A 57,671-nucleotide genomic window follows, 5' to 3' on the forward strand; every position below is an offset into this window, starting at 1 on the left:
AAGCTTCTTCATGGCAAAAAGAAAACCAAGCAGAAGGCTTGAAGTAAGGCTTGAGCCGGATGATGGGTAACTGTCAAGTCCGGTTCTTAGGGGAGGGGAGTAGAGTAATCTACAAACCTTACCCGACTTCACGCACGGTTCTGAAGCGGAGGTGCCCCGGATAATACCGGGCATCGACCGTAATAACCCTACGTCTGTTTGGTGTCTTAGATCAGCAATTAGCAAAACAGGAATTCATTGTTGGAGATTACTCCATTGCCGACATAGCTACCTATCCTTGGGTAGCTGCCTATGAGTATTTGGGAGTCACCCTAGATAACCATCCCCACCTCAAACTTTGGGTCGAGACAATGCAGCAGCGACCCGCTGTGGAAAGGGGCATGGCAGTTTAAAGGTTTGTTGAAAGTTGAAAGTTGAAAGTTGAAAGTTGAAAGTTGAAAGTTAAAAGTTGAAAGTTAAAAGTTGAAAGTTCAACCTTGGCCTTTCGGCCACGCGTTCGCGTTCAACCTTCAACGTTATTAATCCTAGGTGGGCAGTGCCTATCAAGCCTATTAACAGCTGATCTGATCTGTCTGGTGCACTGCCCACCCTACATGAACTTACTGAAACTCAAGGATCTACTTTGATTGAACAATTTAAAAGTAATAATTCTGAGTTAAAACTCTTTGAAATAGGGGATGATAAGAGCTACTTTATAAAGTAACTATAAAGAGCTCAAATCCCTTGACAGATATGGATTTCAGGGAACAGGGCTAAACCGAGGCCGAATTCTTGAAAGCCTTGCAGCGCCATGGTTATAGCTTCGTTTACCAATCAGCTCTGAGAACTGTGATAATTAAGCGAATTTCGTTTAAAATTAAGAGCTGATAAACTTTGCTTACAAATATTACAAAACTTAGGTGTTTTTTATTACGCTGTAGATGTAGTAAAGCTCAAAAAAATCAAGTTTTTAGGCTAATTTATATTTCTTTTCACAGAGAAAAAAAGTCAGGAGTGAATCATGGTTACTTTCGCGGATTTAGGCACTTTCACCAGGAATTTCATCAGCAGCAATGGGGAGTTTAGGCTCTTAGACCGCACTGATGTGTTTAAGTTTAGGGTCTCAAACAACGGTCAAATTAAACTCAATCTATACAATATTAGTGCTGGTGATAATGCTAACTTCAGACTCTACCGGAACACTAAGAATAATGGCATCTTGGACTTTGGCAAGCAAAAGGTGGCTAGCTTTTTACAGGGTAGCAATGCTAACGATGTGATCAACTACAGTGCTAGCAGTGGGACTTACTTTGCCCAGGTCAGACCCTACGCTTCTGGTAGCAATGGCATTGTTTCCGATGATTTAGAGTTACCTGAAAGTACTACCACTACTGGAATTACTGCAACTACTAAACCAAATACCTATCAGCCCTTGAGCCCGAACCAAGTCTTTTCCCTCAACAGCAATCCAGACGCAGACCACGTTATTTACCTTGACTTTGATGGTCATACTACCACAAATACCCCATGGAACCAGAACTTCGGGAATTCCATTGTGACCCCTGCCTATGACACGGATGGGGATACTTCAAATTTTTCCACTGCTGAAACAGAGACCATTTGGCGCATTTGGCAACGGGTGGCCGAAGACTTTAGTCCCTTTAATGTCAATGTGACTACTGCCCAACCGTCCGATGACCAACTCAAAAAAACTAGTAATAGTGATTCCCAATGGGGCATTCGCGTTGTGATTGGGGGAGATGGTTCCTGGTTTCAAGAAGGTACCGGTGGTGTGGGTTATATTAATTCATTCAACTGGAACAGTGATACCCCCACCTTTGTTTTTTCAGAGAATCGCGCTGGAGGCAGTGAGAAAGCGGTGGCTGAAACTATTAGCCATGAGGTAGCTCATACCTTGGGTCTTACACATGACGGTAATTTAACCAACGAGTACTACAATGGTCATGGCAATGGCAGTGTCGAAACAGGGTGGGCTCCTATTATGGGAGAGGGCAACGATAGAAATCTAACTCAATGGAGCAAGGGTGAGTATATCGGTGCCAGCAACCAAGAAGATGACCTAGACATCATCACTGGGCAAAATGGTTTTGGCTATCGCCTGGACGATTATAGTAACAGTCTCATCGGTGCAGCAGCGCTATCTTTCAATGATGGTCAGGTGGAAACTTATGGCATTATTGAACAAAATAACGACATTGACTGGTTCACGTTCAATTCAACAACGGGCAACATAGCCCTAGATATTCAGCCTTTTGAGCGAGGACCTAATTTAGACATTCTGGCTAGGCTATATAATGCTTCCGGTCAACTGATTAGCTCTTCTAATCCCATCGGTTCTCTGTCCGCTAGCTTTAATCTTAACCTCTATCCAGGACAGTATTATCTAAGCATTGATGGTACTGGCCAAGGAAACTTAGTTACCGGATATAGTGATTACGGCAGCTTAGGACAATACTCTATTACTGGGACGGTTGCTTAGACTCTGCAATCTAATGCTTTAGAAACTTTCTTCAACATCTTCTGATATCAAAGGGGATGTTGAGAATTTAGACGAGTTTAACGCTTCCTCACCCAACTCCGAAATTATGCTACCAACTGCAAATAATCTTTGGTGTCCACCTCTGCTAAAAATACCTCAATTTACCCTATAGGTAAACCAGGAAAAGCCAAACTTTATTGACAAAGACTATATTCTCGATATCGTAACTGATAAATCTCAAAAGATTCACCATCATAACGCCAAACTTCTGAAACCCCTAACTCTGCATACACAGCAAAACGGTTCATAGAACTACTGGTAATATCAATTTATACTACTAAATCTGGAGCTGGAGCGGGGGAGCATGTCAACTTTGTAATTAGGTACATAGATCCCCCCTAACCCCCCTTAAAAAAGGGGGGAATTAGATTGAAAAGTCCCCCTTATTAAGGGAAACGGGGGATCTGAATCAGGGATTAACAAAACTGACATGCACCCCTGGAGCGGTTTCTAAGTTAATCCTTTTTTTGCCCTTAATTATGCTAATCTTTTGGATATAAAAGTTTTTAGAGAACTTCGGAATAGGGAATAGGGAATAGGGAATAGGGAATAGGGAATAGAGCAGTTGGCATTCAACATAAGTATTGATTATTGCAAATATATAAGTGGACTGTATCTTTTTTGTCCAATTTTATTAATTAACTTATAGGCAAATGGCTAGATCACCTACATTCAATGTTCTTAACCCTACTCCCTACTCCCTACTCCCTACTCCCTAAAACCCAGAACAAAATTACCTCAACCAATTGAGAACTGCTATCTTACTTCAGCGTCTCCTTAAACCTATCCTCAAACTGATCTTTAGTGATATTGCCAGCTTCTAGGTCTTCATAGAGGGTTTGAATTTTTTCTGCCAGCTGCTGATCTGCATCTGGGTCTTCAAGCAGGGCTTTTTGCTTTTTCTTAAGGGGACGAAACAACCAAGGCTCGATAAATCCTGACTTCGGTTCTTGCCATAACCCTTTTCCTTGGCGTTCCGCATCTGCCTCTGCCAACAGAAGAGAGATAGCCATCTCACGAGGGCACTTACTAAAATAATCGTAATAAATCAGTGCTAATCCTTCTTTGACTAAACTATGCTGAAGAAATGTGCCATCCAATAAGTAAACTTCGCCAATCCTACGATTGTAGCGAGTGTCGATGTCGGTAATTCTCAATTTAACTTTATTACCGTTTTCTTCTACCAACTGTTTGACCCAGTCTTTACCTTCGTTGCCCCACTTAAATTGACTTTGATAGAGGGCATTGTCCTGATTTTTATCCTCAAGTTTTTTGTAACCCCACCCCTTAGGAGTTTCTGGTGCATCAATGTAAACGAAGCGCACTGTAATCTCTTCTCCGGAGGCATCAATCACATCAATGGTGTCAGCATCGGAAACTTTCTTAACAGCGTAGGTCTCTAGGGACTCAAAGTATGGCGGTACTTGAGGAGCAACTGACCCTACTTTACTTAAAATTTCACTAATCAAGTCTGTCATGGCGTAAATCGTATCAGGACTCAGATAAAAGTAATCGGTGAACAGGCCATCAGTGCCTCAAATCAACAGCCGATGCTATTCTAGATTTAAGACTAACCATAGCAAAACACTTACTGGCTGTCCATTCCCTTCAATAATCCCACAACGGGAGCAACGCCAGATGAGGGAGGTCACTTATTTCCCTGTCCGTTCCACCAGTAACCTTCAAGACAGGTGTTACCAGATTGATATATCATAGGAATTCGTGATAATTGTTAAAAACAACACCAAATCGAGAAGCGTTGCTGGTGATCAGGGATTTCTTGATCTCAAACCCAGTTGAAACCCCTTGTGTACAAGCGGCGGGGATAAAAACAAGTTAGGGGCGTGATTCCCCTTGTCTACTAAATTTGTGACGAGGAATCATACACCTCAAAAGCTAGTTGACTAGATAAGGATTTTCTAGCAGTGTTTGGTGCTGAAAAAAAAACCTAGCTGGCTCCCCATCAGGCACTACATCAAGGCTTAAGTCTAATCAAAGTCAGCCTTGGAGTTTTGCTCCGGAGCGAACGGTACGATGTTTTCAATTATATGAAGACTTGATATCGTAGCTTGTTTCCTTCTTGCTTTAGCTGAGGGAGAGTTCAAGTTGGCAGTCGCCAGTTTTTCATCAAGGCTCTTAACTAACTGCTGCTTCCGGTTTTTTCCCATTTGCTCAATGGGTGATTCTGCTGTTTCTAGAACGTTTATCTATAGTTCTGTAAAGTACTCAACTGTAATACCCACTATTGGAGGAAAAACGATGATTCGAGAGTTCATGAACAGAAATTTTCGACACTTTAATGCAGCCGTGTGTGTTCAGGCGGCTGAAGGATGGGTGAAACACCTGGAATCTGGTAATAAAATGTTTCTGACTATGGCTGGTGCCATGAGTACAGCAGAGCTCGGTATCTCTCTGGCTGAAATGATTCGCCAAGACAAGGTACATGCCATTTGCTGTACCGGAGCCAATCTTGAAGAGGATATATTCAATCTGGTTGCCCACGCTAAATATAAGAGATTACCGGATTATCGTTCACTGAAACCAGAAGAGGAAAAGGCTCTTTTTGAGTCCGGTATGAATCGAGTTACTGATACCTGTATTCCTGAAGAAGAAGCGATGAGGAAAATTGAACGGCATCTGCTGAAACTGTGGAAAGCAGCTGATCAATCTGGCCAAAGCTTTTTCCCATACGAGTTCATTTATCAACTTATTGAAAGTCAAGAGCTTAAAGACTCTTATGAAATTGATCCTCGTGACTCATGGGTGATGGCAGCATGGCAGAAACAAATTCCTATTTTTGTTCCTGGATGGGAGGATTCAACTCTGGGAAATTTCTTGGTTTCTGAAGTTATTAAAGGAAATATCAGTCGCTTGAATGTTGTGCGGAGCGGTCTTGAGCTGATGGTATTTATTGTTAATTGGTATAAGGAAAATACCAGAGATTTTTCCATGGGATTCTTTCAAATTGGGGGTGGCATTGCTGGAGATTTTCCCATCTGCGTTGTGCCACTGATCCACCAGGATCTCAAGGAAGACTGTAAGTTGTGGAGTTACTTCGCCCAAATTAGCGATTGTACCACCTCATACGGTTCCTACAGTGGCGCACTACCTAGTGAAAAGATTAGTTGGGGCAAACTTGATACGGACACCCCTAGTTACGTGATTGAATCGGATGCATCAATTGTAGCTCCGCTGATTTTTAATTACGTCCTGGGTCAGTAAAATCATGTCCGGTTGAATACTTACACGCTTGTGCCCAATCGAAGCCATTTGGCAGAAGTAAAGGAATAAGGTTTAATCGGAGATGGTTTTTTATCACTAATTATCCGGACATGATATAAACCTAGAAGTGATTATTTAGGGTAGTTGCGTCAAAGCCTTTACCCCGCCTTCTTTCGTGAAGCGATCGCGTATGGGTTGGGTAGCGCTAATCCCGTTATATAGCACTAAGGTGGTTTGCAGTATAGAAATTTCCGTAGATAGGGCTATTGACCTAACACCTGCTGGAAATTTTCCCCATGGCAATTTCCTTATCCCCACTGCCCTAATAAATTGTATGATAATAGTTTTGGGAAATCTTTAGTAAAGATAGTACACAATATAGTACAGAGGAACTTATATGGCTCGATATAGAGGCCCGCGTCTGCGGGTGGTTCGCCGCCTGGGTGATTTGCCCGGCTTAAGTCGTAAAACACCCCGCCGTGCCTATCCCCCAGGTCAACATGGTCAAAACCGTAGGAAACGCTCAGAATATGCGATCCGTCTCGAAGAAAAGCAGAAACTCCGCTATAACTACGGAGTGACTGAAAAGCAGTTAATTCGCTATGTCCGTAAAGCTCGTCGAGCCACCGGTTCCACTGGACAAGCTTTGCTGCAACTGCTAGAAATGCGACTGGATAACACAGTCTTCCGCATGGGTATGGGAGGTACCATCCCAGCTGCTCGTCAGCTCGTGAATCACGGTCATGTTACTGTAAATGGTCAAGTAGTTAATATTGCTAGCTATCAGTGTCGCCCTGGGGATGTGATTGCGGTTAGAAACCGTGATCAATCCCGCCGTCTAGTAGAACGCAACTTGGAATTTCCTGGCTTAGCAAACCTTCCTAGCCATTTAGAGTTTGATAAGAACACCTTCACTGGGAAGGTGAATGGGATTATTGATCGGGAATGGGTAGCATTACAAATTAACGAGCTACTGGTGGTTGAGTACTACTCCAGGAAAGTCTAACCCGGGTTGAAAGTTAACAGGTTGAACGCGATCGCGTTCAACCTGACTAACCTGTAACCTAAAAAACTATCCGCCAATTTGTGACATCGTCCTTGTATATAAACCATCGGTACCAGAGTCTCTCTCCTTGAAATTGATTTCTGGTTTAATCATCAGCAACTGTCTGACCTGCTCTCTTAAGTCAGCGGTATCAACGCCGCTGCGTAGAGCAGTTTTTAAGTCAACTTGACCTTGTTCATTAAGTAGGCAGGGACGCAGCCAACCATCAGCAGATAGACGCATCCGATTGCAGCGATCGCAAAAACATTCTGACATCTGACTAATAAATCCCAGGGTGCCCTTGGCACCAGAAATCTGGAACACATCAGCTGGGCCATTACCCCGGACACTTGATTCTATCAAACCCCAGCGTAAGCGAATCCGTTGCCGTAATTCTTCCGAAGGTACCCACGCCCGCTCACCAAATAGCTGGGAGTTCCCGATGGGCATAAACTCGATAAATCGAACGTGCCAGGAGCGGTCAATGGTTAGAGCAGCTAAATCCAGCACTTCCTGGTCATTAACTCCTGGAATTACCACCACATTCAGCTTTAACGGGTCAAATCCAACCTGATGGGCAGCTTTTATCCCTTCCCAAGTCTGTTCCCAGCGCGAACGTCCCCGATTGCCAATAATTTTGTGAAATGTCTCTCGATTGAGGGAGTCCAGACTAATATTAATCCGCCGTAAACCCGCCTGGTAGAGTTCCTTTGCCATACCAGCCAGTAAAAAGGCATTGGTAGTCATGGCTAAATCTTGTGTTTCGGGTAAAGATGCGATCGCTCTAACTAACTCCACTACACCTGGACGCAATAGGGGTTCACCTCCGGTGAGGCGAAACTTTCTAAATCCTACCGGGATAAACACCTCCTTGAGCAGAGTCAGCAGTTCTTGATCAGTGAGTAATTCTTGCCGTAGGATATAGTCAAGTTCTGCTCCTTGAGGCATACAGTACTGACAACGGAAATTGCAGCGGTCAATCAAGCTAATCCGGAGATAGTCTACAGTATTCATAATTGCACCAGACCATGGGGTTTCAAAGGGTTTTGGTAATAGGTTATACCTATTCCGGAATCTGTCTCTTAGCCCTTGTAGCTAATGCTATGCAGCATCTCTTTCCAAGAATCCAGTGATACTGCAACGGTTAGGGTGCATTCCTTTTCTTGCAAAGCCTATTATGTGACCCTCAAGGGATTGTCACAATTGCTTACTCATGGTGTCCTCCCGTACCTAAAATCGAGAAGAAACTACCAGTATCCTAGATTTAGGGGAAATGACCGACAAACCAGATTTTCTTCTATACGCACAACACGGATGGGCGGATAACTCTAAAGCGATGGCAAGCCTTGCCCAATCCTTAGCCACATCCCGCACTGCCATCATTACTCCCGATCTCGGTTGGTTCAAAACTTGGCTCTGGATAGAACCCCTAATCAACCAACTCGAACACATCGTCTTAGATACCATTGTCACTTATCCCCAAACACCAATCCGAATTATTGGTCATTCCATGGGTGGCTTAATTTGGCTAGAACTCCTCAGCCGTCACCGAGACTGGTGGTCACAAGTAGAATCCTTAGTGTTGATTGGTTCTCCTATTGGTGGTGCAGATCTAGCTAGAATTATAGACCCCTTTGGCATTGGTATTGGTATCGCAAAGGATTTAGGTATCAACCGCCGACAACTAGCAGAGTCCATTGGCGCAGTGATTCCCACATTAGTAATAGCTGGTGATAGTGATCATGGTAGCGACGGCACGATAACAATAGAGACAACCAAGTTTTCTCCTAGTCAATTCGTTTGTTTACCTAATCTGCGTCATGCTGCTCTCAAAAATCATCCGTTAGTCGCAGCAGAAATCCAGAAATTTTGGGCGAATCCAGTTATCACACAATCTCCTCCACCAGGAGACTTTATTACTAGCTTAATTCGACAATTACACTCAGTCCCAGGTATGACTGATGGTCATGGTCGAAATTTTAAGCGAGCCAAAACTTATATAACATTTAAAAATGGCATTTCCATTCGGACTTGGCAGAATCCTTTACTAATACACCATGTATTTGTGGCTAGCCCTGAAGGAGACTGTCTCTACAGTGGTTTTGTAGGTTGGATACATACTCAAGCCTTATATCAAACCCTTGGAAATATTATAGCAAAGGGAACAGGGAGCAGGGAGTAGGGAGTAGGGAGTAGGGAGTAGGGAGTAGGGAGTAGGGAGTAGGGAATAGGGCATCAAAAATTATCACAATTCCTACACGGATTAGTATTGTTAGTTTAAAATTGTTACTAAAAAAAATAATTAAAAAATTTATAATAAATCAATATTTACCTGGAATAATACCTTGCCGATAGTGAATGTAAGCAGAAACAAATTAATATCACACTGGATATTATAGGGATAAACAAATCTCAACAGACAGCAAATTAAATAGATTTTTGCCTCTTATTTATAAAAAAAAACTACCGCTAATGTAGATTTTATTAACATTACATAATAAGTAGGTTAAACACTATATAATACAAATAAAGTTAATCACTTATCAACTAGTTTGGGGATTTTTGGTAATTGGTAATCGGTAACTACAAATTACCAATTACCAATTACCAATTAGACAATGAAGAACTAAGCGATCGCAAATTTTACCTGGTTACATGACCACCTCCCTACCTAAATCTGGATATACCTTACCCGTATTCGCCTGTGCCTCAGCAATAGCCGCCCTCCATAAGTTACGCAACGACCAACCTGTGGAAACGGTGTCAGTGGACTTAATTAACCCTCCTGAAACCGTAGACATTCCCATTGAGCAAGTGGCTAGGATTCGAGAAGGGGTAGCGCTAGCTATCACTCACTCTAACCCTGGTGATAACCTTGACCTTACCCGTAATACCCCGATTTGGGCAGTCGTAGAATGGGGTTCCTCCGAGCAAACTAAATCGATACAGTTATTAGGGGGTGAAGGAATTGGACGACAAATCAATGCCGGAGGGAAACCAGCCATCTATGCTTACGCTAAGAAACTATTGCACCATAACTTGAGTTGTCTGCTAGTAGCGCCAGAGAAAATTCAGGTGACGATTATCTTGCCGGAAGGGCGGAAGTTGGCACAGCGTACTTCTAATTCTGCCTTTGGTGTAGTAGAAGGACTTTCCCTACTAGGAACTACTGGCATTTCCCAGCCTCTGAGTGCTCCTGGTCAATTAGCTGCTTACCAGGAGGAATTAAAAGCAAAAGCCAGCAAATTGCTAAAAGAGCAATCCTCCTCACATTCATCAACACTAGTGTTCTGTGTGGGAGAAAATGGCTTAGATTTGGCGCGAGGCTTGGGGATTAATCCCGAGCGGCTGGTAAAAACAGCTAATTGGCTTGGACCGTTGTTGGTAGCAGCTGGGTACTGCCAGGTGCCAGAAATTTTGTTATTTGGCTATCATGGTAAGTTAATTAAACTGGCAGGAGGAATTTTTCATACTCACCACCACCTAGCTGATGGACGACTGGAAATTATCACCGCTCACTGTGCGCAGTTAGGAGTACCAACCCCACTGATCAGGCAAGTATTTGGCAGTCAAACCACTGAAGCTGCTCTCAATTGTCTGCGTCAATGGGATCAGACTCAGGGCACTGATTGGGTCAATCAGGTTTATCATGCGATCGCATTAACCATTGACCAACGCTGCTTTGACTACATCCGCAAACACAGTGAGCACCATATCCAGGTAGGCTCTGTATTGTTCGATCGCGATCGCAAAATTATTGTTACCAGTCCCACAGGTTGCACATTAATTTCAAATTTGTGATAAATTTTTATAAATCTTAATACATTGGCGGGCGGATCTTGTAGCCGAACCCAATGTATGATAAATTAACTTGATTATCAGCTGAAACTTCGCATTTCAGGACATATAGACTGAAACCCTGAAAAATCTCATGACTAGAAGTCACGAGATTGTCAACAGACATACCACTGCCAGGCAGGTCTATGAAGTGCGTGTGGGAGTGGAAACTGACATAACCGTAAACAGATTGAGTTCTGTATCGTCGATGAGAGTCTACGACTCAGACTAACTGGTTAATGCCAGCGCTACCATCCACATCAAAGTGTTGGGGCGTTGAAGGATTAATTTACGGAAACCATCAGCTTTCAACCTATCTGTTCATAGCAATCAATTTATGCTGCCAAGAAGAACACCTAGGCAGCGACCTGTTCGTACATTCACACAACTAAACATGACGAACACAGCAGTAACCCTAAGGACCAACAAACTATCTTACCAGAAAGAGGCATTGGCTGTAGCCTCTCTAGCAGAGCAGTTGAATCGCCAGATGATTGTGATTCTGGACTTCGGCTCTCAATACTCGGAACTGATTGCTCGTCGCATTCGCGAGACTAACGTTTACTCCGAGGTGCTATCCTATCAGACCACAGCTGAACAGCTACAGCAGCTTCATCCCAAGGGCATCATTCTATCTGGAGGCCCCAATTCCGTCTATGACGATGGTGCTCCCCTATGTGACCCAGAAATTTGGAATCTAGGTATACCCGTGCTAGGGGTTTGCTATGGGATGCAGTTGATGGTGCAACAACTAGGTGGAACAGTTACCAGGGCAAAAAAAGCTGAGTATGGTAAAGCCGCCTTACTAATTGATCACCCCACTGACTTACTGAGCAATGTGCGAGACCACTCAACCATGTGGATGAGCCACGGGGATTCCTGTGTGACTTTGCCAGATGGGTTTGAAGTCCTTGCCCATACTCAGAATACCCCTTGTGCGACCATCGCTAACTATCAGAAAAAACTTTATGGCGTGCAATTCCATCCAGAAGTTGTGCATTCAACCGATGGTATTGCCCTAATCCGTAACTTTGTTTACAGCATCTGCGAGTGTGAACCCACTTGGACCACTGCTGCTTTTATCGAGGAAGCAATTCGAGAAGTGCGTGCCAAAGTTGGGGAAAAACGGGTTCTGCTGGCTCTGTCTGGTGGAGTAGATTCGTCTACCCTTGCTTTCTTACTCCATCGCGCCATTGGGGATAAACTAACTTGTATGTTTATTGACCAAGGCTTCATGCGCAAAGGGGAGCCAGAGCACTTGGTGAAGCTATTTGAGGAAGAATTTTGTATTCGAGTAGAGTATGTGAACGCTCGCGATCGCTTTTTGGCTCGCCTTGCTGGTGTCACTGACCCAGAAGAAAAGCGTCGCCGCATCGGTCACGAATTCATTCGCGTCTTTGAAGAAGAATCCCAGCGTCTTGGTCCATTTGATTATTTAGCTCAGGGTACCCTCTATCCCGATGTGATTGAATCAGCCCATACTAACGTTGATCCCAAAACCGGTGAGCGGGTAGCTGTGAAAATCAAGAGCCATCACAATGTTGGAGGCTTACCTAAAAACCTGCGCTTCAAGTTGGTAGAACCATTACGCAAGCTATTTAAAGACGAAGTGCGCCAACTCGGTCGTGACCTCCACTTGCCAGAAGCGATTGTGCGCCGACATCCCTTCCCCGGACCAGGGTTGGCGATTCGCATCATTGGTGAAGTGACCCCAGAACGGTTGAATATTCTGCGAGATGCTGATTTCATCGTTCGAGATGAAATTCGCCGACAGGGAATGTATAACGACTTTTGGCAAGCCTTTGCCGTATTGCTCCCAATACGCAGTGTGGGAGTAATGGGGGACAAGCGCACTTACGCTCATCCGATTGTATTGCGCTTTGTTTCCAGTGAAGATGGTATGACCGCTGACTGGTCACGAGTACCTTATGACTTACTTGAAACTATTTCCAACCGGATTGTTAATGAAGTCAAGGGAGTTAATCGGGTAGTCTATGATATTACCTCCAAACCCCCTGGAACCATAGAGTGGGAATAGTTTCTTCAAAGCGTGATTAGTGATTAGTGATTAGTGATTAGTGATTAGCCATTCTTCATTGGTCAGATGACGTAAGCATTCAGCCGTCAGCCCTGAGCCATTCGCGTAGCGTGGCCATAGTCCAAGGCTCACGCTACTTGAGGTGCTTATTTTATTCAAAACCACCTCAAGTAGCGTGGCCACAGGCAAATGGCTGATACGCGACACGCGCTATAGCTGATAGCTGATACCAAATCCGGTTATTATAGGTTACTTACCTAAATCCTCAAATCAAGTCTAGGCAAAGACTTTGATGGTTTTGAATATAGTCTTATTAAACCGGATTTGGTATGATAGCTGAATGCTTACCAGATGACTAATCACTAAACAATATAAAACCGAAGTTTCCAGTTTAGTGGAACTTCGGTTGATACACTATGGCAAAAGCAATAAGTAGTCGGACAAAATAAATCGCACTGTATTAAGTTTTGTAAAGGATTGATAAGTCTAACATTACGTGACCCGATGTCAATTTTCACAAAGCAAGACCTAGAGCAGTTGAAAATCGTAAAAATCTTCAAAAAAACCGGCCATGAAACAAATTAAATCACTTCAATATAACCAGAATCAGACCGAAGCAAAATGACAGAATACTGAGCACATGAGAGTGATTAACTATCCAGTCATTTTCTTAAATCAAACCTCAAAAATTAATTAAATCTAAATCTTTTGACCGCCAATCCATTCCGATTTTGTCTCGTCTGAATACCTGCCATTACAGCGACTGCGCGCTTCGTATTCATCCTCAAACATTTGACCAGCTAATTCATCTTCTTTCAGTCGTTGCTACTCCTTCTCAATTCGATTGAGTTCAGGAGAATAACTAGGTAACAAGAATATATAGCGCTACGCGCAAGTCAGAAGTTATAAGTCAGAAGTCAAAAGCAAGCTAGGACTAGGTTTCGGAGTTTAGGAATGTCCTAACAGTAGCGCGTAGTGCTATATAAAGTCCAAGACTCTCCCATTTATCATAATTAGATTTCGTTAATTTACTTGTATGAATAGAACCTTGGTCTTGAACAACAACAGTTATTTTTCCAGTTTTATTTAATCTTTATTCTGCTTGTACTGCTTGCCAATTCATTAATTTGATCTAACTTTCGCTCTCTTGGTGCGCGTTCACGCTTAGCTTTGAAAAAGCCCTGGGTCGCACCGCTTTTAAAACTTTTGAAAGCCAATCCATACTCAAAACTTTTTCCTCTTTATAATAGTCCACATATATTTAATCTTTTACCTTTTTTTTTACCCGGCTCGTAACTACTCAGAGCAAAAAGTAGAGCTTGTTGAGAAAGATGTAAATCACAAGCTCCATCAAGTTAATGGTATATGTATATTGCCAGCTGTTGCAGACAGCGACCAGCCAAAATTAGGGCTTGAAAAGATTGAGATAAATTACAAGCCCTTGAAGTATTAAGTAGATGGCAATCCAGGCGGATCGCGACCAGCATTAGACAACAGTTCACACAAACTGTTAATCGCCGACGAACCTTTTAACCGCTTAGTTTCTAAGAAGCTAAACATTTGAGCAACTAACGAGCGCGCCCCAATCACTTCTAGCTCCACCACTAACTTTGCGATGTACTACTACAGGACGCAACCCTCGCTCGGCATCATTGTTGTCCGGTTTAACTTCGTATGGGAGTTAAAAATGTCAGGGTAAACGCATCTAACTTAAGTAAGTTTTCAAAAATCTATATTTCTCAATTTTAACTAGTAACAATCAAGCGATTGGAGCTGACTAAAAATTTTTGACCGCGTCCTCCCTTAGTTCCCGAAATGTTAACTCATAAATTTGGGTGCATATTCGGCTTATTCTCTTGGATAAAACTTGACTAACAAGTCCCTAGTTATTTACTGGCAGATGCTAAAATTTTGACTAAATAGTTATTGTCCATAGCAGCACGAAGCGCGTTTCATCTTTAAACTTCCTTTAAAGCTGGCTTCTTGTTTCATTATATAGCAATCCTAAATGAATTGTGATAATTTTGTTCCCTGTTCCCTACTCCCTACTCACTACTCCCTGTTCCCTGTTCCCTGTTCCCTGTTCCCTTTGGTATATTTAAAGCTAAACGACTTAGTAAAGCCAAGTTTTCATGAGAATTATCCTTGCGAATACGACTACTCTCTTCAGAGAAGGTGACATCTAATATCCAATGTAAGCTGTTTTAAATCCCCCAATGACTGCGGATAGCTTTAGCAATTTTATCAGCATTATTTTCCAAACTACTTATGTAAAAACGAACTTCAGTGGTTGTTTTATTCCACAAAAGTCGCTCACTGTCTTGATGCAGTCGCGTTCAAACCATGAGCGGCTGCATCAAGACAGAGCCTTTCCTATATATTTTGAATTACTTCCCAAATTAGGGTAAGCGCAATATTAATGAACAGAAAACTGCCCTATCTTCAGTGATGCCACTTTTAAAAAATTATAAAGGTCTATTAGGGGATAGATAATTTTGCTCACTCAAGCTGGCGCAGCATCTCCAGTCGTTGGGTGTATATTTCTGCTTACGTCTTAAGAATAACGAATTTATCGAAGTGAAAAATTATCTTTGGATTCAATTAAATAATTTAGGCGTAACACCAGGATTATCTTTGTTTCTCCAAGGAGTTAAAGTGACAAAAACCCGTGGGTTTATAAGTTTTAATGTCCCTTGTAAGTGGCAACGTAAAATTAAGGGAATAGCCCCAAAAGAAGCCTGGTTTATTCTGACAAATCTTGAGAGCTTAGAGTTGGCGATTTCAGCTTATAAAAAAAGATTTGATTCGTTGGCGAAGCCTGGTGAGCGAAGCGAGGCATGGAAATGTTTAGAGATTTTAAGACAGGTGGTTATAATATAGAGGAGACTAAGGTTGAAGGTAAACGACTTATTTCTCTAGTTTTATTAATTGCGATAGCTTACACTTCCTCAACTATTCAAGGTCAGCATATTAAAGCGATGCAGCAAGGGAACAGGGGAGGCAGCGCGGTCTTGGGGGTCTCCCCCGGAGACGAAACCTGATTACGTTGAGCCTTTATGGTTGGTAGGCTATGCAGATGCATGGTTAAAACTTATTGATTAAGGCGAGCCTGTCTTACGGTAACTATCGTCAAAGGCGACGCTTGGCCGTAGGCCACGCCAAAGGCGAACGCGAACAAACCATGAGCGACTGCCGTGGTTTCCCCCGGAGACAAAACCTTAGATAGTGGAGCCTTTATAGTTAGCAGGTTATGCAGAAAAGGGTTAAATATTTTTTAATAAGGCGACCCTATCTTACGGTAAATTCAAACCATGAGCGACTGCATCAATACACCATTTTTCATTTGTCAGACACGCCAACGAGTTCTTAAAAATTAGTCATGAAGTCATTATCTCATATTTGGTGCTCAACTTAACCTGGGTTGTGTTTAGCACATTTTTGCTTATTTGTCAATCTAATTTAGATGCGTTTGCCCTGCAACTTATCCCAAGTTTACTTAAAATTAATACTTAAAATTAATAGGGCTCTCCTAGAGTGGCTATGATAAATTCTGATCAAATAAGCGCTATAGTGCTTGCCCAGTAATGCTTTGAGTGATTGAAAAATGCAATTTCAATAAAAATGTATTTTTATAGCGGTTTTTCCCCTAATGAGGTACACATATTTTTTTACCTTTTCCCTCTTCTGACTTCACTGCTCCGAAGTCCCTGCTCCCTGCTCCCTAAAACCCGAAAACTTGTACCTTACTAGCTTAAAAAACGCTATAGTTGATTGAATCCCTTGCTATTTAAGGGGTTAAGCTCATTTCAACTACTAATTTACTATAATCAGTCTAGGAGAGCCATTAATACTTAAAATTAATCAGTAGTAACTGCTTACCCTATTAATCATTAACTCCATCACCCGTCATCTCTTCAAAGGGTAATATCTTTTCTGGACGCGCAACTTAGTATGAGGATTAGGTATAGCAGGTGTTAGAAGTCTTAGCCGGATCATTTCTTAGTAACTTATTCAGCTGAAGTTGAGGCGTTGAAATAGGTGTTGCTGGCAGACCTAACAGACAATCTAGACTTTCTGGTGAGACTGTTACAAACTGTAAACCAGCTCTATAGTTTGCTAGGGAATTTACTTTAGATTCTCTGCACCACATGACTTTAACTGTAGCAGTAACTGTGTGATTTTGTGGCAAGAAAAACTGTATTTTGATAACTTGACCGACTGGAATAGCTTTTTCACTGTAAATGCTGCAACCTCCTCGACTAATATTAACGACTGGATGACGAGCTGAGAAGAGACCAGCCAATCGATAAGAAATGGAGGTCTGTTGGCGAGGTGATCTTCTTTTTTCTCGCATGCTACTGGCATTAATCATACCCTTGACATTGGTTAAGTAAAACGTTTCCCTGTCAGCCATGCAAAGCGCGAGTGGGGGTTTACCCCAAGACCGCTTAGGTGCGCTTGACCCGTAATTAAATTCGCCACGGGTCGCACCTCTGCATCGCTTTTTATTTGTCCATTGTCTCAACCCCAGGTTTACGCTATGGTTCATCTATCTGTTTGAATCTGTATGGTTTTTGTATGAGTTAAAGAAGACATGAGATAATCGTAAGCATTTAGCGATCAGCTCTGGTCTACTAAGCTTTTGAAGCAAGGAAAACTTAGGCATTTGGCTGAGGACCGTGAGTATATGATTATTCGTGGGACTTCCCTCAAGAACCTGATAGCTGATACGCGACACGCGCTATAGCTGAAGTCAGGAGGCTAGACACTGCTCAGCTGCATGACGCTGTTGTAATAATGGAGGACACAATCTATGGCTTATTTCTGGTTCAAGGCGTTTCACTTCATTGGTGTAGTGGTTTGGTTTGCCGGTCTGTTTTATCTGGTGCGTCTGTTTGTCTATCATGCAGAGGCTTCACAAGAGCCCGAACCTGCCCAAACCATTCTCAAAAATCAGTATGAGATTATGGAAAAACGTCTCTATCACATAATTACTACCCCAGGTATGGTGGTAACGGTAGCGATGGCAATTGGTTTACTGCTAACAGAACCAGAAGTGCTCAAGCAAGGTTGGTTACATATCAAGCTGGCTTTTGTAGCCCTTTTACTGGTCTATCATTTCTATTGCGGTAGGATTATGCGACGGCTGGCTGCCAATGAATGCAGTTGGACTGGTCAGCAGTTTCGTGCTCTCAATGAGGCACCTACTGTCTTGCTGATGGTAATTGTTTTACTGGCAGTGTTTAAGAACAGTTTGCCTACAGATATTACCTCTTGGTTAATTCTTGCGATGATTATAGTAATGGCTGCCTCAATTCAGCTGTATGCCAAAAAGCGGAAGCGGGACAAAGAGAAAAGCTTGGCTACCACGTCCCAAGCAGAGCCTCAGCTTTGATTATCAGCTTTGATTAATAGTCATTGGGGACCGATGTTAGTCCCCACAGCAAAGTATAATCCCAATAGGAAAGTATAATAAGGGCTTAATCTTTTTCCCCTTGAAGTTAACCGTTTACCGTTGACTTGAACTGCATCGGCTGGGTAGAATGTCTCGTTTATTTTTACCGACTTAACTTATCAACCACGATTAACAAACAATCGATTACATCTTAGAGTTGCCTTATGTCTGCTATACCACTTAAATTAAATCTTAATGATGGTTCGGTGTCTTTTCCATTCACCGCCGATGCTGCCAAAAAATTGCAAAGTGAGCTTTACCAACTGATGCAGAGTCTGAAAGCTGCTGCTCAGGTATCTAGTGGTGGTAGACCCAAGCCTCAAAAACCGATGGAGTACCAATTTACTGGGGATGTCTTTCTTGAGATTTTCTGCAATCCCAATATCTATCCTTCTCCATTTGCGGCTATTGTCTTAATTACTCTCAGAGATGATCGCATCCGCTTGAGTACGGAAGCTGAACTGACTCGTGTGGTAGAAGATGTTAACCTGTATTTGGAACAAGTCAGCTGAAGGCTTGGGTGTCATTTCCAGCAACTGTTGTCGTGTCAGATCCTGCCTAATGTCTCTCAAGAAACTAAGGTCAGAGGCAACAGGCGGGTCAGAGGCAACAGGGGGAGATGGTTAAGATGGGGAAGAATTTGTTAACCGTTTCGGCTCTTCCATAGCAGATGAACTGCACGTCCGTGGGACGTTCTTAAGAAAAAATTTATGGGAAATCGTTAGTATAAATGAACTCCAACAATCTCCTGGAATTACTGCAAACTGGGTTTCGCGCCTCCTTGGGGGCAACAGCCTCTTTCGTTGAAACCCTGCAAGACCCTGACAAGCGTGAAGAAAGTCTGGCTCAGTTTCAGTCAGATTTCAATCAACAGATGACTGAGTGGGCGGAAAAAGGAGAGACTACTGAACTTGAAGCCCGACGTTTTATTGAGCAGATGTGGAATCAACCAGGTAATCCCGTGGATCCACCGACAACAGGTACCTCCAGTGATCCTACTGCACCATCATCTAACAATCCTGTTCAGTCCAATGCACAGGATGATATTGAGGAACTGACAACACAACTTGCTGATCTTCGTAAGGAGTTAGAGGAGTTGCGTAAATCAGACAGTAATAGTTAGATTTACGCGGAGCGTGAAAAAACTCAGGTCTGAGTGGGAGACTAGAGCGGGAGCCTAATAGGCAAGAAATCAAGCACGGGAAACAGAAACTCCGCTCAATCTCTGACATTTCTGTTCCCATAAACATGGATTTACCCACTCAGCGCTGAGATACCATCAACTCAAGGCTTTTTACTAAAAATGGCAGCTTTGTTACTCCCCAACACCATTCCCTGAAGTTTGCTGAGATCTACTCAACCGCTGACGGTTGCCCAACCAATCCGGTAAGTCACTATAGCCTTTATCGGTGGCATTGATGGGGTTTTGCTGGTTACCGACTTGATCGCACTTTTTTGTCTAAGGATCAGCTTCTATGCCGTTTGACTGAGGTCGCTTAGTCATTTTCCCATTGTTGAGAACCGATCAGGTCAGCAATGCGGTCTCTTAGCAGGAATTCGCACTGCTCTAGCTCACACTCCACACACAGCCATTCTCGAGCTGGAATATATTGGCAAAGAACGTAAATGGGCTGTTGACGACTGACAAATCCTTTATCCACCAAGCGACGTGCTTCGTCTTGGATCACATCGATTGAGTAACGGATAGAAGGGGTAGATGGCACTGTGTTAACACTCATGGATATCTTATCAGCTTGATCTAAAAAACGGGGATACGATTATATTAATCCAAATTTATTTACTGTGAACTAAAATTATTTCAGTATAAGAAGTTACCATTGACCAAGATTTGTTGATAAGGATCTTCAAATACCTTGGGCAAGTTGTCAAAGTCTAACCCATGCTCAGCTAAAATGCCTACTGGGTTATGACTGAGCCATTGGTCATTGGCTGTAGGAGCTACCTTTCTCTCAAGCCCCCTATCTCTATATCGACCACCTGGCTGCCAAACCCTTCTGATCAACCCAATCAGATAACATTGGTTTGGTAATCAGAATATGGGATATATTTTAGAGACTGTTTGTTAAATAAAGCTTAAATGGGTGGGATAGGGGGCGAGTGCTGTAGCGATCCGACCCCGGTCGGGTTTCCCGACAAGCGTGAACGCGCACCAAGATAAAAGCTCATCTTATAACAGAGCTGTCCACCGTAACCCACCCATTTTCATTACTCTAGCTGTATTAAGATTTACTTTATAAATAGTCTTTTATAAAGAGTCTCTCAATAATCAAGGGATTGGGAATAGCAGTACAGCTGGAATTATTGCTGTTTTAATAGATTGGATTGGGTATTTTGTCAACTCCGATTAATTGACCAGAGCTATATGGTTATGTTATATTTCCGTCTTTTTTAAAAAAAATCTTTACTATCGGTATTGCAGTAGTTCATATCCATCTTGTCCTCTGATCAAGCTGTAGAGGGGCAAATTGGCAAAAATTAGCTTAAAACTCCATAAAAATTAAATAAATCTCACAAAAGTATCTATTGTTGAGCTTTCGGGTAACAATGCTTTAAGAGCGATCGCTTGAGCTGCTGGCATCTGCCCGTAAGAAAATACATATGGTGTTTCCGGTGGCAACTCTGGTAGGAACTGCTCTAAGACATAAGGACTACCGTAAATCACCAGAGCTTGTAAATTCCCAGTTTTTAACAACATCTTAAACCATGCCCTAGCTACTGCTGTCAATCCAGCACTACCCCGAAACGGGTTACCTCGGATAAATAGCTGTAGCAGAGTAGATTTAGCACCAACAGGATTATCGACTACTTCCGAAGGTAGGGTCGTGTGACTATCAACCAGTTGGAGTTTGTAACCCAGCCTTCTTGGTAAAGTGACTGCTGGTGTGTGCTGTCCCAAAAAGTCACAAGCTAAGAGATCATCGACCAAAATTAGATTACGTAACGGTTGATTACTGCTGCTGGGTATTGATGCTGAAGCTAAAAAACCTCTAGTTATCTGGGAAGCCTGGAGAATATCGGCTACAGTCGTTAGGGTGGTTGGTTGAGCTAGTTGCGACAGCCAATTGGGGTTGGGTTGAAATGTTATCGGTTGTTGAGCTGGATCATCGTCTAAGCTGGACTCCAGGACAGGTTGTGAGGGCGGGTTTTGTAGAGATGGTATTTGTTGTGCAGCGGAGTCTTCCTCTAAACCCTCTCTTTGAGAGTGATATCCCACTTTACGTTTTGCACGACTGATGCGCTCTACTGATGCCTGAATCCGCTCCCGTGAGATCCGTCCTTGTTCGACTGCTTGACAGACTGCCTCAATTGCTGTCTCGGGATTAACGGGCATCAAGAGAATATCAGCACCGGCTTCTACAGCCATGACTGTGGCTTCATCGGCACCATAGCGATTAGCAATTGCCCCCATCACTAGAGCATCGGTCACAATCAGTCCTTCAAATCCCAAGTCTGTGCGCAACAGTTGAGTCAAAATCGCTGATGACAGGGTGGCGGGGTGTTGGTCATCCCAAGCTGTAATTAGGAGGTGAGCGGTCATGATGGCATCTACCCCAGCAGCGATCGCATTGGTAAAGGGAGGCAATTCAACCGTAGCTAGTCGGGGAGGTGAGTGGGGCAAGACTGGTAAATCCAGATGGGAATCTGTTGCGGTATCGCCATGACCGGGAAAATGCTTGGCAGTGGTTAAGACTGGATAGGGTCGGGTTCCTTGGATAAAGGCAGAAGCCAATTGGCTAACGATTTGAGGGTTATCACCAAAGGACCGGACATTGATCACAGGATTTTGGGAATTGTTGTTGACATCAACCACTGGTGCCAGGATCCAGTTAATCCCAATTGCCAACGCTTCAGTAGCCGTGATTTCTCCCATGGTACGGACATACTGCAAAGCTGGCTCAGGATCCTTTTGGGCAATAGCTCCCAGTGCCATCGGTGGGGGAAACCAGGTGGCACCGGCAAACCTTTGACCCACTCCTTCTTCAATATCAGCAGCGATCAGTAAGGGAATTTTTGCCCATTCTTGGAGTTGTTTCGACCTGAGGGCAAGTTCCACAGCACTCCCGCCTAGTAAAATAACACCCCCAATACCTAACTCTTGCAACCAACGTTGCAATTGTTCGGCTGGGGGTTCCCAAATTGGATACTGAATTTGGTGATCAAATAGGTAGCCGGATGCTCGAACCACTACCATTTGCGCCACCTGTTCTGCTAGGGAAAGGTTATTTAGATCAGGTAGTGACTTTGGCAGACAATTCAAGCTTGTGCTCCAGAAATATCGTCTTCGAGTTGCTTGTTCTGGCGTTCTTGAGAAAGCTGATTCAGTAAGTTCAGCATCTGATCGCCTCCTTCGAGACCACGGTCTTCAATAAACATCACCTCTGGTGTGCGGCGCAGGCGAATCCGCCGACCTAGTTCTCGGCGGACATAACCTGTAGCTGATTTTAATCCAGCCATTGTTTTAGATCTTGCCTCATCAGTGCCATAGATGCTGACATAGATCTTAGCGTGCTGCAAGTCGCCAGAGACATCAACGTTGGTAATGCTAACCATCCCACTACCGACCCGGTCATCTTTGATATCGTTAAGCAACATTTGACTAACCTCCTGCTGAATTAGGGAGGAAACCCGAAAAACACGGCGATTTGTAGTCATGACGTTCCCTTTGTTAAAGTATGGGCATCATCGAAAGCTGCGCGCACCTAGTCTAAACCTAGTCTAAACCTAGTCTAAACCGGACTGAAGCCGAGCATGCCACGTAGGGTAAAAAGCAATAATAGAGAAACTCCTACGGCTATGCCAATTAATGCGATCGCAGTTAGGGGGCGGTTCAGTAGTGGTTTTACCAGCAAAAACACGGAATAGAATATCCCTAGAGTAATACTGATTAAGTACCGTGGGTAACGAGATACATTGTTCAAAAAGTCTTCCATTGTCCTATAAACTCTTATCGTCCCATTTTTAATACTGGTAGCACTTTTTTAGGTTCTTCCGTACGTATTCTGCTAATTTGTTATAAACAATGCCAAAAATTTACCCCCTCTTAGTAAGGGGGGATTAATGGGAGTTAGCACAGGATAAGTAGGGGCTTTACCCTACAATCACTTACTCAACTCCTTGAGGCAAAAGCTCTCGGTTTTCCTTGCGACTCACTTGTACCTTACCCTCTTCATTGACATCAACATAGGCAATATCTCCTTCCTTAATGCGACTGGAGAGAATTTCTTCTGCCAGCACATCCTCCAACAACCGCATGATTGCTCGGCGTAATGGTCTGGCCCCGTAGCTGGGGTTGTAACCCTCTTCGATCAAACGGTCTTTGAATTTCTCGCTGACTTCTAGAGTAATGCCTTGTTCGTACAAACGACCAAACACTTCTTTTAACAGAATCTTGGCAATGTCCTTGACTTCTTCTTTAGTCAACTGACGGAAGACGATAATCTCATCTAAACGATTCAGAAACTCTGGGCGGAAGTACCGTTTAAGATCTTCGTTGACTAGATTTCGAATTCGATTATATTGGGATTCCGCTTTATTATCGCTGAACTCGAAGCCCAGTTGTCCGCCACCCTTTTCAATCACCTCGGAACCGACATTGGAGGTCATGATCAGCAGGGTGTTTTTAAAGTCTACCGTCCGACCCTTGGAGTCAGTCAACCTGCCATCCTCTAGGATTTGCAGCAGCATATTGAACACATCTGGGTGTGCCTTTTCAATTTCATCGAACAGCACTACTGTGTAAGGACGACGACGCACTGCTTCAGTTAGTTGACCACCTTCGTTGTAGCCCACATATCCAGGAGGCGAACCTACCAACTTACTAACGGTATGGCGCTCCATGTATTCGGACATATCTAGGCGCACCATGGCTTCTTCAGACCCAAAGAAGTAAGCTGCCAATGACTTAGCTAATTCTGTCTTACCGACCCCTGTAGGTCCAGAGAAGACAAAACTGGCAATAGGACGGTTGGGATTCTTTAAGCCTACCCTGGCTCGACGAATTGCTCGGGAAACGGCTTTAACCGCATCTTCCTGACCAATCAGGCGCTGATGCAGGGTATCTTCCATGTGCAGTAGTTTTTCTGACTCTGATTCAGTCAGTTTTTGTACCGGCACACCAGTCCAAGAGGCAACAATGTGAGCAATGTCCTCTTCATCTACAACTGGGCTTTCATCAGTACCCCGAGATTCGTTCTTCTTGCTTTGGGCAATTGAGCGAATTTCCGCCTTTATTTCCATTTCGCGATCGCGTAGTTCCCCAGCTCGATCAAAGTCCTGGGAGCGTACCGCATCATCTTTTTCTTTTAGGACCTGACGCAGTTCTTTATCTAGCTCTTTTGCTGCTGGGGGCAACTGGGAGTTAATCAAACGCACTCGGCTTCCTGCTTCATCGATCAGGTCAATGGCCTTATCTGGCAGGTAACGGTCGGAAATATAACGGTCTGAGAGGTTTGCTGCTGCTTCGAGAGCCTCATCGGAAATTTTCAATTTGTGGTGTTGCTCGTAGCGCTCCCGCAAGCCGTATAGAATCTCAATAGTTTCTTCTACTGACGGTTCACCGACCATTACTGGTTGGAAACGACGTTCTAGGGCTGCATCCCGCTCAATGTGTTTGCGGTACTCATCCAAAGTTGTCGCTCCAATGCACTGCAATTCTCCCCTTGCTAAGGCTGGTTTGAGGATATTTGCCGCATCAATTGCGCCTTCAGCTGCACCTGCACCAATCAGGGTATGAACCTCGTCAATCACCAGGATTACGTTAGATGCCTGACGAATTTCATCCATAATTTTTTTCAGGCGTTCTTCAAACTCACCCCGGTATTTGGTTCCAGCGACCAGTAAGCCAATATCGAGGGTAACGACTCGCTTTTCTTCCAAAATGTCTGGAACATCATTGTTAGCGATTCGTTGGGCTAAGCCTTCTGCGATCGCCGTTTTTCCTACCCCTGGTTCTCCGATCAATACTGGGTTATTCTTGGTACGGCGTCCCAATATCTGGATTACCCTTTCTATTTCCTTTTCCCGTCCTACTACTGGATCTAGCTTGCCTTCACTAGCCATCTGGGTTAGGTTCGAGCCAAACTCATCGAGAGTAGGAGTCTTTGTACGACCTTGAGAGGCTCCTGCTGTGACTTCCGCCGTTTCACCCAACATTCGGATAACTTGGGTTCTGACTTTAGACAGGTCTACTCCTAGGTTTTCCAAAACCCTAGCCGCTACGCCTTCTCCCTCCCGTATTAGCCCTAGTAGCAGATGTTCTGTACCAATGTAGTTATGGCCTAGCTGGCGAGCTTCTTCTAGGGATAGCTCCAGAACCCGCTTTGCTCTGGGGGTAAAGGGGATTTCGACAGCAACGAAGCCGGAACCCCTGCCAATAATTTTCTCAACTTCAATCCGAGCGTCTTTGAGATTTACGCCCATAGATTTGAGGACCTTGGCAGCTACGCCAGTTCCTTCTCCGATCAGACCCAGGAGGATTTGCTCTGTGCCTACGAAATTATGACCTAGGCGACGTGCTTCTTCCTGAGCCAGCATGATCACCTTAATGGCTTTTTCTGTAAAGCGTTCAAACATGGCGTATTCCCATCACCTGTTGCATGCCCGTGTAAGCTGATTCTAGCACAGGTAAATCAGCCCACCGTTGATTTTTACACAACTCGCAGCAATTGAAACAGTTATTTACTTACTTCCGATGCCATTTCTAGTTATTAGCCATTAACCAATTTCCAGGTCTTTAGCAGCCAAGCGCTGTTTAATTTCCTGGTAACAATCGGCCATTGTTTTCTCAAATTCAGGGCTTTTCAGACCCCCTCGCCATAGAATCAGAGCATCCTCCCCAGTGTCTTTGTAATAGTTTCTACGTCGTCCAGCTTCAGTGAAGCCGAACTTTTGGTAAAGAGCTAGTGCTGCTTGATTAGATGGTTTCACCTCTAAGGTTGCCCACTCTAAATTACGCTGTTTAGCATCCTGTAGCAATGAATAAAGCAGTAATTGACCCAAACCTTGACGTTGGTAGTCAGGATGCACTGCCAGAATAATAATATGGGCTTCCTCCAAAATTGACCAAAAACAACCTAAGCCTACCAGGCAATTGGGTAATGAGGTGATGGGAACACCTGTGCCTTCAAGCAAAGTTTCTTTTTTGTCCCCTTTTGGAGGAGCTTCCAAAGCCAACAACTGACTGTTGGGGCTATCCAACTCTCGCTCGTAACCCGACCGAGTCCAAAGTCCACCAAAACACAGCTGATCCAGTGCCACTGCAGCACTTAGGTGCTCTGCTTTGAGGGGTTTAAGTTTTAAGACAGTCACAGCCTTCAATTGTACACTGATTAACGAGACGCAAGTTCCAACTGTAAAGCAAAATCAGGAAAATAATTACATAATGCTATCGACTCAACCCACTCAGGTTCAGAATTCAGGGCTTCAGTATCTCAATTCATCTATCACTCCAGACCCAAACAATGGTGGGTCAAACCCCTCACCGAATCAGAAACTGCTCCCTCTAACCGCCAAAGTTAACAGCCGTGACTGCTTGGAAATTGGTTGTTGCGATGTGACGACTCTAGTCGAGCAATTTGGCTCCCCCCTTTACATTGTGGACGAAGTAACCTTTAGAACTGCTTGTCATCAGTATCGGGAAGCCTTTGCTAACTACTACCCCGGAGAATCTCTAGTCCTCTACGCTTCTAAAGCCTGGAATTGTTTAGCAATTTGTGCGATCGCAAACTCTGAAAGCCTCGGAATCGATGTGGTTTCTGGTGGTGAACTCTACACTGCTCTACAAGCTGGTGTTAGTGCTGACAAACTCTATTTCCATGGCAATAATAAATCTACTAGTGAACTGGAACTAGCTACCGAGAGTGGCTGCACCATCGTAGTGGATAACTGGCTGGAGTTAAAAGCCCTGGCTTCGTTACCACAAGAGAGTATCCGGATCATGATTCGATTGACCCCAGGGATCGAGTGTCACACCCACGATTACATTCGCACTGGTCACCTAGACAGTAAGTTTGGCTTTGATCCCGATACCTGGGATGAAGTTTTTACCTTTATCAGTCAACACCCAACCCTCAACTTTGTTGGTTTACACGCCCACATTGGCTCTCAGATTTTTGAGAGGCAACCCCATCAAGATCTGGCGAAAGTGCTAGTGGAGTGTATTGTTAAAGCGGCTGACTACGATTTGCGAGTAGAACAGATCAATGTAGGAGGAGGCTTAGGGATTTGTTATCTAGAATCCGATGACCCTCCTACTATTGATGATTGGGTCAAGGGAGTCTGTGACTCCGTTGTTGCTGCTTGCACTTCTCGGCAACTCGTCCTACCGAAACTGCTATCGGAACCCGGGCGTTCCATTGTTGGTCCAGCCTGTGTCACCGCCTACACTCTGGGGAGTTCTAAAGTCATCCCCGAAATCCGGACTTACTTGACAGTTGATGGAGGTATGTCAGATAATCCGCGTCCGATTACCTACCAATCCGTTTATCGCTCTGTGATTGCCAACCGGATGTCAGCTCCCCTAACCGAAAAAATCACAATTGCTGGTAAACATTGTGAATCAGGGGACATTTTGATTAAAGATGCTACCTTACCTCAAACTCAGCCAGGAGATATTTTGGTGGTAATGGCTACTGGTGCCTACAATTACAGCATGGCATCTAATTACAATCGGTTACCCAGACCAGCAGCAGTTTTAGTCAAGGACGGAGAAGCCCAGGTGATTGTGCAGCGGGAAACTTACCAAGATTTAATTCGCCTAGATCGTTTGCCCGAACGACTCAGACCCAGAGCAGAAATTAGCTAAAAGCTAAAAGCTAAAAGCTAAAAGCTATTGGTTGTTGGTGGTTGACTTTTGGCTAACCGCCAATCATTAACCATTAACTTTTTAAGAGCTAATCACTTAGCTGACGCTAAAATCAAGCCAGTTCGACTCCATCTCCATCCTTAATTCTTTCCTGAACGTTCAATGCCTCCGTTGCCGGGTCCTGTTACTGACCATAGCTGGGCTCAGTCATTGTTGCTTCACAGCATCGATGTTGGGTTGGTTCTAGCCCTTACTTATCTTGTGCTCCTCATCATTGGGGAGCGCCGCACCTTATGGATGGTGCGAGGGCTAATTGTCCTGATGTTAGCCGCAGCAGTAAGTAATAGGTTAGGGTTGACGCTATTGAGTTTTGTGCTAGAAAAGTTGGTGGTTGGCTCAGCTGTGGCAATGGCTGTCATCTTCCAGTCAGAGTTTCGTAGATTTCTTGAACAGTTAGGTCGAGGAGAGATTGTGCAGTTGTTTCAAGGACAACGACGTCCCACTCCTAAGCCTGACAGTGTAATCAATGAAATCGTAGACGCGGTCAAAGAGTTGTCTCAAAATCGAGTTGGCGCTTTGATAACTTTAGAAACCAATGGTCCAATTGATGAGCGGGATGTTTCTGTACCGGGTGTTCAGCTAAATGCTGAAATTTCTAAAGAACTACTGCAAACCATTTTCCAAACAACTACGTTGTTACACGATGGAGCGGTATTAATTCGTGGCTCTCGGGTTGTAGCTGCGGGGGTAATTTTGCCTCTTTCTGAGCGCACAGCCTCTCGGAAGCTGGGGACCCGCCATCGGGCTGCGATGGGAATTACAGAACGTGTCGAAAATTGCCTTTGTATTGTTGTATCTGAAGAGACGGGTTCAATTTCTTTGGCGGAAAAAGGAGGATTGTACCGACCACTAACTAGCACGAGACTCAAACAATTGCTAGAGGAACGATTTTCCCCAGTCGTGGATCGTGAGGTAGTTGCTCCAGGTCTACGCAACCTAGGTCGCCAATTCAAGTCCCAGGGACGGGTGCTAGTTTCACGTTTCCTCCGTCTTCCATCATCAACGTCTCAAGAGAAAAAATAACTGCTATGCAAACTATCCTAAACAAATTACCAAGCGACCTTTCACCAGACCGTTTGCCTAGGCATGTGGCAGTGATTATGGATGGTAATGGTCGTTGGGCAAAACGCCGGGGACTACCTCGAGTTATAGGACATCGGCAAGGGGTGGAGGCTCTCAAAAAACTACTTCGTTGTTGTGATGATTGGGGAATCAAAGCCCTTACCGCCTATGCATTTTCTACAGAAAACTGGGGACGCCCCTTAGAAGAGGTGGAGTTTCTGATGACCTTGTTTGAGCGGGTTTTGGCTAGAGAACTTCAAGAAATGATGGAGGAGAATGTTCGGATTCAGTTTGTGGGAAATTTGACCGCCTTACCGCAATCGTTGCAAGCACAAATTGAGCATTCTATGAATGAAACTCTCAATAATACTGGCATTCAGTTTACTGTGGCTACTAACTACGGGGCCCGCCAGGAAATTATACAAGCCTGTCGAGCCATTGCTACTCAGGTCCAACTTGGTCACATCCAACCAGATGACATTGACGAAGCCCTATTTTCACGCCATCTCTACACTGCCAATATCTGTGACCCAGACTTGCTAATTCGCACTAGTGGGGAAATGCGCTTGAGCAATTTCCTACTTTGGCAAATGGCTTATGGGGAACTTTACATCACAGATACCCTATGGCCGGATTTTGACCGTGGACAGTTTCACCGTGCTTTGTCTACTTATCAGCAGCGTGAACGTCGGTTTGGAAAAGTCTAAGATAAGAATGGTGAAAGGTTTTTTAGTTGTTCGCTTTTGGCGTTCCTTGTAGGGTAGGTTTTTTAGTTGTTCGCCTAGGGAACAACCTTATAACTTTCAACCTTCTAACCTTGGCCAAAAGGCCACGCTACAAGGGACAACCTTATAACGTTCAACGACCGCAGACCCTTCACCTACTAAGGACCACAGAAAACTGCATCTTCTATATCTTTGCGGCTGAGGGAATACTTGAAAGATCGTTGAATATCTTGTCCATCTTCCCCAGACTTGACGTAGCGCACGATTAACTCCTCTACCTCAAGGCAAAGTTCTGCTTTCCAGGTAGGTCGATCAACACGCCAGCAATGTAGATCATTACTGTCTTGTTCACATCCTAGTATTTTCAGCCACCTCTCTATTTCAGGTAGAGGGTGGTTATACAAGGGGGTATCACCTGGCGGAAGTGTCATATCGAGTCCGATTAACTATTTATAATTCTTGGTGGTACATCAGTAGAAAATTGAACATTGTCAATGGTCACGTGACAATTTTCAATTAACAATTAAGACAATTAACATTTAAGACAATTAACATTTATGGGATAAACCCTATTATAAGGGATTAACATTATAAGGGATTAAACAGACTTAATATTATAAGTTATTCTTGATCAGTTATTCTGAGAGATGGGTTATCTGGGGATTTTGGGCTGATTGGTTATTAACCGGTATTTGACTATCCAAATTATCAGGTTTCGCCTGTTGAATAAAATTAATCTCGGGTAAGGTAAGCAAATCATTGCCACTGGGTTTAGAAATTAGCAGAGCAGATTCACCTTGGGTTAATCCAATCGCTATGGCTAGTAGTAAGCAGCCTAAAAAGGTTAGTCCTAAAATGAATAAGACAAAAATCTCCCCAGCTGAAAGGGGGCGGTCAGTGGGATCAAGGTAAGCTGAGGACGAGGAGCTTGGTGGCTTTTGATTAACTGGATTGTTTAAACTAGGGGGTGGCTGAATCACATTGAGGCGGGAATAACCAATTTTTTGGTCATAGATTGCTCGTCGCTCTGGATTACTCAGGGTAGCATAGGCTTGGTTCAGCTTTTGGAATTTAATCGTGGCAGTTTCAGTGGGTAAGTCGGTTGTATCAGGATGATAGCGCTTACTGAGTTGCCGATAGGCACGTCGGATAGCTATGGGTGATGCACTAGGGTGCAATCCCAGTATTTCGTAATAAGTCGTGGAGTTTGGGCTTTCGCGATTCCTAATGTTTTGTCTGACCCGATCTTGTGCCACTGCAGTTTTATCCTAACTGGTTAGACAACGCTTTCGATTATTGTGACATTTGGAAGGAGCCTGATCCTTTAATCATCCCACAAAATCCGACAATTTCGGTAAACTAAGCTTAACTTCACCTATTCTAGGCAACATGGTAACGGTTATCCTGACTCGTGCTTAGACGACTCCTTTTCAACTAAGGTTTAGCTAATTGCAATATCAAGAACTAAATTAGGTTAAATGTGACACGCCACGCCACGAATTGCTGACAACAACAGCCACCCCAAGGTATTAACCCGAAAATCAAACAGAGTTACATCCAGCAGATTGAATAGAGTACAGCTGCCAAAAGCCACCAGATAACTGAACAGAATTAAGTTGTCTTGATGCCAATCTTGTCTAGTGGTAGGGGTCGCAACGGTTGACCAAACCCTTAATAGTTGGATACCTTGTACTATAATCCAGGCAACTAAGCCACTCAACATCAGTGTGCCTGGGATGCCAGTTTCAGCAGTCAACATTAGAGGTAAATTATGGGGATGACCAAGCCAGACTTCCATTTGTGACTGGTAAAGAGGAGTGAAATTGCGTAACCCCCAACCCAACCAGGGACGTTCCTGAATCATGGACCAAGTAAATTTCCACTGGGTTGTCCTCAAGGTAGCGATGGGTCGGTCGGGATACAACTGGTCAGACAATCGCATCCAAAAGTATGCTGGGACAATACTACGCAGCCATTGACGCCCTAGGATTGGACCAAATGATGCCCACAGAATACTACCAACAGCAGCAGTAACTGCTGTCACCAGCCAGTACCAACCTAAGTAAAGGGCAAAGGCAAGGCAAGCCAAAACAGCGATTATCCAAGCATTGCGGGAGTTGGTCAAAACTAATGCGATCGCATTACCGATCACCACCACACTCAAGAACAACAGCGGATAATCGAATCGATGCCAGCTCCAACCCCTAGCTTGAAACCTCTCAATCCACAGCCCTATTCCTAAAATTAATGGTATTTGTAGATAAGCGGCTAGGATATTGGCATACGAAAACACTGAATCCATCCGATCTGGAGGATTACCGTTAGCTACCAAGGTTGAACCAAAGACTAGTGATAATACTTTTGGGCTAGTCCAACCCAAAACCATCTGAGCAAAACCCAGTATAGTTACTGCTAGGGAAGGAATAACTAGAATCCAGGCTAATTGCCTCAGCTGTGCTGGGGTTTTGATGAGGGTAGAGAAAGCAGCGAAAACGGCGAAGAAGGGGATAAAATTCCCTAAACCTAGGAACGCTTCTGTGGGGTTAAAGGCTAAGCTAGCAGTAATGAGCAACCAGATACTCAAAATAGCCAAGCCCCAGTTTAGGGGTTTTGAGATCATACTGGCGTAATTTTGCCGCCAAGTATCTCCCACAGCTAGAACTAACCCCACTGCCCCTAAAGCTGGAAACAGGGGAAAGATAAGAGTTCCCAGCTTAGCGCAGTTCCAACCTATTTGTAGGTGATTGTCTGAATGTCTATTCTTTCCCAATCTAGCCACTAAGCATTACTATGAATAAATCTAAACTGGTTCCCAGCACTCAGCACGAGTCAGGCGGATTTGTGCTAAGGTTAAGATTGTTGGAATAATCCGACCGTAGTTGGTTGCGATCGCTCTCCAGCCTAAGTCAACAAAGAAATAGCTCCACATGATCGGACCTAGGCAGGCAAAAACACTCCTAGTAACTCCATAACGAGCAGCACTTAGTGCCATTCCCTGTCGTGCTGTTTGTAGTGTAAAGTAGTTCTGAAACTGAGCTGCTGCTGCCAAACCTCCCTTCACTAGGGCTTGTTTAGCAACCTGATAGCGAGCGAAATGTAGGGCAAACTGGCGTGCAACCTGTTGTAGTATTATTGGCTTTAGAATCGAGGTCAATGCTAGGGCGCTACCACCTTTGAGTAAAAACTCGATAGGGTTGTGCTGGATTTGTACAGGTAAGGGTTCAGGGAGTTTTGACTTAGCTAAGCATTTCTGTACCTGTACTGTTAGGGATTGCTGCTCTTGGGTTGGTAAGCGTTTCCAGGTTTTCTCCATGAGGTGAAGAAATATTTCTGCTTCCAAGTCAGTTGTAGTCAGACGTTGAGAGTAAGGAATTTTGAGGTAACGACAAACTTGAATCAGGGCTTGTCGGTAGGTTACTTCCCTCGTCCGTCCCTTGAGTACTGTTACTCCATCTGCTGCCAAGAAGCGAAATCGCTCTTCCAGGGAATCCAACCAAGCTTCACGGTTTTGGCTTTGGATATCGATTGGCTCAGGGAGCTGAAGGTAATCTAAGGGATTAAACCTACGACAGAATAGAATGTCTGTCACTTGTTGTAACTCTTCAACGGTTGCTAACTCTAACGCAGTTCTCAGCTCATCCAACGTTCTTCCCTCCACAACCCCGTTTTTTGTGCTGTCCTCTATTCTACTCCTATCAGTTTTATAGTAGGAGTTTGAATCTACTTTGATGTAGTAAGCTGTTAGGCATTTGGCAGCTATGCTGAAGCGACGGGTTGGCCTTTATGGGGGGGGGATTTGTCCCACTCGCGCTTTGCATCAAGACACGGACAAGAGTTTCAGCTTTTTTTTTGATTTAATAAAGCAATGCAGTCGGCTCCACTAGGACAAGGAGGGAATAAGGGAATTCCCGCCATGGGATTCTTGGGTATTGGCAGGTTTTAGAGGTGCAACTATTAGCCTTATAGCTATCTAAACCTTGTCAAACATTATCCACTGTTTTATAATGAAATAAGTTAGTAACTTGTTTAACTTCGGAACACTACCGCCCAACGAAGAACTAAAAGCTTTGGCAGCTGGTCGTAAGTTAAGCGACGTAAAATAATGGACTGAGTGAAGTTACAGTGCGGTTTGAGAGTAGGCAGCAGAGCCTCCATTAAGAAAATTAGCGCAATGCTTTTGGCATTGCTTTGTCGGCAACAACCATTAGTTAAAACTAATGCTATACCATCGTCCTATCTGCTTGTGAGTAGGTTTGTACAGGTTAAATGTTGCACAAGCAATCGGATATGCTTAGTTTTGGTGTATTAGTATTTTATTGAAACAACACAAGTGTCAATCTCTTCATCTACTTCCCCAGAAGTTAGCACACTCCAGAAAACTTTAGTTACTATCGTTATCGCCATCTCCCCTTTGGGAGTAATTGCTGCGATAGTAGTTATGTTCCTTGAGAAACTGAACGTCCAGCCTCTCGATATTGGTCTTTTTCTCGGGATGTACATCCTGAATTTTATCGGGATTACCGTCGGGTATCACAGGCTTTTTAGCCATCGTGCCTTTCAGACTGGACCATTTATAAGGGCATTCTTAGCCATTGCTGGATGTATGGCAGCTCAAGGACCAGTAACTAGCTGGGTTCACCATCATCGCTGCCATCATATTTACTCTGACCAAGACGGAGACACTCACTCACCCCATCTTCACCAGGGAGGATTTTGGGGATTTATCCAAGGGTTTTGGCATTCCCATATTGCTTGGATTGTGAATGTGGATTGGCAGCCTCCCTATAAGTATGCTCCTGACCTAATCAAGGACAAGCTGATCCGAAGAATAGACAACCTCTACGTCTTTTGGGTATTGCTTTCCCTGTTAATTCCTGGTTTCCTGGGTGGAGTCTTGACTGGTTCTGTATCAGGAGTCTTAGGTGGTTTAATCTGGGGCGGAGCATTTCGGATTTTTCTGGTCCGTCAAATCACCTTTTGTGTCAACTCAGTTTGCCACCTGTGGGGAAAAGAGCTGTTTACTACCTCTGATATGAGCAAGAACAATCCTATCGTCGCCATCTTGACCCTTGGTGAAGGGTGGCACAATAATCACCATGCTTTTCCCAACTCAGCAAGATTTGGACATTATTGGTGGCAACTTGACCTGGGTTGGTTCTTCATCCTGCTGCTTCAGCGCTTAGGACTAGCCTGGAATGTCAAATTACCATCAAAAGACGAACTGCAACCTAGAAGTATCTAATCCCAGGATTAAGAATTTCAGGTGAACTACCTCTCGCTGCGCACGCCCCTCGCGAGGGGCTTTCTACTTAATTGGGGACTGTCTTGTAGACCCTTGATAGACAATCTATCTAGACGTTACCTCTCCCTGTTAAACTAGAAAAGGCTATGTTGCTCAAAGCTAAGGTTTTAAAGCCTTGGAGTTTAAGAGCAAGCTGCGCTATGGTCGTGGCTAGGATGTCAAATCCAGGAGAAAAACATTAGTGCTAACACTGGGCGTAAATATTGACCATATTGCCACAATTCGTCAGGCGCGGCGCACTGTAGAACCTGACCCAGTGGCAGCAGCGGTGTTGGCAGAGCTTGCTGGTGCGGATGGCATCACCGCACATCTAAGAGAGGACCGACGTCACATTCAACAGAGGGACATTGCTCTGTTGAGACAAACGGTGCGAACTCATCTGAATTTGGAAATGGCACCTACCGATGAAATGGTAGCGATCGCTCTAGAGGTTAAACCCGATTACGTTACCCTCGTACCAGAAAAACGAGAAGAAGTGACTACCGAGGGAGGGCTAGATGTAGCAGGGCAAATGCCTCGCCTTAGTGAGGTTGTAGCCCAGTTACAGAGCGCTGGTATTCCCGTTAGCTTATTTATAGACGCTGATCCTGCCCAAATCGATGCTTCTGCTCAAACAAAAGCTAAATTTATTGAGCTGCACACGGGGAGTTATGCAGAAGCTACTAATGAAGTCAGTCAGGCTAAAGAATTAAAAGTTTTGGCCTCCGGATGCCAACAAGCGATTGCTGCTGGCTTACGAGTCAATGCTGGTCATGGTCTTACCTACTGGAATGTTTACCCGGTTGCTTGTATCGAAGGTATGGAAGAACTCAATATTGGTCATAGCATCATTGCTCGGGCATCTCTGGTGGGTATAGAACGGGCGGTCAGAGAAATGAAACAAGCGATGCAAGGTAAATTTTGAGCTTTCCTCAGTAACTGAAACTATGCAAACTTACTACTACGTTTTAGCCAGTCAAAAGTTCCTTGAAGAAGAACCATTGGAGGAAGTACTTCGGGAACGTACCAGGCACTACCATGAACAGGAAAAAGAAATAGACTTTTGGTTAGTCAACCAGCCAGCATTCTTGGAAAGTTCCCAAATGTCCCAGGTCAAGCAGGAATGTCCGCAACCAGCAACGGCGATAATTTCTACTAATCCTAAGTTCATCACCTGGTTAAAGCTGCGCCTAGAATTTGTCAAAACTGGTGAATTTCAGGCACCATCAGATAGTATACCTGACCCTCTAGCGTCTCTGGCATCAGTTTGATGGTTAGTTTTTTGCTTCCAAGACAGTGGCTATAGGTCTACTTTCTAATCATCTATGACCAGGGAAACAATACAGTTTATTTTACAAATTTTCTCGATAGCACTGGCTGCTTTAGTTGGTGGTGTCTTTGATTCGGTTTATGCTCAACCAATAACTCCTCAATGCCAACCACCACAAAACGGCGAGTACATTTTGTTAGTGCTTAGCCGAATTAGGAAAAATCACGAACAAATTCAAAGAATTTTACCCAATAGCGCAAAAACTGATTTTTGTCAATATTTGGAAGACACAGTAACTCGGGTTGGCGGTTTCAGAGGCATTAACGATGCTAAAGATTGGGCACGCTATCTGGATCAGGTAGTGGGATACTCAGCTTTTGTAGTTCAATCTCCACCGTCAAGCCAACCTAGTACTACTATACAGCCTACTAATAGAGGTTATACTCCTCAGGGATTGGGTGATGGTTATGCAGTTCTGGTGGACTACTTCAATCAACCAGAAATGGCATCCCGACTAGAGCAACTACTGGGCGTCAATGTTGGCTTGGTTTCTTATGCTCAGCGACCTTACTTACTGACAGTACACACAACTAGTGAAACCCAAGCTAACTCAATCTTAAGGCGACTGAGCGCAGGGGGGTTTTGGGCAATGGTTGTTGATAGTCGCCGAGTTACCCTACTAAAACGTAAGGTGGTTCGCTTTTAACTAGTTCCGTTTGAACTAGGTAATGGCAAATTACTAATTAAAATTACCAAGAAGCGATGGTGAAAGCCCCTGTCTTTTTTGAAGCAGGGGATGAAACCGAGCGAGCCGTCACAGCAGACACATTTATGTGTCCTGTTTATAGTATAATCAGCAATTAGCGAGGAGGTGATGCCAGTGTACGGCTGTCAGCAAGTTTTATTGAGTCCAGATCTTGAGTTATTGGCGATTCTCAACTTTTTATGCACACAATCCCAGAGATTGACAAACATGGGAATCTACTTTGCCCGTCAACTCTACTTTAAAGCCAATCGCTACATCAGCAAGTTTGAGCTAGAAAAAGAATACAAGCCCAATCGTCACTATCAGGCACTTCACTCCCAAGCAGCACAACAAATACTTCGTTCGGTCTACGAGTCCTTTAAATCCTACAAAAGGCTGCAGGACGCATACCGAGAAGGAAAGATTGAGAATAGACCAAGACTACCCAAATATAGAAAAAAAGGAGGTTTGGCATTAGTTAGTTATCCAAAGCAAGCCTTAAGATTAATAGATGGAACCATAAGAATACCATTGGGCAGACAGGTAAAATCCTGGTTTGGCATTGATAGTTTTAGGTTGCCGATGGCGAGCAACCTGGAATTTGATGACATCAAAGAATTAAGAATACTGCCAAGAAATAAGTGTTTTTATGTAGAGTTTGTTTATCAAAAAGAAATAGAAACGCCCAGTGGTGAACCCGAGAATGTACTTGGGATTGACCCGGGATTGGATAACTGGCTAACCTGTGTTTATAATGTAGGAACTAGCTTTATTATTGATGGCAAGCACATCAAATCGATGAATCGTTGGTATAACAAACAGATCTCAACAATCAAAGAAGGCAAGCCACAAGGGTTTTGGTCTAATAAATTAGCTACGATCACCGAAAAACGTAACCGTCAGATGCGCGATGGAATTAACAAAGCCGCCAGACTAGTTATAAAACATTGCTTAGAAAATAAAATCGGTCGGGTCGTTTTTGGTTGGAATAAAGGAAACAAAAACTCGATCGAGTTAGGAAAAAAAACTAACTCGGAATTTGTGCCAATACCTACAGCTAGACTGAAAGAGAGAATAGCCGGGCTTTGTGAACAGTATGGAATCGAGTTCATAGAAACAGAGGAAAGCTATACCAGTAAAGCATCGTTCTTAGATGGTGACTATCTGCCTAATTATGGTGAAAAACCCAATGATTGGAAACCGTCAGGGAGAAGAACGAAGCGCGGTTTATACCGAACCGCAATGAATTGGTATGTCAATGCGGATTGTAACGGTTCTGCCAATATAATACGCAAAGTAAGCAGAACGCTAGGTATTAGCCTAGACCGACTGGGTAGGGGCGTTTTGACTCGTCCCCACAGGGTATTCCTGTGGTCAGCTAATAAGAAAACAGTGTGGAGTGATGCGGATTCATCCCATCACGAAACATCCTTATTAGAATCCCCCGTCTTTTAAGCGGGGGAGTAGTCAACAATTAACACGATCAATAAGCCGTTGCTGCTATGCAAGAAATAGCGATACCTAACACCAAACCAACAAGCACCTGAAAGGGTGTATGACCTAATAATTCCTTAAGGCGGTCTTCTTTCAACTCTTTGTCTTCGCTAAACAACTCATCGATAATTTGGTTGAGAATTCGAGCTTGCTTACCGGCAGCTTGCCGGACACCAGCAGCATCATACATGACTATGATCGCAAACACTAAAGCGATCGCAAACTCTGGAGAAGCCCATCCTACTGTTTGTCCTACACCAAATGCCAAGGCAGTGACGAATGCTGAGTGAGAACTAGGCATTCCACCAGCAGTCATCAGTACCCGAAGATTAGGTTTGCGATTTTTGGTTAGATCAACCAAAAACTTAAATAGTTGAGCCACCAGACAAGCAATGAGCGCAACCAGCAACACCTGGTTGTTTAGGATGTCGCTAAAGTCCTGCATAATTATTTACTTTAAATTGGTCATTGGTCATCGATAACTCAGCATTGGGGAAACGATGAAGTATGAAGGATCAAGTATGAATTATGAAGTATGTTCCCCGGATAGCGTCCCTTCTATGGTATAATTAAGGATGAAGTTTGTTTTTGGTGTTCCTGTAGGCTAGGATTAAAGACTTCATCCTTTAACTTTCGTTGGCCTTACCCCAATACCAAGTACCTTAATGAGTGCGATTCACAATAAAGTCAGCGATCGCAATCAGGGGTTGAGCCTTTTCCCCAAAGGATTCCATTTGAGCTTTTGCCTCATTCACCAGCTCCTGGGCTTTTGTTTTTGATGCCTCTAGCCCCAAGAGACTAGGATAAGTTGCCTTTTGTGCTTTAACATCCTTACCTGCTGTTTTACCCAGTTCCTCCTGAGTAGCAGTGATATCTAGGATGTCATCGACAATTTGAAATGCTAAACCAATATTTTGGGCATATTTGGAAAGCTTTTGTAAGTTAGTTGTCGTTGCCCCTGCCAATATTCCACCACAAACTACACAGGCTTCTAGCAAAGTACCAGTTTTATGAGTATGGATAAAGGTGAGGGTTTCTTCTTTAATATCCAACTTACCTTCTGATTCGAGATCAAGCACTTGACCCCCAACCAATCCCGATGCCCCGACTGCTCTACCCAACCAAGCAACTACCTGCAAAACTTGGGGAGCTGGTACATTTTTAGTTTGAGCCGCCGCATATTCAAATGCATAAGCTAATAAACCATCACCTGCGAGGATGGCAATGTCCTCACCAAACACTTTGTGGTTAGTTAGTTTACCCCGACGGTAATCGTCATTGTCCATTGCTGGTAGGTCATCATGAATCAATGACATGGTATGGATCATTTCCAGAGCGCAGGAGGTTGGCATTGCCATCTCCACTGTGCCACCCATCAGTTCACAGGTAGCTAGGCACAGAATCGGGCGCAAGCGTTTACCTCCAGCCAAAAGAGAATAACGCATTGCTTCGTAAATTTTGTCGGGCTCCATTCGGGGCAGAGCCTGGTCTAAAGCTGACTCAATTAGAGCCTTTCGGTCTTTTAAGTAAGTTACTAAGTCTAAACTTGGGGATTCCCTCTTGGGGGTAGGTCGCCCCTCCGTCGCTACCATGCCTTGATTCCTTGATTATCTGATTCCTCTAACAATTTTACGGGGCTGGGGGTCTTCTTGAAACTCCCTTGTCTAATTCTTGTGCTTCTCGTTTGATGGACAAAACTCTTTAGAGCTGATTTGTAAACTCGCTGTAATCCTTGTAGGATAAGGCTTGCGCTCAACTAGAACAATTGAACTATTTAATAACTAAAAGACAATCATAGCAAGGCTTTCAAGCTTCTTAATATTTACTTTACAAATTAGCTCTTACTGATGCTACTTAGGATTGTCGAGTTTTGAAATTTATTAGTGGCGCTAAACTAAAGTCTATCCCTGTCAATCCCCACATTTAATATGTTCTTAAACAAAAAACACAGATTTTTAATATTTTTATATCTTATAGCTTTAAGTTTTTTTAATTATTTCTTTTGTTGACCTAGCTGGCTGTGAACTGAAATTATTTTAATCATCAACAACGGTTTAATTGATTGATTGTTATCAATCTTCACGAGAGCAAAACTGTTCAAGAATACCTCTTTGTATAACTAAGGATTGTATTATTTAGTAGCATAGCCACTGTCATCGGTCCGACGCCACCAGGGACAGGGGTAATATATCGGGCAGTTTCCTGAACAGAGTCAAAGTGGACATCTCCCACAAGACGAGATTTTTCTTGTTGATCACTAACGCGATTAATACCAACATCAATTACGACAGCTCCTGGTTTTACCATGTCACTGGTAATCAGTTGAGGTCGTCCCACAGCTGCTACCAAAATATCAGCTCGACGTGTCAGCTCCCCCAGATCTTGGGTGCGCGAATGAGCAATTGTTACTGTAGCGTTGGCTTCTAGTAGCATCAGTGCCAGAGGTTTACCTACTAAAATACTACGTCCTACCACTACTGTCTGTTGACCAGACAAATTAATCTGGTACTCTTGCAACAGGTGCATGATGCCTGCTGGTGTACAGCTACGTAAACCAGGCTCTCCCCTGAGCAGACGACCTAGATTAACAGGGTGTAATCCATCAACATCTTTATCCGGATGGATTTGGTGCAGTAATGAAACAGCATCTAGGTGTTCGGGTAAGGGCAGCTGGAGCAGAATTCCATCTACACGCTGATCTTGATTGAGGGCGTTAATGGTTTCCTCGAGTTCTGCTTGGGACGTGTTACTGGGAAAATGACGACCAAAAGAAGCAATGCCCACTTTAGCACAGGCACGCTCTTTATTACGAACATAGGCAGCGCTAGCCGGGTTGTCACCTACCATCAACACTGCTAATCCAGGTGGTCGTCCATGTTTCAACATCAGCTTCTTTGTCTGTTCTTGCAGCTGGGTCTGAATTTTTTTAGCTATGGTCTTACCATCGAGTATGTTGGTCATTGGTCAATTGGGTTAAACAGTGTAGACGGGTGTACAGATGCTGCTTACTTGGGTTAGAACATTGTAGATGCTGTAGATGCATGGAGCGATTTACTTGAGGCTGGGGAACGAACATTCAAGTTTCAACCTACTTCCTTTTTCACTCCTCCAAACAGAGTTAATTGGCAACTGACAACTGAAAACATCATAGGATTTCAATATGCCAACTAAGTATTGGTCAACTCTTTTACCGTTTTGGGTTTTACTTGTAGGAGCAGGGACTGTTGGCTGTAGTCCCTTAGCCCATAATGGCATTCATCAGCTTAATATTAGCTACCCTGGTGTAAAGGTCACGAAAATCCGTGATCTACCACAAAATCAGAATACTATCGATACAGTCTACCTTCGGGGTAAAGTTACTAATCAAGCACCACTTTTAGATGCGAATGCTTATGAACTCCAGGATGCTACTAGTACCATTTGGGTAGTCTCTCAGGGAACTTTGCCCAATATCGGTGATCAAGTCTTGATCCAAGGTAAGCCTCAATTTCAAAGCATTCCCATTGCTGGACAAGATTTGGGTGAATTATTTATTCAAGAGCTTGAGCAGCTACAACGGCAAGTCTATCAACCTAAGTCCCCCTTACTTCCAGCACCAACAGATGAGCAGTAAGCAAGTTCAAGTAGCGATCGCTATTCTATATCGGCAAGGTCAGTTCCTGATGCAGCTACGGGACAATATTCCTAGTATTCTTTACCCTGGTTTGTGGGGTTTATTTGGGGGGCACATCGAACCCGGAGAAACCCCAATCGAAGCTCTCAGGCGGGAATTGCTGGAGGAAATTAGCTATGCACTACCCTCAGCATCTTTGTTTGGCCATTATCCTGAACCCCATGTGTTCCGTCATGTTTTTGCAGTACCCCTGACCGTGGAACTCTCAGAGTTAGTGTTAGGGGAAGGCTGGGATATGGGGTTGTTGACTCCTGAGCAGATTCGCCAGGGCGAGTCTTATTCTGCCAAGGCTGGTCAGGTGCGACCCCTTGGTCCTGCTCATCAGCGTATTCTACTGGATTTTCTGGAGAAGCGATCCAGCTTAGTATAACCGTCCCTAAAAGGGACGCTTGGCCAAGAGCAACCCTCCAACCTTGGACTTCCGTCCACCCTACGGAACCTACTAACCTTGGCCAAAAGGCCACGCTACGGGAACAATCTTCAACCCTTCAGGGACAACAAGCATGCTTGTTGTCCCTGATTTGATTTTAACGATTGTTGAATTGCAATTTGATGGCTCTTCCGTACTTGTTATGCTAAATAAACACTTTGGCAAAGGGAGCAGGGAGCAGGGAGCAGGGAGCAGGGAGCAGGGAGCAGGGTAAAGAGGCAGTATTCAGAAAATTTTATTAGTTAAATTGCCTTATAACCCTTATTCAGCAAGCTTTATGAGTTTTTTTAACTGGAAATTTAGCATAGTAGGTACTGAAGAACTAATTTGATTAAATAATTAATCCCCAAAATGGGCGTTATTGGTACTTCAGTTGACCTGGCTGAGTTACTTTCACATCACCCATATCCGTAACAGCCAAATTTATTCTGTGGCGCTTGGGAGCAGTGACCAGTTTTTTCAGTTACCAGTGACCGTTTTTTTTCAGTTGTCAGTAACCGATTATCAGTGACCATTAACTCCTCTTCGTTGGTAACTGGTAACTGTTGAACTGCTAACTGGTTTGACGGCTGAGAAGCTGCCACAGTAACGTTGCTGATGATGCCAAGGCCAATGAGACTGTTTAACCAACCCATTGCTTAGATGCCCTCCGGTGCTGCTAATTTCTCCTCCATCTTGGCTTTGGGGTATGGGGATTGGGTAGGGTTGGTGTTCCCTTTTCCCTACCAATGCTTCTGAATTTCTCACAGAGCAGGTTAAAACTAGTGCCTTACGCGGGCGATCAGGTGTGATCCCAAATCCTGTTCCCACACCCCTCTTATTCCCATAGCCATAGATTCCTGACATACAAAGATTTGGTCGATTTTTATAAAGGGGTTTTGACAAGCGGATTTGGTATGAAGTCACCGCTTATACAAGGGTCATAACCAGGCTAGAAATTTTGTTAGCAATGTCCAAGACAGTGGGTAGTGTTTCCGCTATATTTTTGGCTGCCTGTTTGAGTCCTTCTCCAACTATCTTGATCATCGTTGGGTTAGGCTGATCTTCAGAGGCTTTATTAACTAAATCATTCGCAAGGCTGGCAACTGCATCAGCCTCACTGGCTTTTTGAGAAGGAGCCTGTTGTAGCTCTAGGTCTAACCTCTGGAGCAGTTCTTGAAGCTTTTCCTTGGTTGATGGTGTAATGTTTGGCGATTGTCCAATTATTTGAGAGGCGTTTGTCAATTTAGACTTAACGTTAACATTTGCTCCTCGGAAATCCCCTGACATATCAATAGAGTCGCCACCGACAACTTGGTGCTCTATATTTCCCACCGAAACGTTTGAAGAGCCTGTAAATGAAACGTTTTGCGAGTTATCTGTACCAGCCATAAAAGTTACCTCAAAAATGTTTAAAGCGGACTATTATTTGATTCCTATCTTGTCCTTATTGACCCTTTAAAGAATTAGAAATGTTGCCAAGGTTTAGCCCAGAAGAGTTGTTGATATTTACGTTTTGAGAGTGGTTATTATTAATGTTGTTAAAAATAATTTGCGCTAGTTCCTCTGTAAGGATCCCATTTGCTTTTAAAATGAGTCGCGTTTCGTCCATAAGAACATAGTAAGAACTTTCATAGAACGTGATTAAATCTATTCGGTCAAAAGAGTTATTCATGTATTCTAGTCTCGTACTAATATATGAAGTAATACTAAACTCATTTGCCAGCCAAGGTACTAACCAGAACCATATAGACACTGGACTAAAAAAGACAAATGCAAGGACATCAAACCAATTGTGCGTTCCGCGTACATATGTAAAGTAGTGAGCCACAATTGATTTGCCAGCAACGGCATAATGAACAAAGTGAGACAATTGGCTTCCCCTCACTGTTCTAAATAATATCTTCAAGAAATTCTTTCTGTCAGATCTTAATTCCCTGTCATAAGCAAGCACTAGGTTCACGGTAGATTGGCTTAATTTCTGATGTGTCTTGTCAGCGATTTCTTTGTTCATCTTGATTACAAAGTTCTGGGTGTCCTCCTCTGACCAATTATTATCAATGGGTATGGAAAATTTCGTTTCGTTGATTTTGTGTCCATACCTATAAAACAAGCTATTGCCTCTAAAATTGTCGCTTCCTTTTTTTTCTATCAATATGTCAATGATGTACGCTAAGTAGGACAGAAAAAATAGGAGCAATAGTGCTGTTAGGAGCAATAGTGCTGTTAGGAGTAAAAATGTTGAATCCATTAATAAAACTTTATTTTTTTTAAAAATGATTCCTATTGAGAGGGGTTTGCCTTAACATCGGCTCAGTTTTTAAATCCACCTATGTCTACAGTGACAAGTGCCTGAGATCAGGAAATTAAATAAATAGTCTTTGAAACCCCCAGCAATATTACTTTCAAAGAGTAATTTTAAGGTCAAATTATGGTTAAATATAGAGAATTCTTCGTTTTTTGGCTTGTATAAGGTTTAGAACTTTCTGCTAAATCCGTCCTGACCAGACAGCGCGAAGCTGTATTAAATACTGGGTGCTTGGTTGAGTTTTGAGAGTGCTTCATGCCCACTATACGCAGAAAAGCGCTAATTAAAGCAGTCAAAAGTTATCTTTTCTCAGAGCAAATATGGTGTATCTGTGGGGTTCTTGTTAACAGACCAACAGTTAGATATTTTGTGTCTAAAAACAATACAGATAAATAAGAAAAATGGATTTAAGACCTAAGCTGTTACTTACTCTTCTCCAAGCAGCCTTTTTTTTATTGTTACTTACTCTTATCGGAGTAGGCTGTTTTTTGTTTTATTCCTTTTTTTTTGCAGAGGATAGTCCTTTTAATCGTTCGCCAAGAGATAGGGTGCAAGGAGCTAGGGATTCTCTGGAATCAAAGAACATTATTAATGGTTCTGGGCGGAGTGAAAGCCGTGGCACAGTTGCGCCGAACCCTAGCAGTAATTCTGGAGCAAGCGACGACCCTCAGGACGATTCTGAACCGGACAACGAATTTGGCGAACTCACGTTTCCATTTGGTGGTGAGACTGATGGTAGTCCTGAAACAGAAAATCCACAACTGGCAGTTCCTAAACCGAGCTCATCACAGGCTGTCAGGGATTACTACTTAATGCTCAACCGCCGGGAGTACAGCAAAACTTGGGGGCTTCTGTCTCCTGGGTTCAAAAGGAAACACTCTAAAAACAGCTTTTATGAATACAAGACTTGGTGGAATAAAGTAGACCGGATTGTCATAGGTCAGAGAAAACAGGTAAGCCAGGGGGAAAACCAGGCTGTTGTAGAAATTAGCTTAACCTACCACCTAAAAGACGGACGTACAAGAGAAGACTACAACAAAATTTTTTACCTCGTGTTTAAGGAAAATACTAATAGCTGGATCCTAGATGACCTACTAAAAGGTAGTTCTGCACCAAATTATAGGTCTCAGGGCGAAGCAAATGCGACTATTGTAACCACAGATCCCACAGAGCCAATTAAAAACGTTCGCTCTAGCCCAAACACAGATGGTGACAACATTGTGGGAAAGATCCGTATAGGAAGTAGGGTAGAGGTTTTAAGGGAAGGGCGAGATCGGACAAATGACCTGTGGTACAAAATCTATGACCCGTCCTCTGGAACTCGGGGATGGATAGCAGAACAGTTTGTTGAGCGAGACTAATTTTAACAATAGTTTCCACTAGGTATTTTTTGCACATGAAAAAACCCTTACTTCGTTTACGGAAACGGCTCGCCTTTTGGTTTTTAAGCTCTTTAGTAGCTTCGCTAATTGTGCTGCCAGGGTGCTTTCAAAGCGCAGGAAAGCCTCCCGAATTTTCCACAAAATCTACCCAACAAAAACAAGAAATTTCAGTTGACCGTTCTCCTTCAAACACTGAAGAAAGCCTAGGATCTGTCTCCCAGAAAGCAGTTGTTAGTCCTGGGGAAGAGCCAGCCTCCGTTCCGGCACTGCACTCTCAGAAACAGCTTAGTTTTGAAGGGGAGCTAGCTTTAACTCCAACAGCGCCTTCTCAGAAGCCGCTTAATTCTGAACAAGAGCTAACCTCAGTTCCGGCATTGCCCCCCCCAAAAACAGCTTAGTTTTGAACAAAAGCTACCTCCGCTCCCAGCAGCGCCTCCTCAGGGGCAGCCTAACCCTGGGGGAGTGTATGGGCAATCGCCCGAGCTTTTGCACACACCACCGCAAGTAGAAACCCATTTAGGGCACTTTCCCTATGCAGAAAACCAGCGACAAAACTTAGTCAAGGTCGCCGATTTTTATGGGCGGGAAGAGTTTTTAGACCGGACGGCAGCAAATGCTTTTTTCCAAATGCAGGCAGGTGCAAAAGCTAGTGGGGTAGATTTAACAATCATTTCTGGGTTTCGCTCTGTTCCACAGCAAGAACGACTGTTCTCAAGGCAGATTAGTAAGCGCGGGAGTAGGGAAGCTGCTGCCCGGTGGAGTGCGCCCCCAGGTCACAGCGAACACCATACGGGCTATGCTGTTGACATAGGAGAGGGGGAAGACATTGACACCTTTTTAAAGCCGGAGTTTGAGAGCACTAAAGCTTACCGTTGGCTAGCCGAAAACGCTTACAGGTATGGGTTTGAGTTATCCTTTCCCCAAGGCAATTCTCAAGGGGTTAGTTATGAACCCTGGCATTGGAGGTATGTAGGTTCACCGGAAGCTACTGCTGTCTTTTCCCCAGCAAGACTGACCTACTGACGGCTAATAATCTTCACCTCCAAACTCCCCACACCATACTGTTCCCTTAGGGCTGCGATCGCTTTATTTAGGGGACAGTATTTCGTTGAGTTTCACCCTCCTAAAACCCCAACTTCTGCACCGCCCTACGCTTAACCTCCTCACCCCGCCGGTCATACTTAGCCGTAGTCACAGGGGAAGCATGGCCAGCTAACTTCTGGACGGTCACAATATTAATCCCAGCATCAAGCAGATATACAGAAGAGGCGGGACTCAGTAAGCCCATTTCACCCCATCAGTTGCGTCACTTTCTGCTCACTTAGTTGAAAAAACAAGGGATTGATGATGCCCTAATCCAACCCTATTCCGGGCATTCTTTTCTACAGACAGGTGAAGTGCCTTGAAGGGGGATTATCAGTAGTGAAGTACCCCAACCTGCTTAGCTGAGGTTGGAGCTTCCAATTCTCAACTCAAATCAGGGACGGTTTTATTCGTCTTTGGGATTTCCCGCTTCATCCGCCGACGCCTCAACCAGAGGCGTCGGCCTGCTGGAATTAGTCTTACTCAGCGTCCACAGGCAGACATCCGCCTTCCGCAGACGTATAATTTTTAAGACAGACTTACCTTGGAATTACAGCAACTATGGCCAACCAGCTGGGGCTTGTCTCTTCCCTGAACTCTGCTAGTACTTTTACACCTTGAAGGTAGCCTTTTAGTCAGTCAGGCGGGTCAGCAACCACTTTTATTATAACACAATTCGCAATAAGCCGTCGTTTCGCTATCCATCCCCACCTTGGAAGAAGGTGGGGAATTCCGCGAATTTTGTTAAATAGGCTATAATAGTACTAAATGCTTAACAAATTCACGTTCATTGCACCGTGGATACTCATACCCCAAACCACATCACCCCTCAACCTGACCACCTGACCATTACTACAGCAAACCTACTAGAAGCTTTTGCTGATTTCCTCGATATCGATGTGGCAGCAGGAGATGCTGCGGCTGATACCGTTAATACCTACCGCCGCCAGGTTCAGCAGTTTGTGAACTGGTGCGATCGCATAAATCTTCATCCAGCTGCAGTTACTAAAGAGGACATTAAGCGTTACCGCCGCTGGATGGTAGACACTAAAAAATTTAAGCCAGCTACGGTATCACTAAAGTTGTCAGTTGTCAAGCGTTTTTATCAAGCTGCTGTGGAAAAAGGACTGATTACGATCAATCCAGCCCTTGGGGTGAAACCGCCACGGGAAAAGCTGGACCCGGCGGCAAGGATTACCTATTTGGAAAAGCCTGAAGTTGAGAAGTTGTTAGCAGCTATAGCCAATGATGGTAGCCTTAAGGCAAAGCGGGATAAACTTTTGCTGGCAATCATGATATTGGAAGGTCCCCGTAGCATTGAGTTACATCGGGCAAATGTCTCTGATGTAGTAAAACAGGGGGGTAATCTGGGAATCCGGGTCGAAGGGAAGCGTAATATTAGAATAGTGCCATTAACACCAGATCTTGCTGAGTTGCTAATGGCTTATCTTGAAGCAAGGACAGAAAATGGGGAAGTGGTCAAACCATCGAGTCCTTTATTTATAGCTGTTGGAAACAGGGCGGGTGGCAAGCGGATTTCCCGGCGGGGGATTCGGCTAGTTGTGGATAGCTATCTCGAGCAAACTAACCTTAAGCAAACACCAGGAAGAACTATATCAGCTCATAGCTTGAGACATACGGCGGGTACGTTAGCTCTGCGTTCTGGTGCAGAGTTACGGCAAGTGCAAGATTTGTTGGGACATGCTGATCCGAGAACAACTTGTATTTATGCCCATGTAGCAGATCGCTGGGAAAATAATCCAGCATTGAAGTTGGGCATTAACCTGTCATGATCATCTACAGGTAGAATGAATAGGTAATTATTTTGGTAACTGGGGAACAGTGACTGGCACTCCTCCTTGGTGAAGGGATTGGCTTAAACAACTGAGAATATTTACCAATTGAGCACCAACCCAGCCAGATGATATTGATGAAGGTTGGGACAAGCGGACACTGTTAAGAAAGCGATCGCATACTGAATAAAGTGGTTCATGTGATTCGAGATCAAGAACTTCACGATGTTGACCAGCAGGGATAAAGTACTCCCCGTTCTGTTCAAAATAACCATGTTGGATAGTTAGGGGTGCTTGAGCAACCATTTCATCAAAAATCAAGGTTCCCTGTGTTCCTACAATCCCAAGCCGCCGCTGTTTATCTGGATTGAGCCAGCACAGATGAATAAATGCTTGGAAGCCAGTGGGATAGGTAAGTGTGACCTGAACTAAGTCAGCTAATCCTTGAGGGGTTGAAGGTTGGAGGTTAGCAGGTTGAAGGTTAGCAGGTTGAAGGTTAGGAGGTTGAAGGTTAGGAGGTTGAAGGTTAGGAGGTTGAAGGTTAGGAGGTTGAAGGTTAGGAGGTTGAAGGTTAGGAGGTTGAAGGTTATCGGGTTGTTGAGGGGTAAGTGATTGACTACAGCCTTGGTTATCTTCAGAACTTTCAACCGGCAACTGGGTAACTTGAAACTCTTTTTCAACCGGCAACTGGCTAACTTGAAACTCTTTTTGAAACTGTAGCCACACCCTACCATAAGCTTGGACTTGAACAGGTAGCTGTCCTAAGCAATGGTTGAAAATAGCAATGTCGTGAATGGCTAAATCCCAGAGAGAATCGACATCTTGACGTACTGGTCCTAAGTTAGTACGGGCGGCGTATCCATAGCGTAAGTCTCCTAAGCATCCTGAGTTCACAACCTCTTGAGCTCGCTTGACCGCTGGGTGAAATAGATAGGTATGGTCAACCATGAGCTGTCGCTGCTTTTCTTGAGCCAGGTGGCACAATTCTAGACACTCAGCGACATCAAGGGTTAAGGGTTTTTCTGCTAGGACGTGTTTCCCCTGCTGTAGAGCATCCTTAATTAGGGTGTAATGGGTAACTGCTGGAGTAGCAATTACCACTGCCTCAATTGTCGGGAGATCCCGTATCGATTCCCAATCTGTTGCCAAACGTACCTCAGGAGCTAGGTTATATTTATCTTTAATAGCTGCCAAGGTTTCTGGGTATGGATCAACCACTGCCACTAAGCAAGCATCAGGGTGTGTCAAGAAATTCCTGACCAAGTGTTTCCCCCAGCGACCTGCTCCCAATATCGCTACTCCGGTTTCTTTCATTTTTGCCCTCTCAATTCCAGAAATGCCTGTTTGGCTGCTGCTTGTTCCGCAGCTTTTTTCGATCTTCCTGTACCTTCACCTAATTGTCGATTTTTTAGCCAAACTTGGGCAGTGAAGCGGTTGTTTGCCCCATGCACTTGCAGGTTTTCGGTCAGATGATACTTTGGGAGCAGTTTGTAGTGAGCTTGAGTCCATTCCTGAAGAGCATCTTTGTAGTTTTGGCGGGCGGGGTCTTGACGAATTTCAGTAGTCAGTTTTTGTAAGTGAGGGTCTAGCCAAGGACGGACTAATTCTAGGGTATGGGTACTTAAATATAATGCTCCCAATACTGCTTCAAAGGCATCAGCTAACCGGGATGTTTCCCCAGCTTTGTTACCAGCGGCACTATTGGAAACCAGTAAATAACGCTCTAGACCATAGCTGCGAGCGAGTTGAGACAGAATGCGATCGCTTACCAGTACGGAACGAATGGCAGCAAACTCACCAACGGAAGAGTTGGGATAATTTTCCCATAGCCATTCTGAGCTAGCTAAACGTATTACAGCATCACCAACAAACTCCAACTGCTCATAGTTGTGTTCTGCTGAGATACTACAGTGAGTCAGTGCTAAATCTAGCAATGACCAATTCACAGCTTTTGTCTGAGATAGTCCTAACTTTTGAACTAACTTCTCTAATTGCTTCTGACGACGGGGGTCTTTGATGGTCATGGGTGTCTGTTGTCGTGAGTCGGAGAGTCCTTGGTAACTAACCAGAGTCTGCAAGAAGTCTAATGACTAACGACTTATAGCTAAATTGAGAGAAAGTCGGACATAAGCCGGGTTCTGTTCTCCCTAGCAACAATGAAAAAGCTACTAAAGAGGGTGGTTATCTATCTAGGACGGCTGTTACCAGACGCCTCATGCGGTTCTCCATATCCGGAACTGGTAAAAGACCAACCGTAGTTCCTCTCGACCTTGCTCCCAACCGGGGTTTACCGAGCCAGCACCTCTCGATGCTGCTGGTGCGCTCTTACCACACCTTTGCACCCTTACCTGTGAAAGAATTAGGAAAAAGGCAGGAAGAATAGATTCATCCTGGAGCCTTCTACCTTTATCCTTCCCATCGGCGGTATGTTTCTGTGGCACTATCCTCACGGTCACCCGCACTGGGCGTTACCCAGCAAGTTTGGTCTTTCGGGAGCCCGGACTTTCCTCAGACTCGCAGAAAAATGCGAATCCGCAACCACCTGCGCCTACTTTCTCTCTACTCTAGTTTAGACTTGATTAGCAGTTGGTTGTTAGCTGCTGGAATTGGAGTCAATCCAGAGGCACAGATCATTATCTGTCCCAGGAGCAGCAACTAGGGAAATGGAATGGGCCTTGGAACCGCTGCGGGAAAGCAAAAGCTAATCCTCTAGAATTTGTTGGATTACACTCCTAAGATCTTTGTCATCAGGGCGTTTTTCGAACTGCTCATGAGTGTATATCCAAACAAGTTTAATAACTGATGTCGTGGTATTAACTAAATACATCAATCTGATTTGTCCAGAAGCGCCTTGGCCAAACTTAAACTCAAGCTTATGAAATGTCAATCCTTGCGGTAACTTACTCTTTTTTTGTAAAGGTTCTTGGCGGGAATTGATAGGATATGGGTTCTCTATTAAATTTTTTAGGACTTGCTTGACAAGCTCATCAAAACTATTCCCGTGAACTTTCGCAAGTTTTTTTAAAATAAAGATAAAACTTCTGTGACTTTTCAGTGTCAATCGAGAAGGGAATTAAGCCAGTCACTCACTTCTGCTTTACCAATAAGATTTGAAGATGGAGAAGTAAAAGCGTCCTCCAAAACTGCTGATATCACCGATTCATATGCAGGGTGCTGACGTTCTATTTCATCAAGCTTCTGCTTACCTAATGCTTTCATATCCTCAAGAATAATCGGCTCAGTTGAGCTAGCGTCAGATCGTAAACCTTTGCGAGCTTTTTGCCAAGGAAACTCGCAGTGGGTCATATGACTAAGTCCATAGGCATGATAGCCACCAAAATATTCCCAAGTTTCTTCTAGAAGCTCTATCTTCTCATCAGGGATAGTTGAGAGGAAGTCTTTTTTTGGGATAGGTAATTGCTTAGCTTCAAACTCACTGTAAAACCTGTAAGCACGAGGACACACAGGAGCCGCTACGCCATGCTTGAATTTCTTCATCAAACAATGGCTGATCGTAAAGCGCTAGATGTAGACTTTGTGCATAGTACAGAAGCTTTTGAAGCTTCATGTTGGTCATTTCAGCTTCCATGCCATCATCGTAAGCTTTTACGATGAAGTAGCGAGCCGCATTGAGACAATCAAGCATAGTTAGACTCGCAAATCTAATTTAAATAACCTGTAATGATAGCAATTTATAATAATTGCTTGTGTATACCATTATAACCAAAACTATGTCAATAGTACAATTATACTATTAAACTAGGTGAGCTGTTCGCGTAGCGTGGCCGTTCGCGTAGCGTGGCCAAAAGGCCAACCTAAACAGGCAAGGGGTCTCCCGTTATACCCGGAGGGTTAGCGGGAGGGGAATTGCCTGACGGAGAATCCTGGTTTTGGACATAACTCTTTAATTGCTCGATCGTTACAACGCCACAAGAAGCTACAAAATAAGAACCTGTCCAGAAAACCTTTTTGTCTCCGTAAAACTGTTTTAAGTAATCAGAAAATTCTTGACGAATTAATCTACTGGTCACAGTCTTTATATTTGCTATTAACTTGACTGGAGCGACTTTAGGGTTAAGGTCAACAAGCAGGTGGATGTGATCACTCTCTCCGTTGAATTCCACTAAATTACAGTCCCATTTAACGCAAGTGTCAGAACAGATTTGCTTCAACCTGTTCGCGCAGCGTCGGCTCTGCCGAATCAAAATTTGATCTGATATGACTTGTCGTCTGTATTTGGTTACTAGTACAATGTGTACAGTAAGACGATATACCGACCTGTTTTCTTTTGTGTAGTTGCCTTTCATGCCTATTCGATAAATGCTACAATAAAAACATGATACTCACTTACTGCTACCGGATCAAGCCAAGTCCTGAACAAATTGTCACCATGGAAAGGTGGCTCGAATTGTTGCGCCGCCATTGGAATTACGCTTTGGGACAACGACTTGATTGGCTTCGTCGAACCCGTTGTCCGATTGATAGGTGTAGCGTGAGTTATGAGCCAATTGGTGAAATTCCAGAACTGGTAAATTACTACACTCAACAGGCAGCGCTCAAGGAAACTAAGCGGTTATTTCCTGAGTACAAAAAAATTTATGCAGAGACTCAACAAGTTAACTTGCAACGTCTCAATAAGGCTTGGGATAAATGGCTAAAACCTGATGCCAATGGCAAGCGTGGAGGTAGACCTAGGTTTAAAAAACCTGGAAAACTTCGATCGTTTGTTTTTCCTAGAATTAACAGTCCCAAAGCAGGAGCACATCTTGTTGATGGTGTTTTAAAACTGAGTCGGATTGGGTCAATTCCTGTTGTGATGCATCGCCCATTACCTGTTAGCGAAGCTTGCCCGAAGGGCGTAGGATTTACCCTTAAGCAATGCACTGTAGTCAAAAAGGCTGATGGTTGGTATTGTTGTATCTCGATGAAAGATGATACTGTGCCGGAGATTTTACCAGTGGACTCGATCAAGTCTGCTGTTGGAATCGATGTTGGCTTGGAGAAATTTCTAGTTACATCTGACGGTGAAGCGGTACCTATTCCACAGTTTTACAGAAAAGCTCAGGGCAAGCTAGCTGAGGCGCAAAAAGTGATGTCGCGTCGTGTCAAAGGTTCTAAAAACTGGAAGAAAGCTAAACACAAAGTAGCTTTAATGCACCTTCATCTGACCCGATGCCGAAAAGAATTCCATTATCAGGTCGCTCATTGGTTGTGTAGCAAGTACGACCTAATTGCTCACGAAAACTTAAACATAAAAGGTCTTGCTAGAACCAGATTGGCTAAGTCAGTAAACGATGCAGCTTGGGGAGCATTTTTGGAAATATTACAAACAGTAGCGGTAAAACGCGGTTTGTTAGTTCAGGAAGTAAATCCACGCGGCACAAGTATCGAATGTTTTAACTGTGGTTCTAGAGTCGAAAAAAGTTTAAGTGATCGCGTTCACTGCTGTCCTAGTTGTAACGTCAAAGTCGATCGTGATTGGAATAGCGGGATCAACATTTTAAATCGTGGATTATTGGCGGTTGGACTGCCGCTTAATGGCTGTGGTAAATCGGTACAGGATATCGTTCGCGTAGCGGAGGCCGTAGGCCAGGAGCAGCAAGTCTCATTCGTGAGGTTGAGAAGCCCACATCATAATCTTTGATTTGATGTGGGAGTAGTCACAAGGCCATCGATAGCAATCGGATTTGAGTGGTGAAACACCAGAAGAGGGAGATAGGGGTAAGAAGGGAAAGAATATCACTATTTTTATTAACAAATTAATTCCCCTCGGGCTGGATCACGTACAGGGAAATCTAGGGTGATGGGATCACTATCCAATAACTATTGCGCTGAAAATACTATTGGACTAAGATGCCTCAAGTAGTGGTATTGGTAAATATCGGAATCCAAAGGATAGTTGCGTCAGTTACCAATTAAGAAACAAAGGTTTTGATAACTGTGTTAACTTTGGTTAAGTTAACTCAAACCTAATCAGCAGTTAAAGATGGTTCGTATTTTACATTTCTTAATATAATTTCATTTATTTATTGATTTCGGACTAATTACCAAGTACTAATTACCAAGTACTACTTAATAAGTACTAATTACCAAGTACTAATTACCAATTACCAATTACCAATTACCAATCAGTCTTGGAGCAGGTACAAAAGCATCTAGACTTGAGTCAGCACTGACAAACAAGTAAAACCTACTCAAGAGGAGGGTTTGCATTGACTGAAAACCAAATTTCCCTCCAGACAATCTCGCGTAGTGAACTGCGACAGCTGGTGCGTTCTCAACTGCAGATACTGCTGGAGCAAGGTAATCTTCAGGGTGCTAAGCAAGTGCTGGTACCAGTACAACCAGTAGACATTGCGGAAGCGATTGAAGGATTACCAGAAGCAATGCAAGTGATTGCCTTCCGCTTATTGTCTAAATCTGAGGCCATTGAGGTGTATGAAAATCTTGACTCCAGTGTCCAACAGTCTCTAGTTGAGAAGTTTAAACATCAGGAGGTACTGGATATCGTAGATAAGATGTCGCCAGATGATCGAGCCAAGTTGTTTGATGAGTTACCAGCTAAGGTAGTCCGACGCTTGCAGTCACAGTTAAGTCCCAAGGAGCGCCGAGCAACAGCCCTGTTGTTGGGGTATGAGGAGGGAACAGCAGGGCGAATCATGACCCCTGAATATATTTCCCTCAAGGAAAACTTGACGGTTAGCGAGACATTGGATCAGATTCGTAGCTTAGCCAAAACCTCGGAAGTCGTATATTACCTATATATAACTGATAACTCTCGACATTTGACTGGGATTGTTTCCCTGCGGGATTTGGTGATTTCTGCGACCGAGACCACCATGGGTGAAATTATGACTCGTGATGTGGTTTATGTCTATACCTATGCGGGCCAGGAAGAGGTAGCACGGATGATCCAACGCTATGATTTTCTGGCTGTACCAGTGGTTGACCGGGAGCAGCGTCTAGTGGGTATTGTCACTGTGGATGATGTGATTGATATCTTGGAGCAGGAAGCAACAGAAGATATGTACGCGGTCGGTGGTGGTGTCCAATCGGAGGGGGATAATTATTTTCAAACCAATTTATTCACAGTTGCCCGCCGACGGGTAGTTTGGTTATTTGTCTTGTTACTCACTAATACGGTTACCGGTACGATCATAAAGTCCCAAGAGTCTATTTTGCAGCAGGTTGTTGCCCTAGCAGCTTTTATCCCTTTACTGACTGGCACTGGTGGTAATGTGGGAGCTCAGTCTTCTACGGTGGTAATTCGCGGCTTGAATACTGATGAAATTCGTGACTTAGGCCCCGGTCAAGTAATTTGGCGAGAGGCACTGGCGGGGTTATTACTAGGAGTAATTCTGGGTACGATGGCTACTGGATGGGCTTACTGGTTACAAGGAGATTTTTTAGTAGCCCTATCGGTGGGAGTGAGTCTGATTGCGATCGCACTTTTAGCATCAATTGCCGGTTCAGCCCTACCGTTTCTGTTCCGTCACCTAGGCTTAGACCCAGCTCTGATGTCCGCACCATTCATTACAACAGTTGTTGATGTCTTGGGTGTGCTGATTTATTTCAATATTGCTAAATCAGTCTTAGGGCTTTAGCATGCATGCAAAAGGGAACAGGGAACAGGCAACAGGCAACAGGGAACAGGCAACAGGGAACAGGCAACAGGCAACAGGCAACAGGCAAAAGACAAAAGGCAACAGGCAACAGGCAACAAGCAACAGGCAACAAGCAACAAAAAAACATAATATGTACTTAAAATTGTAGCAAAGCGCTAAAATTAACTGTATAATTAAATTGATAACTATGGCTAATTCAATAAGTCGTAACCCTTGATTTATTAAGGTTTTGAGGACTATTCAAGATTCATAAAGTGGAAGAAATAAGTCGAATCTCTATCAAAACTAATGCATTTAATTGAACTGATGTTTGTGAAAATTCCACCCCCTTAAACCTTTTGCCTCTTGCCTCTTGCCTCTTGCCTCTTGCCTCTCGTAACCAAAACTTTTTCACCAATCCCTAATTAACAGTCCTGGTGCCAGTACTTATAAATGGCATAAGCGAGAGTAACGACACCGGTAACAATAGCCGATTCATTCACTGCAAACAGAGGATGGTGCAGTGGGTAATTTATTTTATTTTGGAATCCAACCCCGAGGCGGAACATGCTGCCAGGAGCATGTTGTAGATAAACTGAGAAATCTTCCGCACCCATAGAGGCTTCCGGTATGATTAAAACGCGATCGCTTCCCCAAGCTTCCTTAGCTGCTGCTTCCAACAACTGAGTTAAGGCTAGGTCATTTTGTACCGATGGTACTCCCCGCTGATAGTTGATGTGATAGCGAGCGCCATAAGCATTACAGACATTGGCCACAATCTTTTCAATCCAATCGGGTAGGCCAGCATAGGTTTGGGGATGAA

The 57,671-nt window shown here is 43.9% G+C and carries 56 protein-coding genes, 1 other RNA gene and 3 pseudogenes (1 of these 60 running past the window's edge); 28 read left to right on the top strand and 32 right to left on the bottom strand.

Features of this window, described 5'->3' with window-relative positions:
- The first annotated feature begins 194 nt into the window (after window positions 1–194).
- Entirely contained in the window at window positions 195–392 is a 198-nt protein-coding gene (locus tag F6K51_RS02800) for a glutathione binding-like protein (protein ID WP_293017987.1), read from the top strand.
- Between the two features lie 608 nt (window positions 393–1,000).
- Entirely contained in the window at window positions 1,001–2,479 is a 1,479-nt protein-coding gene (locus tag F6K51_RS02805) for a hypothetical protein (RefSeq protein WP_293017898.1), read from the top strand.
- Between the two features lie 821 nt (window positions 2,480–3,300).
- Here F6K51_RS02805 and F6K51_RS02810 read toward each other — a convergent pair.
- A complete protein-coding gene (locus tag F6K51_RS02810) occupies window positions 3,301–4,017 on the bottom strand; it encodes a thermonuclease family protein (RefSeq protein ID WP_293017900.1) in 717 nt (238 codons plus the stop codon).
- Between the two features lie 781 nt (window positions 4,018–4,798).
- Here F6K51_RS02810 and F6K51_RS02815 point away from each other — a divergent pair.
- Window positions 4,799–5,761: a deoxyhypusine synthase family protein gene (locus tag F6K51_RS02815; protein WP_293017901.1), complete on the top strand. Its 963-nt coding sequence runs from the start codon at window positions 4,799–4,801 to the stop codon at window positions 5,759–5,761.
- Window positions 5,762–5,896: 135 nt separating this feature from the next.
- Here F6K51_RS02815 and F6K51_RS02820 read toward each other — a convergent pair whose 3' ends face one another.
- Window positions 5,897–6,079 carry a hypothetical protein gene (locus tag F6K51_RS02820; protein WP_293017902.1) on the bottom strand — a complete coding sequence of 61 codons (183 nt, stop codon included), beginning with the start codon at window positions 6,077–6,079 and terminating at the stop codon, window positions 5,897–5,899.
- Window positions 6,080–6,158: 79 nt separating this feature from the next.
- Here F6K51_RS02820 and rpsD point away from each other — a divergent pair, with 79 nt between their 5' ends.
- Entirely contained in the window at window positions 6,159–6,767 is a 609-nt protein-coding gene (rpsD, locus tag F6K51_RS02825) for a 30S ribosomal protein S4 (protein WP_293017903.1), read from the top strand.
- 66 nt (window positions 6,768–6,833) lie between these two features.
- Here the strand turns inward: rpsD and moaA are convergent, their stop codons facing one another.
- A complete protein-coding gene (gene moaA / locus F6K51_RS02830; protein WP_293017904.1) occupies window positions 6,834–7,820 on the bottom strand; it encodes a GTP 3',8-cyclase MoaA in 987 nt (328 codons plus the stop codon).
- 259 nt (window positions 7,821–8,079) lie between these two features.
- Here moaA and F6K51_RS02835 point away from each other — a divergent pair, with 259 nt between their 5' ends.
- The 4 genes from F6K51_RS02835 (at window position 8,080) to guaA (ending at window position 12,681) form a co-directional block, all read left to right on the top strand.
- Window positions 8,080–8,988 (top strand): alpha/beta hydrolase, encoded by a 909-nt coding sequence (locus F6K51_RS02835; RefSeq protein WP_293017905.1) that lies wholly within the window; start codon window positions 8,080–8,082, stop codon window positions 8,986–8,988.
- A gap of 473 nt (window positions 8,989–9,461) precedes the next feature.
- Window positions 9,462–10,607 (top strand): cobalt-precorrin-5B (C(1))-methyltransferase CbiD, encoded by a 1,146-nt coding sequence (gene cbiD, locus F6K51_RS02840; protein ID WP_293017906.1) that lies wholly within the window; start codon window positions 9,462–9,464, stop codon window positions 10,605–10,607.
- Between the two features lie 130 nt (window positions 10,608–10,737).
- Window positions 10,738–10,875 carry a hypothetical protein gene (locus tag F6K51_RS02845; RefSeq protein WP_293017907.1) on the top strand — a complete coding sequence of 46 codons (138 nt, stop codon included), beginning with the start codon at window positions 10,738–10,740 and terminating at the stop codon, window positions 10,873–10,875.
- Between the two features lie 162 nt (window positions 10,876–11,037).
- Window positions 11,038–12,681: a glutamine-hydrolyzing GMP synthase gene (gene guaA / locus F6K51_RS02850; RefSeq protein ID WP_365939895.1), complete on the top strand. Its 1,644-nt coding sequence runs from the start codon at window positions 11,038–11,040 to the stop codon at window positions 12,679–12,681.
- A 30-nt stretch (window positions 12,682–12,711) separates the two neighbouring features.
- Here the strand turns inward: guaA and F6K51_RS02855 are convergent, their stop codons facing one another.
- Window positions 12,712–12,864: a hypothetical protein gene (locus F6K51_RS02855; protein ID WP_293017908.1), complete on the bottom strand. Its 153-nt coding sequence runs from the start codon at window positions 12,862–12,864 to the stop codon at window positions 12,712–12,714.
- 1,266 nt (window positions 12,865–14,130) lie between these two features.
- Window positions 14,131–14,353, bottom strand: a pseudogene (locus F6K51_RS02860) (transposase); the annotation flags it as partial.
- Between the two features lie 336 nt (window positions 14,354–14,689).
- Here F6K51_RS02860 and F6K51_RS02865 point away from each other — a divergent pair.
- Together F6K51_RS02865 and F6K51_RS02870 are read left to right on the top strand one after the other, a co-directional pair.
- Window positions 14,690–14,860 (top strand): hypothetical protein, encoded by a 171-nt coding sequence (locus tag F6K51_RS02865; protein WP_293017909.1) that lies wholly within the window; start codon window positions 14,690–14,692, stop codon window positions 14,858–14,860.
- A gap of 184 nt (window positions 14,861–15,044) precedes the next feature.
- Window positions 15,045–15,656 (top strand): annotated as a pseudogene (locus F6K51_RS02870) (IS4 family transposase); the annotation flags it as partial.
- A gap of 983 nt (window positions 15,657–16,639) precedes the next feature.
- On the opposite strand, the gene F6K51_RS02875 reads toward F6K51_RS02870, so the two are convergent.
- Complete coding sequence (locus tag F6K51_RS02875; protein ID WP_293017910.1) at window positions 16,640–17,095, bottom strand: PilZ domain-containing protein; 456 nt, start codon at window positions 17,093–17,095, stop codon at window positions 16,640–16,642.
- A 399-nt stretch (window positions 17,096–17,494) separates the two neighbouring features.
- Between F6K51_RS02875 and hemJ the strand changes: the two genes are divergently transcribed.
- The 3 genes from hemJ to F6K51_RS02890 all read left to right on the top strand — a co-directional run bounded on the left by hemJ (window position 17,495) and on the right by F6K51_RS02890 (window position 19,259).
- Window positions 17,495–18,076 carry a protoporphyrinogen oxidase HemJ gene (gene hemJ, locus F6K51_RS02880; RefSeq protein ID WP_293017911.1) on the top strand — a complete coding sequence of 194 codons (582 nt, stop codon included), beginning with the start codon at window positions 17,495–17,497 and terminating at the stop codon, window positions 18,074–18,076.
- Between the two features lie 224 nt (window positions 18,077–18,300).
- Window positions 18,301–18,648, top strand: coding sequence for a hypothetical protein (locus tag F6K51_RS02885; protein WP_293017912.1), 348 nt, complete (start codon window positions 18,301–18,303; stop codon window positions 18,646–18,648).
- 218 nt (window positions 18,649–18,866) lie between these two features.
- The gene (locus F6K51_RS02890; protein WP_293017914.1) at window positions 18,867–19,259 is read left to right on the top strand and encodes a hypothetical protein; all 393 of its coding nucleotides are present in this window, start codon (window positions 18,867–18,869) and stop codon (window positions 19,257–19,259) included.
- Between the two features lie 373 nt (window positions 19,260–19,632).
- Here the strand turns inward: F6K51_RS02890 and F6K51_RS02895 are convergent, their stop codons facing one another.
- The 6 genes from F6K51_RS02895 to rimI form a co-directional block, all read right to left on the bottom strand.
- Entirely contained in the window at window positions 19,633–19,875 is a 243-nt protein-coding gene (locus F6K51_RS02895) for a DUF4327 family protein (RefSeq protein ID WP_070395448.1), read from the bottom strand.
- Between the two features lie 779 nt (window positions 19,876–20,654).
- Window positions 20,655–22,415, bottom strand: coding sequence for a glycoside hydrolase family 3 N-terminal domain-containing protein (locus tag F6K51_RS02900; RefSeq protein WP_293017915.1), 1,761 nt, complete (start codon window positions 22,413–22,415; stop codon window positions 20,655–20,657).
- A complete protein-coding gene (rbfA, locus tag F6K51_RS02905; protein ID WP_293017917.1) occupies window positions 22,412–22,810 on the bottom strand; it encodes a 30S ribosome-binding factor RbfA in 399 nt (132 codons plus the stop codon). Before rbfA ends, F6K51_RS02900 begins: the two co-directional genes overlap by 4 nt.
- 74 nt (window positions 22,811–22,884) lie before the next feature.
- Window positions 22,885–23,088 carry a DUF751 family protein gene (locus F6K51_RS02910; protein WP_293017919.1) on the bottom strand — a complete coding sequence of 68 codons (204 nt, stop codon included), beginning with the start codon at window positions 23,086–23,088 and terminating at the stop codon, window positions 22,885–22,887.
- Window positions 23,089–23,260: 172 nt separating this feature from the next.
- Window positions 23,261–25,729, bottom strand: coding sequence for an ATP-dependent Clp protease ATP-binding subunit (locus F6K51_RS02915; protein ID WP_293017921.1), 2,469 nt, complete (start codon window positions 25,727–25,729; stop codon window positions 23,261–23,263).
- Between the two features lie 141 nt (window positions 25,730–25,870).
- Window positions 25,871–26,464: a ribosomal protein S18-alanine N-acetyltransferase gene (rimI, locus tag F6K51_RS02920; RefSeq protein WP_293017992.1), complete on the bottom strand. Its 594-nt coding sequence runs from the start codon at window positions 26,462–26,464 to the stop codon at window positions 25,871–25,873.
- A 73-nt stretch (window positions 26,465–26,537) separates the two neighbouring features.
- Between rimI and lysA the strand changes: the two genes are divergently transcribed.
- From lysA to F6K51_RS02935, 3 genes are all read left to right on the top strand, one after another.
- Window positions 26,538–27,959: a diaminopimelate decarboxylase gene (gene lysA / locus F6K51_RS02925; protein ID WP_293017923.1), complete on the top strand. Its 1,422-nt coding sequence runs from the start codon at window positions 26,538–26,540 to the stop codon at window positions 27,957–27,959.
- A 162-nt stretch (window positions 27,960–28,121) separates the two neighbouring features.
- Window positions 28,122–29,042, top strand: coding sequence for a diadenylate cyclase CdaA (cdaA, locus tag F6K51_RS02930; RefSeq protein WP_293017924.1), 921 nt, complete (start codon window positions 28,122–28,124; stop codon window positions 29,040–29,042).
- 5 nt (window positions 29,043–29,047) lie between these two features.
- Entirely contained in the window at window positions 29,048–29,788 is a 741-nt protein-coding gene (locus tag F6K51_RS02935) for an isoprenyl transferase (RefSeq protein WP_293017925.1), read from the top strand.
- 176 nt (window positions 29,789–29,964) lie between these two features.
- Here F6K51_RS02935 and F6K51_RS02940 read toward each other — a convergent pair whose 3' ends face one another.
- The 4 genes from F6K51_RS02940 to F6K51_RS02955 all read right to left on the bottom strand — a co-directional run bounded on the left by F6K51_RS02940 (window position 29,965) and on the right by F6K51_RS02955 (window position 33,449).
- A complete protein-coding gene (locus F6K51_RS02940) occupies window positions 29,965–30,237 on the bottom strand; it encodes a DUF3143 domain-containing protein (protein ID WP_070395455.1) in 273 nt (90 codons plus the stop codon).
- Window positions 30,238–30,441: 204 nt separating this feature from the next.
- Window positions 30,442–31,062 carry a DnaJ domain-containing protein gene (locus F6K51_RS02945; RefSeq protein ID WP_293017927.1) on the bottom strand — a complete coding sequence of 207 codons (621 nt, stop codon included), beginning with the start codon at window positions 31,060–31,062 and terminating at the stop codon, window positions 30,442–30,444.
- A gap of 218 nt (window positions 31,063–31,280) precedes the next feature.
- On the bottom strand, window positions 31,281–32,585 hold the full coding sequence (locus F6K51_RS02950) for an O-antigen ligase family protein (protein WP_293017929.1): 1,305 nt from the start codon (window positions 32,583–32,585) through the stop codon (window positions 31,281–31,283).
- A gap of 21 nt (window positions 32,586–32,606) precedes the next feature.
- Entirely contained in the window at window positions 32,607–33,449 is an 843-nt protein-coding gene (locus tag F6K51_RS02955; protein WP_293017931.1) for a YaaW family protein, read from the bottom strand.
- Between the two features lie 687 nt (window positions 33,450–34,136).
- Between F6K51_RS02955 and F6K51_RS02960 the strand changes: the two genes are divergently transcribed.
- The 5 genes from F6K51_RS02960 to F6K51_RS02980 all read left to right on the top strand — a co-directional run bounded on the left by F6K51_RS02960 (window position 34,137) and on the right by F6K51_RS02980 (window position 38,557).
- The gene (locus F6K51_RS02960) at window positions 34,137–35,048 is read left to right on the top strand and encodes an acyl-CoA desaturase (RefSeq protein ID WP_293017933.1); all 912 of its coding nucleotides are present in this window, start codon (window positions 34,137–34,139) and stop codon (window positions 35,046–35,048) included.
- Window positions 35,049–35,289: 241 nt separating this feature from the next.
- Entirely contained in the window at window positions 35,290–36,012 is a 723-nt protein-coding gene (locus tag F6K51_RS02965) for a pyridoxine 5'-phosphate synthase (protein WP_293017935.1), read from the top strand.
- A gap of 22 nt (window positions 36,013–36,034) precedes the next feature.
- Window positions 36,035–36,358 (top strand): MgPME-cyclase complex family protein, encoded by a 324-nt coding sequence (locus tag F6K51_RS02970; protein ID WP_075903987.1) that lies wholly within the window; start codon window positions 36,035–36,037, stop codon window positions 36,356–36,358.
- A 54-nt stretch (window positions 36,359–36,412) separates the two neighbouring features.
- Complete coding sequence (locus tag F6K51_RS02975) at window positions 36,413–37,063, top strand: hypothetical protein (protein ID WP_293017937.1); 651 nt, start codon at window positions 36,413–36,415, stop codon at window positions 37,061–37,063.
- Between the two features lie 168 nt (window positions 37,064–37,231).
- Window positions 37,232–38,557: a transposase gene (locus F6K51_RS02980; RefSeq protein ID WP_293017993.1), complete on the top strand. Its 1,326-nt coding sequence runs from the start codon at window positions 37,232–37,234 to the stop codon at window positions 38,555–38,557.
- A 28-nt stretch (window positions 38,558–38,585) separates the two neighbouring features.
- Here F6K51_RS02980 and F6K51_RS02985 read toward each other — a convergent pair whose 3' ends face one another.
- The 3 genes from F6K51_RS02985 to folD all read right to left on the bottom strand — a co-directional run bounded on the left by F6K51_RS02985 (window position 38,586) and on the right by folD (window position 41,557).
- On the bottom strand, window positions 38,586–39,041 hold the full coding sequence (locus F6K51_RS02985; protein WP_293017938.1) for a divergent PAP2 family protein: 456 nt from the start codon (window positions 39,039–39,041) through the stop codon (window positions 38,586–38,588).
- Between the two features lie 217 nt (window positions 39,042–39,258).
- Window positions 39,259–40,188 (bottom strand): geranylgeranyl diphosphate synthase CrtE, encoded by a 930-nt coding sequence (gene crtE / locus F6K51_RS02990; protein WP_293017940.1) that lies wholly within the window; start codon window positions 40,186–40,188, stop codon window positions 39,259–39,261.
- A 505-nt stretch (window positions 40,189–40,693) separates the two neighbouring features.
- Window positions 40,694–41,557, bottom strand: coding sequence for a bifunctional methylenetetrahydrofolate dehydrogenase/methenyltetrahydrofolate cyclohydrolase FolD (folD, locus tag F6K51_RS02995; RefSeq protein ID WP_293017941.1), 864 nt, complete (start codon window positions 41,555–41,557; stop codon window positions 40,694–40,696).
- A 199-nt stretch (window positions 41,558–41,756) separates the two neighbouring features.
- Between folD and F6K51_RS03000 the strand changes: the two genes are divergently transcribed.
- A complete protein-coding gene (locus F6K51_RS03000; RefSeq protein ID WP_293017942.1) occupies window positions 41,757–42,209 on the top strand; it encodes a hypothetical protein in 453 nt (150 codons plus the stop codon).
- Complete coding sequence (locus F6K51_RS03005) at window positions 42,199–42,639, top strand: NUDIX hydrolase (protein WP_293017944.1); 441 nt, start codon at window positions 42,199–42,201, stop codon at window positions 42,637–42,639. Before F6K51_RS03000 ends, F6K51_RS03005 begins: the two co-directional genes overlap by 11 nt.
- 458 nt (window positions 42,640–43,097) lie before the next feature.
- Here F6K51_RS03005 and F6K51_RS03010 read toward each other — a convergent pair whose 3' ends face one another.
- The 3 genes from F6K51_RS03010 to F6K51_RS03020 form a co-directional block, all read right to left on the bottom strand.
- A complete protein-coding gene (locus tag F6K51_RS03010; protein WP_293017946.1) occupies window positions 43,098–43,334 on the bottom strand; it encodes a hypothetical protein in 237 nt (78 codons plus the stop codon).
- A gap of 274 nt (window positions 43,335–43,608) precedes the next feature.
- On the bottom strand, window positions 43,609–44,070 hold the full coding sequence (locus tag F6K51_RS03015) for a hypothetical protein (protein ID WP_293017947.1): 462 nt from the start codon (window positions 44,068–44,070) through the stop codon (window positions 43,609–43,611).
- 55 nt (window positions 44,071–44,125) lie between these two features.
- Window positions 44,126–44,692: a hypothetical protein gene (locus tag F6K51_RS03020; RefSeq protein ID WP_293017949.1), complete on the bottom strand. Its 567-nt coding sequence runs from the start codon at window positions 44,690–44,692 to the stop codon at window positions 44,126–44,128.
- Window positions 44,693–45,474: 782 nt separating this feature from the next.
- Between F6K51_RS03020 and F6K51_RS03025 the strand changes: the two genes are divergently transcribed.
- A complete protein-coding gene (locus tag F6K51_RS03025; protein ID WP_293017950.1) occupies window positions 45,475–46,347 on the top strand; it encodes an SH3 domain-containing protein in 873 nt (290 codons plus the stop codon).
- A gap of 483 nt (window positions 46,348–46,830) precedes the next feature.
- Window positions 46,831–47,391, top strand: a complete 561-nt coding sequence (locus tag F6K51_RS03030; protein WP_293017952.1) for a M15 family metallopeptidase — start codon at window positions 46,831–46,833, stop codon at window positions 47,389–47,391.
- Window positions 47,392–47,491: 100 nt separating this feature from the next.
- Here F6K51_RS03030 and F6K51_RS03035 read toward each other — a convergent pair whose 3' ends face one another.
- Window positions 47,492–47,656, bottom strand: coding sequence for a hypothetical protein (locus F6K51_RS03035; RefSeq protein WP_365939896.1), 165 nt, complete (start codon window positions 47,654–47,656; stop codon window positions 47,492–47,494).
- Between the two features lie 592 nt (window positions 47,657–48,248).
- Between F6K51_RS03035 and F6K51_RS03040 the strand changes: the two genes are divergently transcribed.
- On the top strand, window positions 48,249–49,244 hold the full coding sequence (locus F6K51_RS03040) for a tyrosine-type recombinase/integrase (RefSeq protein ID WP_293017954.1): 996 nt from the start codon (window positions 48,249–48,251) through the stop codon (window positions 49,242–49,244).
- A gap of 27 nt (window positions 49,245–49,271) precedes the next feature.
- Here F6K51_RS03040 and F6K51_RS03045 read toward each other — a convergent pair whose 3' ends face one another.
- The 7 genes and pseudogenes from F6K51_RS03045 to tnpA all read right to left on the bottom strand — a co-directional run bounded on the left by F6K51_RS03045 (window position 49,272) and on the right by tnpA (window position 53,667).
- Complete coding sequence (locus tag F6K51_RS03045) at window positions 49,272–50,558, bottom strand: Gfo/Idh/MocA family oxidoreductase (protein ID WP_293017956.1); 1,287 nt, start codon at window positions 50,556–50,558, stop codon at window positions 49,272–49,274.
- On the bottom strand, window positions 50,555–51,268 hold the full coding sequence (gene rnc, locus F6K51_RS03050; protein ID WP_075903932.1) for a ribonuclease III: 714 nt from the start codon (window positions 51,266–51,268) through the stop codon (window positions 50,555–50,557). The genes F6K51_RS03045 and rnc overlap by 4 nt, the downstream gene beginning before the upstream one ends.
- Window positions 51,269–51,355: 87 nt before the next feature.
- Window positions 51,356–51,800, bottom strand: an RNA gene (rnpB, locus tag F6K51_RS03055) — RNase P RNA component class A.
- 145 nt (window positions 51,801–51,945) lie between these two features.
- Entirely contained in the window at window positions 51,946–52,305 is a 360-nt protein-coding gene (locus tag F6K51_RS03060; protein ID WP_293017959.1) for a hypothetical protein, read from the bottom strand.
- A complete protein-coding gene (locus F6K51_RS03065) occupies window positions 52,302–52,742 on the bottom strand; it encodes a hypothetical protein (RefSeq protein WP_293017960.1) in 441 nt (146 codons plus the stop codon). The genes F6K51_RS03060 and F6K51_RS03065 overlap by 4 nt, the downstream gene beginning before the upstream one ends.
- The gene (locus F6K51_RS38285) at window positions 52,678–52,890 is read right to left on the bottom strand and encodes a type II toxin-antitoxin system antitoxin SocA domain-containing protein (protein ID WP_365939897.1); all 213 of its coding nucleotides are present in this window, start codon (window positions 52,888–52,890) and stop codon (window positions 52,678–52,680) included. The genes F6K51_RS03065 and F6K51_RS38285 overlap by 65 nt, the downstream gene beginning before the upstream one ends.
- A gap of 169 nt (window positions 52,891–53,059) precedes the next feature.
- Window positions 53,060–53,667: pseudogene (gene tnpA, locus F6K51_RS03075) on the bottom strand (IS200/IS605 family transposase).
- On the opposite strand from tnpA, the gene F6K51_RS03080 reads away from it, so the two are divergent.
- Complete coding sequence (locus F6K51_RS03080; protein WP_293017961.1) at window positions 53,581–54,888, top strand: transposase; 1,308 nt, start codon at window positions 53,581–53,583, stop codon at window positions 54,886–54,888. The pseudogene tnpA and the gene F6K51_RS03080 sit on opposite strands and share 87 nt — an antisense overlap.
- A gap of 568 nt (window positions 54,889–55,456) precedes the next feature.
- Window positions 55,457–56,848 carry a magnesium transporter gene (gene mgtE, locus F6K51_RS03085; protein WP_293017962.1) on the top strand — a complete coding sequence of 464 codons (1,392 nt, stop codon included), beginning with the start codon at window positions 55,457–55,459 and terminating at the stop codon, window positions 56,846–56,848.
- Here mgtE and F6K51_RS03090 read toward each other — a convergent pair.
- Window positions 56,826–56,996: a hypothetical protein gene (locus F6K51_RS03090; protein WP_293017964.1), complete on the bottom strand. Its 171-nt coding sequence runs from the start codon at window positions 56,994–56,996 to the stop codon at window positions 56,826–56,828. The genes mgtE and F6K51_RS03090 overlap by 23 nt on opposite strands.
- Window positions 56,997–57,273: 277 nt before the next feature.
- Window positions 57,274–57,671: the final stretch of a M20 family metallopeptidase gene (locus F6K51_RS03095; protein WP_293017965.1), read on the bottom strand. It continues 781 nt past the right edge of the window; only the last 398 of its 1,179 coding nucleotides appear in the window; the start codon falls outside the window, past its right edge; its stop codon occupies window positions 57,274–57,276.

The sequence above is a fragment of the Moorena sp. SIO3I8 genome (assembly GCF_010692325.1).
GTDB lineage: Bacteria > Cyanobacteriota > Cyanobacteriia > Cyanobacteriales > Coleofasciculaceae > Moorena.

Excerpts from the sequence above, each read along its gene's own strand:
- F6K51_RS02805 (WP_293017898.1), top strand. The coding sequence starts at position 1,001 with ATGGTTACTTTCGCGGATTTAGGCACTTTCACCAGGAATTTCATCAGC.
- F6K51_RS02810 (WP_293017900.1), bottom strand. The coding sequence starts at position 4,017 with ATGACAGACTTGATTAGTGAAATTTTAAGTAAAGTAGGGTCAGTTGCT.
- F6K51_RS02815 (WP_293017901.1), top strand. The coding sequence starts at position 4,799 with ATGATTCGAGAGTTCATGAACAGAAATTTTCGACACTTTAATGCAGCC.
- rpsD (WP_293017903.1), top strand. The coding sequence starts at position 6,159 with ATGGCTCGATATAGAGGCCCGCGTCTGCGGGTGGTTCGCCGCCTGGGT.
- moaA (WP_293017904.1), bottom strand. The coding sequence starts at position 7,820 with ATGAATACTGTAGACTATCTCCGGATTAGCTTGATTGACCGCTGCAAT.
- F6K51_RS02835 (WP_293017905.1), top strand. The coding sequence starts at position 8,080 with ATGACCGACAAACCAGATTTTCTTCTATACGCACAACACGGATGGGCG.
- cbiD (WP_293017906.1), top strand. The coding sequence starts at position 9,462 with ATGACCACCTCCCTACCTAAATCTGGATATACCTTACCCGTATTCGCC.
- F6K51_RS02845 (WP_293017907.1), top strand. The coding sequence starts at position 10,738 with ATGACTAGAAGTCACGAGATTGTCAACAGACATACCACTGCCAGGCAG.
- guaA (WP_365939895.1), top strand. The coding sequence starts at position 11,038 with ATGACGAACACAGCAGTAACCCTAAGGACCAACAAACTATCTTACCAG.
- F6K51_RS02865 (WP_293017909.1), top strand. The coding sequence starts at position 14,690 with ATGAATTGTGATAATTTTGTTCCCTGTTCCCTACTCCCTACTCACTAC.
- F6K51_RS02875 (WP_293017910.1), bottom strand. The coding sequence starts at position 17,095 with ATGGCTGACAGGGAAACGTTTTACTTAACCAATGTCAAGGGTATGATT.
- hemJ (WP_293017911.1), top strand. The coding sequence starts at position 17,495 with ATGGCTTATTTCTGGTTCAAGGCGTTTCACTTCATTGGTGTAGTGGTT.
- F6K51_RS02885 (WP_293017912.1), top strand. The coding sequence starts at position 18,301 with ATGTCTGCTATACCACTTAAATTAAATCTTAATGATGGTTCGGTGTCT.
- F6K51_RS02890 (WP_293017914.1), top strand. The coding sequence starts at position 18,867 with ATGAACTCCAACAATCTCCTGGAATTACTGCAAACTGGGTTTCGCGCC.
- F6K51_RS02895 (WP_070395448.1), bottom strand. The coding sequence starts at position 19,875 with ATGAGTGTTAACACAGTGCCATCTACCCCTTCTATCCGTTACTCAATC.
- rbfA (WP_293017917.1), bottom strand. The coding sequence starts at position 22,810 with ATGACTACAAATCGCCGTGTTTTTCGGGTTTCCTCCCTAATTCAGCAG.
- F6K51_RS02910 (WP_293017919.1), bottom strand. The coding sequence starts at position 23,088 with ATGGAAGACTTTTTGAACAATGTATCTCGTTACCCACGGTACTTAATC.
- F6K51_RS02915 (WP_293017921.1), bottom strand. The coding sequence starts at position 25,729 with ATGTTTGAACGCTTTACAGAAAAAGCCATTAAGGTGATCATGCTGGCT.
- lysA (WP_293017923.1), top strand. The coding sequence starts at position 26,538 with ATGCTATCGACTCAACCCACTCAGGTTCAGAATTCAGGGCTTCAGTAT.
- cdaA (WP_293017924.1), top strand. The coding sequence starts at position 28,122 with ATGCCTCCGTTGCCGGGTCCTGTTACTGACCATAGCTGGGCTCAGTCA.
- F6K51_RS02935 (WP_293017925.1), top strand. The coding sequence starts at position 29,048 with ATGCAAACTATCCTAAACAAATTACCAAGCGACCTTTCACCAGACCGT.
- F6K51_RS02940 (WP_070395455.1), bottom strand. The coding sequence starts at position 30,237 with ATGACACTTCCGCCAGGTGATACCCCCTTGTATAACCACCCTCTACCT.
- F6K51_RS02970 (WP_075903987.1), top strand. The coding sequence starts at position 36,035 with ATGCAAACTTACTACTACGTTTTAGCCAGTCAAAAGTTCCTTGAAGAA.
- F6K51_RS02975 (WP_293017937.1), top strand. The coding sequence starts at position 36,413 with ATGACCAGGGAAACAATACAGTTTATTTTACAAATTTTCTCGATAGCA.
- F6K51_RS02980 (WP_293017993.1), top strand. The coding sequence starts at position 37,232 with ATGCCAGTGTACGGCTGTCAGCAAGTTTTATTGAGTCCAGATCTTGAG.
- F6K51_RS02985 (WP_293017938.1), bottom strand. The coding sequence starts at position 39,041 with ATGCAGGACTTTAGCGACATCCTAAACAACCAGGTGTTGCTGGTTGCG.
- crtE (WP_293017940.1), bottom strand. The coding sequence starts at position 40,188 with ATGGTAGCGACGGAGGGGCGACCTACCCCCAAGAGGGAATCCCCAAGT.
- folD (WP_293017941.1), bottom strand. The coding sequence starts at position 41,557 with ATGACCAACATACTCGATGGTAAGACCATAGCTAAAAAAATTCAGACC.
- F6K51_RS03000 (WP_293017942.1), top strand. The coding sequence starts at position 41,757 with ATGCCAACTAAGTATTGGTCAACTCTTTTACCGTTTTGGGTTTTACTT.
- F6K51_RS03005 (WP_293017944.1), top strand. The coding sequence starts at position 42,199 with ATGAGCAGTAAGCAAGTTCAAGTAGCGATCGCTATTCTATATCGGCAA.
- F6K51_RS03010 (WP_293017946.1), bottom strand. The coding sequence starts at position 43,334 with ATGGGTTGGTTAAACAGTCTCATTGGCCTTGGCATCATCAGCAACGTT.
- F6K51_RS03015 (WP_293017947.1), bottom strand. The coding sequence starts at position 44,070 with ATGGCTGGTACAGATAACTCGCAAAACGTTTCATTTACAGGCTCTTCA.
- F6K51_RS03020 (WP_293017949.1), bottom strand. The coding sequence starts at position 44,692 with ATGAACAAAGAAATCGCTGACAAGACACATCAGAAATTAAGCCAATCT.
- F6K51_RS03035 (WP_365939896.1), bottom strand. The coding sequence starts at position 47,656 with ATGGGCTTACTGAGTCCCGCCTCTTCTGTATATCTGCTTGATGCTGGG.
- F6K51_RS03045 (WP_293017956.1), bottom strand. The coding sequence starts at position 50,558 with ATGAAAGAAACCGGAGTAGCGATATTGGGAGCAGGTCGCTGGGGGAAA.
- rnc (WP_075903932.1), bottom strand. The coding sequence starts at position 51,268 with ATGACCATCAAAGACCCCCGTCGTCAGAAGCAATTAGAGAAGTTAGTT.
- F6K51_RS03065 (WP_293017960.1), bottom strand. The coding sequence starts at position 52,742 with ATGAAGAAATTCAAGCATGGCGTAGCGGCTCCTGTGTGTCCTCGTGCT.
- F6K51_RS38285 (WP_365939897.1), bottom strand. The coding sequence starts at position 52,890 with ATGCTTGATTGTCTCAATGCGGCTCGCTACTTCATCGTAAAAGCTTAC.
- F6K51_RS03080 (WP_293017961.1), top strand. The coding sequence starts at position 53,581 with ATGATACTCACTTACTGCTACCGGATCAAGCCAAGTCCTGAACAAATT.
- F6K51_RS03090 (WP_293017964.1), bottom strand. The coding sequence starts at position 56,996 with ATGTTTTTTTGTTGCTTGTTGCCTGTTGCTTGTTGCCTGTTGCCTGTT.